At 67.7% G+C, this 57671-nt stretch carries 48 protein-coding genes, 1 pseudogene and 2 riboswitches (1 of these 51 running past the window's edge); of the genes and pseudogenes, 37 read left to right on the forward strand and 12 right to left on the reverse strand.

Translation table 11 applies throughout. The features are described 5' to 3' along the window. The first annotated feature begins 191 nt into the window (after positions 1 to 191). A complete protein-coding gene (locus AZH51_RS11860) occupies positions 192 to 2132 on the forward strand; it encodes an ATP-dependent DNA helicase (RefSeq protein ID WP_291524543.1) in 1941 nt (646 codons plus the stop codon). On the opposite strand, the gene AZH51_RS11865 is transcribed toward AZH51_RS11860, so the two are convergent. Then, positions 2123 to 2773, reverse strand: coding sequence for a dihydrofolate reductase family protein (locus tag AZH51_RS11865; protein ID WP_291524544.1), 651 nt, complete (start codon positions 2771 to 2773; stop codon positions 2123 to 2125). The genes AZH51_RS11860 and AZH51_RS11865 overlap by 10 nt on opposite strands. Before the next feature lie 52 nt (positions 2774 to 2825). Between AZH51_RS11865 and holA the strand changes: the two genes are divergently transcribed. From holA to AZH51_RS11910, 9 genes are all read left to right on the forward strand, one after another. After that, the gene (gene holA / locus AZH51_RS11870) at positions 2826 to 3779 is read left to right on the forward strand and encodes a DNA polymerase III subunit delta (protein ID WP_291524997.1); all 954 of its coding nucleotides are present in this window, start codon (positions 2826 to 2828) and stop codon (positions 3777 to 3779) included. A gap of 213 nt (positions 3780 to 3992) precedes the next feature. Further along, positions 3993 to 4253 (forward strand): 30S ribosomal protein S20, encoded by a 261-nt coding sequence (rpsT, locus tag AZH51_RS11875; protein WP_291524546.1) that lies wholly within the window; start codon positions 3993 to 3995, stop codon positions 4251 to 4253. Positions 4254 to 4455: 202 nt separating this feature from the next. Continuing rightward, the gene (gene leuS, locus AZH51_RS11880) at positions 4456 to 7350 is read left to right on the forward strand and encodes a leucine--tRNA ligase (RefSeq protein WP_291524548.1); all 2895 of its coding nucleotides are present in this window, start codon (positions 4456 to 4458) and stop codon (positions 7348 to 7350) included. Between the two features lie 10 nt (positions 7351 to 7360). After that, on the forward strand, positions 7361 to 8245 hold the full coding sequence (locus AZH51_RS11885; RefSeq protein WP_291524550.1) for a DegV family protein: 885 nt from the start codon (positions 7361 to 7363) through the stop codon (positions 8243 to 8245). A 114-nt stretch (positions 8246 to 8359) separates the two neighbouring features. Further along, entirely contained in the window at positions 8360 to 9358 is a 999-nt protein-coding gene (gene dhaK / locus AZH51_RS11890) for a dihydroxyacetone kinase subunit DhaK (protein ID WP_291524552.1), read from the forward strand. A 3-nt stretch (positions 9359 to 9361) separates the two neighbouring features. Beyond that, a complete protein-coding gene (dhaL, locus tag AZH51_RS11895) occupies positions 9362 to 9994 on the forward strand; it encodes a dihydroxyacetone kinase subunit DhaL (protein ID WP_291524554.1) in 633 nt (210 codons plus the stop codon). Beyond that, positions 9991 to 10695, forward strand: a complete 705-nt coding sequence (dhaM, locus tag AZH51_RS11900) for a dihydroxyacetone kinase phosphoryl donor subunit DhaM (RefSeq protein WP_291524556.1) — start codon at positions 9991 to 9993, stop codon at positions 10693 to 10695. The genes dhaL and dhaM overlap by 4 nt, the downstream gene beginning before the upstream one ends. A gap of 131 nt (positions 10696 to 10826) precedes the next feature. After that, the gene (locus AZH51_RS11905; protein WP_291524558.1) at positions 10827 to 11786 is read left to right on the forward strand and encodes a ComEA family DNA-binding protein; all 960 of its coding nucleotides are present in this window, start codon (positions 10827 to 10829) and stop codon (positions 11784 to 11786) included. Next, a complete protein-coding gene (locus AZH51_RS11910) occupies positions 11783 to 14197 on the forward strand; it encodes a ComEC/Rec2 family competence protein (RefSeq protein WP_291524559.1) in 2415 nt (804 codons plus the stop codon). The genes AZH51_RS11905 and AZH51_RS11910 overlap by 4 nt, the downstream gene beginning before the upstream one ends. Positions 14198 to 14199: 2 nt before the next feature. Here AZH51_RS11910 and AZH51_RS11915 read toward each other — a convergent pair whose 3' ends face one another. Next, a complete protein-coding gene (locus tag AZH51_RS11915) occupies positions 14200 to 15129 on the reverse strand; it encodes a LysR family transcriptional regulator (RefSeq protein ID WP_291524561.1) in 930 nt (309 codons plus the stop codon). Positions 15130 to 15251: 122 nt separating this feature from the next. Between AZH51_RS11915 and AZH51_RS11920 the strand changes: the two genes are divergently transcribed. Then, the gene (locus tag AZH51_RS11920; protein ID WP_291524563.1) at positions 15252 to 16100 is read left to right on the forward strand and encodes an NAD-dependent protein deacetylase; all 849 of its coding nucleotides are present in this window, start codon (positions 15252 to 15254) and stop codon (positions 16098 to 16100) included. Positions 16101 to 16106: 6 nt separating this feature from the next. Here the strand turns inward: AZH51_RS11920 and lexA are convergent, their stop codons facing one another. Next, positions 16107 to 16853, reverse strand: a complete 747-nt coding sequence (gene lexA, locus AZH51_RS11925) for a transcriptional repressor LexA (protein WP_291524565.1) — start codon at positions 16851 to 16853, stop codon at positions 16107 to 16109. Between the two features lie 344 nt (positions 16854 to 17197). Here lexA and AZH51_RS11930 point away from each other — a divergent pair, with 344 nt between their 5' ends. Continuing rightward, entirely contained in the window at positions 17198 to 17584 is a 387-nt protein-coding gene (locus AZH51_RS11930; protein WP_291524567.1) for a LysM peptidoglycan-binding domain-containing protein, read from the forward strand. Positions 17585 to 17616: 32 nt separating this feature from the next. Here AZH51_RS11930 and AZH51_RS11935 read toward each other — a convergent pair whose 3' ends face one another. Next, on the reverse strand, positions 17617 to 19779 hold the full coding sequence (locus AZH51_RS11935; RefSeq protein WP_291524569.1) for a malate synthase G: 2163 nt from the start codon (positions 19777 to 19779) through the stop codon (positions 17617 to 17619). A gap of 328 nt (positions 19780 to 20107) precedes the next feature. On the opposite strand from AZH51_RS11935, the gene nrdR reads away from it, so the two are divergent. Both nrdR and AZH51_RS11945 read left to right on the forward strand, forming a co-directional pair. Next, positions 20108 to 20632 carry a transcriptional regulator NrdR gene (gene nrdR / locus AZH51_RS11940; protein WP_291524571.1) on the forward strand — a complete coding sequence of 175 codons (525 nt, stop codon included), beginning with the start codon at positions 20108 to 20110 and terminating at the stop codon, positions 20630 to 20632. A 108-nt stretch (positions 20633 to 20740) separates the two neighbouring features. Beyond that, positions 20741 to 23659: a vitamin B12-dependent ribonucleotide reductase gene (locus AZH51_RS11945; protein WP_291524573.1), complete on the forward strand. Its 2919-nt coding sequence runs from the start codon at positions 20741 to 20743 to the stop codon at positions 23657 to 23659. Positions 23660 to 23756: 97 nt separating this feature from the next. Here the strand turns inward: AZH51_RS11945 and AZH51_RS11950 are convergent, their stop codons facing one another. Both AZH51_RS11950 and AZH51_RS11955 read right to left on the reverse strand, forming a co-directional pair. Further along, positions 23757 to 24746 carry an NAD(P)H-binding protein gene (locus AZH51_RS11950; protein WP_291524574.1) on the reverse strand — a complete coding sequence of 330 codons (990 nt, stop codon included), beginning with the start codon at positions 24744 to 24746 and terminating at the stop codon, positions 23757 to 23759. After that, positions 24743 to 25405: a CPBP family intramembrane glutamic endopeptidase gene (locus AZH51_RS11955; RefSeq protein ID WP_291524575.1), complete on the reverse strand. Its 663-nt coding sequence runs from the start codon at positions 25403 to 25405 to the stop codon at positions 24743 to 24745. The genes AZH51_RS11950 and AZH51_RS11955 overlap by 4 nt, the downstream gene beginning before the upstream one ends. Before the next feature lie 206 nt (positions 25406 to 25611). On the opposite strand from AZH51_RS11955, the gene AZH51_RS11960 reads away from it, so the two are divergent. The 3 genes from AZH51_RS11960 to AZH51_RS11970 are packed head-to-tail and all read left to right on the forward strand — an operon-like array spanning position 25612 to position 27496. Continuing rightward, positions 25612 to 26814 (forward strand): inorganic phosphate transporter, encoded by a 1203-nt coding sequence (locus AZH51_RS11960; RefSeq protein ID WP_291524576.1) that lies wholly within the window; start codon positions 25612 to 25614, stop codon positions 26812 to 26814. Between the two features lie 23 nt (positions 26815 to 26837). Then, the gene (locus tag AZH51_RS11965; protein ID WP_291524577.1) at positions 26838 to 27122 is read left to right on the forward strand and encodes a hypothetical protein; all 285 of its coding nucleotides are present in this window, start codon (positions 26838 to 26840) and stop codon (positions 27120 to 27122) included. Positions 27123 to 27172: 50 nt separating this feature from the next. Beyond that, positions 27173 to 27496, forward strand: coding sequence for a DUF3349 domain-containing protein (locus AZH51_RS11970; protein ID WP_291524578.1), 324 nt, complete (start codon positions 27173 to 27175; stop codon positions 27494 to 27496). A 21-nt stretch (positions 27497 to 27517) separates the two neighbouring features. Here the strand turns inward: AZH51_RS11970 and AZH51_RS11975 are convergent, their stop codons facing one another. Both AZH51_RS11975 and AZH51_RS11980 read right to left on the reverse strand, forming a co-directional pair. Next, a complete protein-coding gene (locus tag AZH51_RS11975; protein WP_291524581.1) occupies positions 27518 to 28489 on the reverse strand; it encodes an NADPH:quinone oxidoreductase family protein in 972 nt (323 codons plus the stop codon). Between the two features lie 12 nt (positions 28490 to 28501). After that, entirely contained in the window at positions 28502 to 29260 is a 759-nt protein-coding gene (locus AZH51_RS11980; protein ID WP_291524583.1) for an SDR family oxidoreductase, read from the reverse strand. A 68-nt stretch (positions 29261 to 29328) separates the two neighbouring features. Here AZH51_RS11980 and serA point away from each other — a divergent pair, with 68 nt between their 5' ends. Further along, positions 29329 to 30525 (forward strand): phosphoglycerate dehydrogenase, encoded by a 1197-nt coding sequence (gene serA, locus AZH51_RS11985; RefSeq protein WP_291524585.1) that lies wholly within the window; start codon positions 29329 to 29331, stop codon positions 30523 to 30525. Here the strand turns inward: serA and AZH51_RS11990 are convergent. Beyond that, positions 30429 to 31985, reverse strand: coding sequence for a cytochrome P450 (locus AZH51_RS11990; RefSeq protein ID WP_291524588.1), 1557 nt, complete (start codon positions 31983 to 31985; stop codon positions 30429 to 30431). The two genes, serA and AZH51_RS11990, sit on opposite strands and share 97 nt — an antisense overlap. A 101-nt stretch (positions 31986 to 32086) precedes the next feature. Here AZH51_RS11990 and AZH51_RS11995 point away from each other — a divergent pair, with 101 nt between their 5' ends. The 5 genes from AZH51_RS11995 (at position 32087) to AZH51_RS12015 (ending at position 37378) form a co-directional block, all read left to right on the forward strand. Beyond that, positions 32087 to 32611 carry a hypothetical protein gene (locus AZH51_RS11995; protein WP_291524590.1) on the forward strand — a complete coding sequence of 175 codons (525 nt, stop codon included), beginning with the start codon at positions 32087 to 32089 and terminating at the stop codon, positions 32609 to 32611. Positions 32612 to 32618: 7 nt separating this feature from the next. After that, on the forward strand, positions 32619 to 33905 hold the full coding sequence (locus AZH51_RS12000) for a DUF445 domain-containing protein (protein ID WP_291524592.1): 1287 nt from the start codon (positions 32619 to 32621) through the stop codon (positions 33903 to 33905). A 53-nt stretch (positions 33906 to 33958) separates the two neighbouring features. Continuing rightward, positions 33959 to 34080: riboswitch (SAM riboswitch) on the forward strand. A gap of 51 nt (positions 34081 to 34131) precedes the next feature. Further along, complete coding sequence (locus AZH51_RS12005; RefSeq protein WP_291524594.1) at positions 34132 to 35451, forward strand: bifunctional o-acetylhomoserine/o-acetylserine sulfhydrylase; 1320 nt, start codon at positions 34132 to 34134, stop codon at positions 35449 to 35451. 73 nt (positions 35452 to 35524) lie between these two features. After that, entirely contained in the window at positions 35525 to 36376 is an 852-nt protein-coding gene (locus AZH51_RS12010; protein ID WP_291524596.1) for an LLM class flavin-dependent oxidoreductase, read from the forward strand. A gap of 138 nt (positions 36377 to 36514) precedes the next feature. After that, positions 36515 to 37378 carry a serine protein kinase RIO gene (locus tag AZH51_RS12015; protein ID WP_291524598.1) on the forward strand — a complete coding sequence of 288 codons (864 nt, stop codon included), beginning with the start codon at positions 36515 to 36517 and terminating at the stop codon, positions 37376 to 37378. Positions 37379 to 37399: 21 nt separating this feature from the next. Here the strand turns inward: AZH51_RS12015 and AZH51_RS12020 are convergent, their stop codons facing one another. Next, positions 37400 to 39115 carry an HNH endonuclease signature motif containing protein gene (locus AZH51_RS12020; RefSeq protein ID WP_291524600.1) on the reverse strand — a complete coding sequence of 572 codons (1716 nt, stop codon included), beginning with the start codon at positions 39113 to 39115 and terminating at the stop codon, positions 37400 to 37402. A 254-nt stretch (positions 39116 to 39369) separates the two neighbouring features. Between AZH51_RS12020 and AZH51_RS12025 the strand changes: the two genes are divergently transcribed. From AZH51_RS12025 to AZH51_RS12055, 7 genes are all read left to right on the forward strand, one after another. Further along, positions 39370 to 39996: a TetR/AcrR family transcriptional regulator gene (locus AZH51_RS12025; protein ID WP_291524602.1), complete on the forward strand. Its 627-nt coding sequence runs from the start codon at positions 39370 to 39372 to the stop codon at positions 39994 to 39996. Continuing rightward, positions 39993 to 41267: an MFS transporter gene (locus AZH51_RS12030; protein WP_291524604.1), complete on the forward strand. Its 1275-nt coding sequence runs from the start codon at positions 39993 to 39995 to the stop codon at positions 41265 to 41267. The genes AZH51_RS12025 and AZH51_RS12030 overlap by 4 nt, the downstream gene beginning before the upstream one ends. Beyond that, positions 41264 to 42478 (forward strand): alanine racemase, encoded by a 1215-nt coding sequence (locus AZH51_RS12035; RefSeq protein ID WP_291524606.1) that lies wholly within the window; start codon positions 41264 to 41266, stop codon positions 42476 to 42478. Before AZH51_RS12030 ends, AZH51_RS12035 begins: the two co-directional genes overlap by 4 nt. After that, positions 42475 to 43794: a D-arabinono-1,4-lactone oxidase gene (locus AZH51_RS12040; RefSeq protein ID WP_291524608.1), complete on the forward strand. Its 1320-nt coding sequence runs from the start codon at positions 42475 to 42477 to the stop codon at positions 43792 to 43794. The genes AZH51_RS12035 and AZH51_RS12040 overlap by 4 nt, the downstream gene beginning before the upstream one ends. Before the next feature lie 40 nt (positions 43795 to 43834). Then, positions 43835 to 47659, forward strand: coding sequence for an ATP-dependent RNA helicase HrpA (hrpA, locus tag AZH51_RS12045; protein WP_291524610.1), 3825 nt, complete (start codon positions 43835 to 43837; stop codon positions 47657 to 47659). Positions 47660 to 47673: 14 nt separating this feature from the next. Continuing rightward, positions 47674 to 48108 carry an HIT family protein gene (locus tag AZH51_RS12050; RefSeq protein ID WP_291524612.1) on the forward strand — a complete coding sequence of 145 codons (435 nt, stop codon included), beginning with the start codon at positions 47674 to 47676 and terminating at the stop codon, positions 48106 to 48108. A 91-nt stretch (positions 48109 to 48199) separates the two neighbouring features. Next, positions 48200 to 49108: a PAC2 family protein gene (locus AZH51_RS12055; RefSeq protein WP_291524614.1), complete on the forward strand. Its 909-nt coding sequence runs from the start codon at positions 48200 to 48202 to the stop codon at positions 49106 to 49108. A 17-nt stretch (positions 49109 to 49125) separates the two neighbouring features. On the opposite strand, the gene AZH51_RS12060 is transcribed toward AZH51_RS12055, so the two are convergent. Beyond that, the gene (locus tag AZH51_RS12060) at positions 49126 to 49572 is read right to left on the reverse strand and encodes a SufE family protein (RefSeq protein WP_291524616.1); all 447 of its coding nucleotides are present in this window, start codon (positions 49570 to 49572) and stop codon (positions 49126 to 49128) included. Between the two features lie 43 nt (positions 49573 to 49615). Here AZH51_RS12060 and AZH51_RS12065 point away from each other — a divergent pair, with 43 nt between their 5' ends. The 7 genes and pseudogenes from AZH51_RS12065 to AZH51_RS12090 all read left to right on the forward strand — a co-directional run bounded on the left by AZH51_RS12065 (position 49616) and on the right by AZH51_RS12090 (position 56659). Then, the gene (locus tag AZH51_RS12065; RefSeq protein ID WP_291524618.1) at positions 49616 to 50329 is read left to right on the forward strand and encodes an EcsC family protein; all 714 of its coding nucleotides are present in this window, start codon (positions 49616 to 49618) and stop codon (positions 50327 to 50329) included. An 89-nt stretch (positions 50330 to 50418) separates the two neighbouring features. Next, positions 50419 to 50688: pseudogene (locus AZH51_RS18750) on the forward strand (DUF4192 family protein); the annotation flags it as partial. A 14-nt stretch (positions 50689 to 50702) separates the two neighbouring features. Next, positions 50703 to 51404, forward strand: coding sequence for a DUF4192 family protein (locus tag AZH51_RS12070; RefSeq protein ID WP_367188047.1), 702 nt, complete (start codon positions 50703 to 50705; stop codon positions 51402 to 51404). A 63-nt stretch (positions 51405 to 51467) separates the two neighbouring features. Then, positions 51468 to 53210 carry an NAD-binding protein gene (locus AZH51_RS12075; RefSeq protein WP_291524620.1) on the forward strand — a complete coding sequence of 581 codons (1743 nt, stop codon included), beginning with the start codon at positions 51468 to 51470 and terminating at the stop codon, positions 53208 to 53210. 26 nt (positions 53211 to 53236) lie between these two features. Then, positions 53237 to 53345, forward strand: a riboswitch (SAM riboswitch). Between the two features lie 31 nt (positions 53346 to 53376). Further along, entirely contained in the window at positions 53377 to 54555 is a 1179-nt protein-coding gene (locus AZH51_RS12080) for a homoserine O-acetyltransferase (protein WP_291524622.1), read from the forward strand. A gap of 49 nt (positions 54556 to 54604) precedes the next feature. Beyond that, positions 54605 to 55000 carry a universal stress protein gene (locus AZH51_RS12085; protein WP_291524624.1) on the forward strand — a complete coding sequence of 132 codons (396 nt, stop codon included), beginning with the start codon at positions 54605 to 54607 and terminating at the stop codon, positions 54998 to 55000. Positions 55001 to 55237: 237 nt separating this feature from the next. Further along, on the forward strand, positions 55238 to 56659 hold the full coding sequence (locus AZH51_RS12090; protein WP_291524626.1) for an RNA polymerase sigma factor: 1422 nt from the start codon (positions 55238 to 55240) through the stop codon (positions 56657 to 56659). Between the two features lie 12 nt (positions 56660 to 56671). On the opposite strand, the gene AZH51_RS12095 is transcribed toward AZH51_RS12090, so the two are convergent. Then, positions 56672 to 57671, reverse strand: the end of a protein-coding gene (locus AZH51_RS12095) for a DUF3488 and transglutaminase-like domain-containing protein (protein ID WP_291524628.1). 1304 nt of this gene lie beyond the right edge of the window; 1000 of the gene's 2304 nt are visible here — the last part of the coding sequence; its start codon lies beyond the right edge, outside the window; the stop codon is at positions 56672 to 56674.

A 57671-nucleotide genomic window follows, 5' to 3' on the forward strand; every position in this document is an offset into this window, starting at 1 on the left:
AGCGACGAGCAGATCGCCGAGATGCAACGGCTGCTGAACACCCGACCCCGCAAGACCCTGGCCTGGGCCAAACCAGCCAATAAGCTCAACGAGATACTCACCGTTGCACCCACCACTTGAATCTGCCGCCGTCCACAGGTGGGTCCCGATCCAAAAGTCGGAGCAGGTGGGGCGGCAACTAGGCTGGCTCGGTGCCCGGCGACCTCGATGACCTGCTCGATGCAGCGGTCGCAGGTGTCGGGGGCACGGACCGGCCCGGGCAGCGGCAGATGGCCCACGCGGTCGAGGCCGCGGTCGAGAACGACGAGCACCTGTTGGTGCAGGCCGGCACGGGCACGGGCAAGTCCCTGGCCTACCTGGTGCCCGCGATCCGGCACGCGCTCGCTGCCGGGAAGCCCGCGGTCGTCGCCACCGCCACCATCGCCTTGCAGCACCAGATCGTGCACCGGGACCTGCCGCGCCTGGCGACCGCGCTCAAGGCCGATCTGCCACGCGAGCCGACGTTCGAGTTGGTGAAGGGCCGACGTAACTACGTGTGCGTGCACAAACTCGAGGGCGGCTACCCCGACGACGACGAGAGTGCGCTGCTCGAGGTGGGCCAGGTCGATGCCAACGTCGGCCGGCTCGGAGCGGAGATCAAGCGGCTGCGCGAGTGGGCTGACGAGACCGAGACCGGCGACCGCGACGACCTGGTGCCCGGGGTGAGTGAGCGGGCCTGGCGGCAGGTGTCGGTGTCGGCTGATGAGTGTCTGGGCGGTAAGTGCCCGCAGTTCTCCGAGTGCTTCGTGGAGCGCTCCCGGGCGCGGGCACGCGATGTCGACGTGGTGGTCACCAACCACTCCTTCATGGCGATCGACGCGGCCGAGGGCCGGCAGATGCTGCCCGAGCACGACGTGCTGATCGTCGACGAGGGACACGAACTGGTCGACCGGGTGACCTCCGGCAACACCCGGGAGATCACCGGCTCGATGGTGATCGCTGCGGCGAAGCGATCGGCGAAACTAGCTGATACCGAAGCACTTTCGGATGCAGGAGATTATCTGACCCAGATTCTGGATGCGGCGCCCGCGGGCCGGTTGCGCGGCGTACCCGATCAGTTGGCGCTGGCCCTCGAACGGGTCCGGGACACCTCGCGCGCCGTCCTGACGGCGTTGCGCGGTGACGAACCGGACCCCTCGCGGCAGGTCGCCCGGGCGGCGGTCGAGGACGTCTTCGACACGTGCGCCCGGGTGCTGGAGGACCGGCCCGGCGACGTTCCGTGGATCGATCAGGACCAGCGGCGCGGGGGAGTGCTGCGGGTGGCACCGATGGACGTCGCGATAACACTGCGCGACACGGTCTTCAGTGATCGCACCGTCATCGTCACCTCCGCCACCCTCGAACTGGGCGGCGGCTTCGACCCCGTCGCCGGCCGGATGGGGCTGCTCGGCGACGGTGCACCGCGCTGGTCAGGTCTGGATGTCGGCTCCCCGTTCGACTACGGCAAACAGGGCATCGCGTACGTCGCGTCGCACCTACCGCCGCCCGGCCGGGACGGCCTTGCCCCGGCGACGCTCGATGAGATCGAGGCGCTCGTGACCGCTGCCGGCGGTCGCACGCTCGGTTTGTTCTCCTCGATGCGCGCCGCGAAACAGGCCGCCGAGGCAATGCGCGAGCGTCTCGACTACGACGTGCTGTGCCAGGGCGATGACCAGATCGGCACCCTGGTGCGACAGTTCGCGGCGTCGGCGGAGACCTGCCTCTTCGGCACCCTCACCCTGTGGCAGGGCGTCGACGTGCCCGGCCCGGCCTGTCAGTTGGTCATCATCGACCGGATCCCGTTCCCGCGACCGGACGACCCGTTGGCCTCGGCCCGCTCGGAAGACGTTGCGGCGCATGGCGGTAACGGCTTCATGGCGGTCTCCGCGACGCACGCCGCGCTACGGCTGGCCCAAGGTGCTGGCCGGTTGATCCGCCGATCCGACGACCGTGGCGTGGTCGCCTTCCTCGACTCGCGGATGATGACCGCGCGCTACGCCGGGTTCCTGCAGCGCTCGTTACCGCCGTTCTTCCCGACCACGGATACGGCGATGGTGCTGGCCGGGTTGAAGCGGCTGGACGCCCTCGCCGGGCCGGTGCTGCCTCACGACTGAGCGCGACGGTTCCACAGTTGGTGGGTCAACCCGGCCTCCGAGGTGACCGTCTCGATGTCGTAATCGTCCGAGATCCCCCCGCAGTCCTCGAACAGCCGCACACCGCGACCGAGCGTGATCGGCACGACCACCAGATGCAGGAAGTCGACCAGTCCGGCCTGCAGGAACTGCCGCACGCTGGAGGGTCCGCCACCGAGGCGCACGTCCAACCCACCGGCCGCCTCCGTCGCCTGCCGCAGCGCCTCCTGCGGCGTGGCGTCGATGAAGTGGAAGGTGGTGCCGTTGGCGAACTCCAGCGGCGGACGGGGGTAATGCGTCAGGACGAACACCGGTGTGCCGAAGGGCGGTTCGTCACCCCACCAGCCCTGCCACCCGTCGTCCGGCCACTCTCCGGTCTGCGGGCCGAACTTCTTGCGACCCATGATCTCGGCGCCGATGCCCTGCCCCCAGAGGGCGAACAGCGACCGGTCGAGCGTGATCGGCGCATCGACCCCGCCTATTCCGTGGATCACCCGACCGTCGAAGAAACCGAACAGCCGCTGCGCCTCACCGATGGGTTGCTCAAGGGTCACGAACTCACCGGCGGAGTAGCCGTCGAGGGACACGATCAGGTTGTGGACGCGGGCGCGGGATGTGGGCATGCAAGAACGCTAGCCCGCGGCACTGACACCGGTGTCGCACCGGCGTGGCAGGCTGAGCCGCGTGACGCCGTACGTTCTGATCAAAGGCCCCGAGCAGGTGCTGGCCGACCGCGCCCTGGCCGCCACCATCGAGGACGTACGCCGAGCCGACACCGAGGTCATCCGGCTCACCGCTGAGACCTATCAGCGGGGCGATCTGCAGATCCACGCCTCGCCGAGCCTGTTCGGCGGACACAAGGTCCTGGTCGTGCAGGACCTGGACGAAGGCGGGGACGACCTGATCGACGACCTGACCGCGCTGGTCAAGGAAGGCGTCGATGACCTCACGCTGGTCGTGCTGCACCGGAGCGGCAACCGCGGCAAGCGGGCACTGGATGCGTTGAAGGCGGCCAAGGCCCGGGTGATCGAGGCGCCGGAGATCAAAACCGACCGCGCCAAGTCCGACTTCGTGACCAACGAGTTCCGGGTGGCCGGCCGCAAGGCCACACCCGACGCGGTGCGGGCGCTGGTCGAAGCGGTCGGCAAGGACGTCCGCGAACTGGCGGCGGCCTGTCAGCAGCTCGTCGACGACACCAGCGGCCTGATCGATGCCGACGTCGTCGAGACCTATCACGGTGGCCGGGTGGAGGCCACGGGCTTCCGGGTCGCCGACGCCGCGATCGCCGGGGACGCCGGGGCCGCACTGACCCTGCTGCGCCACGCGGTCGCCGCCGGGGTCGACCCGGTGCCCATGGTCGCCGTACTCGCCAGTCAGTTGCGCCAGGTGGCGCGGGTGGCCACGGCAGGGGGCGGCAACTCCCAGGCGCTCGCCGGGAAGTTGGGCATGGCGCCGTGGCAGATCGATCGCGCGCGCAAGGCGGCCTCCGGCTGGGACGGCGTCCGGCTCGGTCGGGCCATCCAGGCGGTTGCCGCCGCGGATTTCGACGTCAAGGGCGGCGGCCGCGATCCGGTCTACGCGGTGGAGAAGGCGGTCCGGGTCATCGCGCAGGAGCGCAACGGCCGCTGATTTGGGCGCAATCCCGCGGCGCTGGTAACTTTGTCTCTTGCGTGCGCGCTCTGGTCGTGTGCGTTCGTCGTGAGAAATCACGTAGCAGTAAAACCGAGGCTCATTCGCCGGGTGTCCCCACGCCCCATCCGTGAGTTTCGGGTGTCGCCCTCAACGACAACCGCCAAGGCCCCTTCGGCCAAGGCACCAGACCGACAGACCAAGGAACACGTAGTGGCAAACATCAAGTCCCAGCTCAAGCGGATCAAGACCAACCAGGTCCGCACGGAGCGCAACAAGGCCTACAAGTCCGAGTTGCGCACCTGGATCCGCAAGACCCGTGAGGCCGTCGAGGCCGGCAACAAGGACGAGGCCCAGCAGGCGCTGGCGCTGGCGTCCAAGAAGCTGGACAAGGCCGTCTCCAAGGGCGTTATCCACAAGAACCAGGCCGCGAACAAGAAGTCCGCGCTGGCCAAGCAGGTCAACGCGCTCTGATCGCGCACGCACAAGCCGCCGCTCCCGTCCGGGACGGCGGCTTTTGCGTTGCGCACGTGCGATAACCTTGGGTCCTATGCAGCGCGTGCTCGGCCTTAGCGCGCCGCGGCGATCCGTCTGAGCAAGCAGATCCCGCGGCGAACCCCTCGATGCCCGAGGGGTTTTTTGATGCACCGGCACGGAACGATCGAGAGAGCAGCAGATGACTGAGGTAACCAACCGGGCGATCCCGGGTGAGACCGGCGACCAGCCCGCGCACCGTTACACCGCGGCCCTGGCCGGGCAGATCGAACGCACCTGGCAGGACTTCTGGGACGAGCGAGGTACCTTCGAGGCCCCCAATCCCAGTGGCCCGTGGGCCGATCCGGCCGCGGCCGGGGACCGGCCCAAGTTCATGCTCCAGGACATGTTCCCCTACCCCTCCGGTGCGGGTCTGCACGTCGGTCACCCGCTGGGTTTCATCGCTACCGACGTGTTTGCGCGCTACCAGCGCATGACCGGTCACAACGTGCTCTACATGATGGGTTTCGATGCGTTCGGTCTGCCCGCCGAGCAGTACGCCGTGCAGACCGGTCAGCACCCGCGCAAGACGACCGAGGACAACATCGTCACCTACAACCGGCAACTGCGACAGCTGGGTCTGTCGCATGACAAGCGCCGGGCGTTCGCGACGATCGACCCGGACTACTACCGCTGGACCCAGTGGATCTTCTTGCGCATCTACAACTCGTGGTACGACGAGCGGCTGGGTAAGGCGCGACCGATCGAGGACCTGGTGGCTGGCCTGGCCGACGGTTCCATCCCCACGCCCACCGGCGCGGCATGGGCGTCGTTGAGCGACGAGCAGCAGCGGGCCATCATCGATGACCGGCGCCTGGCCTACAAGTCCTCTTCGCCGGTGAACTGGGCGCCGGGGCTGGGCACCGTGGTCTCCAACGAGGAGGTCACCAACGAGGGGTTGACCGAGCGCGGCGACTTCCCGGTCTTCAAACGCAACCTGCCGCAATGGATGATGCGGATCACCGCCTACGCCGACCGGTTGATCGACGACCTGGACCATCTGGACTGGCCCGAACCGGTGAAAGCGATGCAGCGCAACTGGATCGGGCGATCCACCGGTGCCTCGATCCGGTTCCCGGTGACCGGGTCGGACACTCCCATCGAGGTCTTCACCACCCGTCCCGACACCATCTTTGGCGCGACCTTCATGGTGCTGGCGCCGGAGCATCCGTTGGTGGACGAGATCGTGCCCGACGTCTGGCCCGAGGGATCCCTGCCGGCGTGGTCGGGGCAGGCGGGCTCGCCCGCGGAGGCGGTCGCGGCGTACCGGCTGGCGGCTTCTCGCAAGTCAGACCTGGAACGGCAGATCGACGACAAGGCCAAGACCGGTGTCTTCACCGGTGCGTTCGCAACCAACCCCGTCTCGGGGGCCATGGTGCCGGTGTTCATCGCCGACTACGTCCTGATGGGCTACGGCACGGGCGCGATCATGGCAGTCCCCGCGCAGGACGCGCGCGACTGGGACTACGCGAAGGCCTATGACCTGCCGATCATCCGCACGGTGCAACCGGCCGACGGCCACCCCGATGACCAGGCGTTCACCGGCGAGGGTCCGGCGATCAACTCGGCCAATGAGCGGATCTCGTTGAACGGCATGGGAATTGCCGAGGCCAAGGCCGCGATCATCGAGCACCTGCAGGCCGAGGGGATCGGCGAGGGCACCGTCACCTACAAGCTGCGTGACTGGTTGTTCAGCCGCCAGCGCTACTGGGGTGAGCCGTTCCCGATCGTCTACGACGAGGACGGTGTCGCGCACGCCCTGCCGGAGTCGATGCTGCCGGTCGAGTTGCCGGAGGTCGCGGACTACTCGCCGAAGACGTACGACCCGCTGGACGCCGAGTCCGAGCCGGAGTCGCCGCTGTCCCGGGCGACCGACTGGGTCGAGGTCGAGTTGGACCTGGGCGATGGCGTCAAGAAGTACCGCCGGGAGACCAACACGATGCCCAACTGGGCCGGATCCTGTTGGTACGAGATCCGATACACCGACCCGGCGAACCACGAGCGGTTCGTCGACCGGGGGTGCGAGGAGTACTGGATGGGCCCGGGCCGGGGGACCGGTCTGGGCGTCGACGGTGACCCCGGTGGCGTGGATCTCTACGTCGGTGGTGTCGAGCACGCGGTGCTGCACCTGCTGTATTCGCGCTTCTGGCAGAAGGTCCTCTTCGATCTGGGCGAGGTCAGCGCCAGCGAGCCGTTCCGGCGGTTGATCAACCAGGGCTACATCCAGGCCTACACCTACCGTGACCACCGGGGACAACCCGTGCCCGCCGCCGAGGTGGTCGAGCACGGCGAAGGCGCCGACACGACGTACACCTGGAACGGTCAGCCGGTCACCCGCGAGTACGGGAAGATGGGCAAGTCGCTGAAGAACGTGGTCACGCCGGATGAGATGTGCGAGCAGTACGGCGCCGACACCTTCCGCGTCTATGAGATGTCGATGGGGCCGCTGGAGATGTCGCGGCCCTGGGAGACGCGGGCCGTCGTGGGTGCGCAGCGGTTCCTGCAGCGCCTGTGGCGCAACGCGATCGACGAGCAGACCGGGCAGGTGCGGGTAGTCGACCAGGCGCCGACCGCGGACGTCGAGCGGTTGCTGCACAAGACCATCGACGGAGTCCGCGCGGACTACGGCAACCTGCACTTCAACACGGCAGTCGCGAAGCTGATCGAGCTGAACAATGCTGTCACCAAACAGGATTCGCCGTCCCGAGAGGTCGTTGAGGCGTTGGTCCTGATGACTTCGCCGTTGGCGCCGCACATCGCCGAAGAGCTGTGGCAGCGTCTTGGCCATGGTGACTCGCTGGCGTTCGCCGCCTTCCCGCAGGCCGATCCGGCCCTGCTGGTCGAGGACACGGTGACCTGTGTCGTGCAGATCGCCGGGAAGGTCCGCGACCGGTTGGAGGTGCCGCCCGGCGTCTCGGACGCCGACCTGGAGACGTTGGCCCTGGCCAGCGAGAAGGTGCAGGCGGCGATCGACGGCAAGACGGTGCGCAAAGTGATCGTGCGCGCGCCGAAACTGGTCAACATCGTCGCGAACTGATCGCCCGGCCATGCGCGTAGCGGTCGTCACCGACACCACGGCGTACCTGCCGCCGGACCTGCAGTCCGCGCTGCGGATCTTCACCGTCCCGGTGCACGTCATCGTCGACGGAGTGTCCTACGACGAGGGCTCCGACTATGCGCCCGCCGATCTGACGGCGGACCTGCGGGCGGGCAAGCGCGTCACGACGTCGCGACCGTCACCGGGGGTCTTCCTGCAGGCGTACGAGCAGATCGCGCAGGAGGGCTTCGACCAGATCGTCTCGATCCATCTGTCGTCCGCGGTGTCGGCGACCGTGTCGTCGGCCGACATCGCGGCGCGGTCGGCGCCGATCCCGGTGCACACCGTGGACAGCGAGACCCTGGGGATGGGGATGGGGTACGCCGTGGCGTCGGCTGCCGAAGCCGCGCAGGCCGGCGAGTCCGTGGACGTGGTCACCAAGCTGGCTCTGGATCGGGCGAGGTCCTCCAGCACCCTCTTCTACGTCGATACGCTGGAGTATCTGCGGCGCGGCGGGCGGATCGGCCGGGCTTCGCAGTACTTCGGGTCCGCACTGGCTATCAAGCCGCTGTTGCAGTTGCGCGACGGCCAGGTTGAACCCCTGGCGCGGGTACGCACCTCCGCCAAGGCCATCGCACGGATGGAAGAGCTGACGCACCAGGCTATTTCGACGATGGACCAGGCGGCCGCCATCGACGTCGCCGTGATGCACCTGGCCGCGCAGGACAGGGCTGAGCAGTTGGCAGAGCGACTGGCGCAGAACGGCCCGTCCATCGCCCGGACCATCGTCGTCGAAGTCGGCGCAGTGGTCGGTGCACACGTCGGACCGGGCACCCTGGCCGTGGTCGCGTCGCCGCGGCCGGAGCATTACTCAGGAGTAGCGCAAAACGACTGAACTATCTTCTATCGGCCAGGTCGCTCGGCTAGATTCGAGGCCGAGGCCTGGTGGACCAAAGAGGATCCACACCACCTGATGAGTGGCGCTTGGCGGGCTGCGAAGGAGCCAGCTGTGAAGAAGATCATCAACGACCCGACCAACGTTGTGGCGGAAGCGCTGGAAGGTATCGCGCTGGCCCACCCGGAGCTGACGGTGGTCACCAATCCGGATCACATCCACCGTGCCGACGCCCCGGTGCAGGGCAAGGTCGCCCTGGTATCCGGCGGCGGGTCGGGTCACGAACCCCTGCACGGCGGATTCGTGGGATACGGAATGCTCGATGCGGCGGTCCCCGGTGCGGTGTTCACCTCCCCGACGCCCGACCCGATCGTCGATGCCACCAAGGCCGTCGACGGCGGCGCCGGAGTGCTCCACATCGTCAAGAACTACACCGGTGACATCCTCAACTTTGAGACCGCTGCGGATCTGGCTCTCACCGAGGGCATCGAGGTCCGTGCGGTGGTCACCAATGACGATGTGGCTGTGAAGGATTCGCTGTACACCGCGGGTCGCCGCGGTGTTGCAGGCACGGTCCTCGTCGAGAAGATCGCCGGCGCTTCCGCCCAACGCGGCGACGACCTGGCCACGGTCGCCGAGATCGCCGAGAAGGTCAACGCCCAGGTGCGGACCATGGGCATGGCGCTGACACCGTGCACCGTGCCGCACGCCGGCGAGCCGAGCTTTGAGTTGGCTGAGGACGAGTACGAGCTCGGCATCGGGATCCACGGTGAGCCGGGCCGGGAGAAGCGCTCCATGGAACCCGCGGATGCGATCGTCGACCGCATGATGACGGCGGTTGTCGAGGACCTGCCGTTCGAGTCCGGCGACAACGTGCTGTTGCTGGTCAACGGGATGGGTGGCACGCCACTGATCGAGTTGTACATCGCCTTCCGGCGCGCCCACGGGTTCCTGGCTGAGCGTGGCATCACCGTGACTCGTAGTCTGGTGGGTAACTACACGACCAGCCTTGAGATGGAGGGGTTCTCCGTGAGTGTGCTCCGATTGGATGACGACTTGACCCAGTTGTGGGACGCGCCCGTGCAGACGGCCGCGCTGCGCTGGGGGCGCTGAACCATGGCCCTGACCTCCCGCTGGGTGCGTGACTGGGTCGCCAAAAGCGCCCAGTACATCTCCGACAACCGCACCGAACTGATCCGGCTCGATCGTGAGATCGGTGACGGAGACCACGGCGAGAACATGGATCGTGGATTCAAGGCGGTGTCGGCCAAGGTGGCGGAGCTACCCGATGATGCGCCGCCGTCCGATGTGCTGAAAACCGTTGCGACGACGCTGATCTCCACGGTCGGCGGTGCTTCCGGACCGCTCTACGGCACGGCATTCCTCAAGGCCTCGCAGGCGGTCAAGGACCAGGCGGAGCTCGACAGCGCCGCGGTGGTGGATCTGTTGCGGGCGGCACGTGACGGCATCGTCTCGCGCGGTAAGGCGGAGGTCGGCGACAAGACGATGGTCGACGCCTGGAGCCCTGCCGTGCGGGCGGCCGAGGACGCGCTCGCGCAGGAGGCCACCGAACAGCAGGTGCTGGCCGCTGCGGCCAAGGCCGCGAAGGAGGGGTCGGAGAAGACCGACCCGTTGATCGCCCGCAAAGGCCGCGCGTCCTATCTCGGGGAACGAGCGATCGGACATCGTGACCCCGGGTCGGTTTCCTCAGCGCTGCTGCTCATGGCGGCCTCCGAGGTGTCTGCGTGACGGTCGGACTGGTTGTCGTTTCGCACAGCGCCAAGATCGCGGAGGGCGTCGTCGACCTGGCGGCCCAGATGGCGGCCGACGTGCACATCGTGGCCGCGGGAGGAACTGATGACGGCGGCATCGGCACCAGCTTCGAGAAGGTCCAGCAGGGTCTGTCAGACGCTGAGAGCGGGGACGGGGTGCTGGTCCTGTGTGACCTGGGCTCAGCGGTGATGACGGCCGAGACGGCGATCGAGTTCGTCGACGATCCCTCAGCGGCGGTGATCGCCGATGCGCCGCTGGTAGAGGGTGCTATCGCGGCGGCGGTGAGTGCCCAGGGCGGCGCCGACCTCGACGCCGTGCGCGCCGCTGCGGAGCAGGCAGCTGCGCCCCCGGCACCTCCGGCCGGTGCTGACCGGTCCACGGATGAGACTGCGTCGCCCGCGGATGAGGCTGGGTCGGCCGCGGAGGTGGCGCGAACGGTCACGGTGGTCAACGAGGTGGGTCTGCATGCACGGCCGGCAGCCCAGTTCGTGCAGACGGCGGGACAGTTCGACGCGGAGCTCACCGTCAACGGTGCTGACGCCAGCAGTCTGCTGTCGGTGATGAGCCTCGGTGCGCGCAAGGGAGCTGAGTTGCGGCTTGCTGGCACTGGCCCGCAGGCCCGACAAGGGGTTGATGCGCTCGCGGACCTGGTGGCGTCTGGGTTCGGCGAGGACTGAGTTCCCGGAGGTTGCTAGAGAGCACGCGTTCTCCACAGGGGCCACCGCTTTCGGAGCATCTCCCGGTGGTTGTCCACACCGGCGCAACTCGCGGCTGACCGGGGCGCGCACTCGACCGTAGCGTCCTGCGTATGGCTGCGCGCGACCCCGAACCTGACCGGCTGGCAGCCGCGCTGGCCGAGCTGGAGGCGGTACGACGAGTGCCGGGTTGGCTGCCGGAGCCTCCCGAACGGGAGCCGACGCGCCGGACGGGTCGGGGCACCCGCCGCCGGGGACCGCGCCCTGATCTGCCACCGCCGGACCAGTGGCGGTCCGCGACGGTGTCCAGCCAGGACCCTGAGCCGCTCAGCCGCGCCGAGCGCCGGTCGCAGTCGACGCCCGAGGATGCACCACTGATCCGGATGCCGGTCGCCTTCCGGAGCGCACGGGTCGCCCCCGGTCGGTGGGCAGTGCTGGGCGTTGTCGTGGTGGCACTGGTGGCGATGTCGTTGTTTGCCACGCGCGCGATATTGGCCAGAGCGGGCAGCCAGCCACGAACCTTCGGCGCGCATAGTGCCACGTCTGCGACCGCAACGCCATCAACTCCGGTTACTGGCGGTTCAAGTTCGCGCGCAACGCCATGGGGCGGTGGGGCGGCCACGACTGCTTCCGCCGGTCGGATCGAGGTGCATGTGCTCGGCCAGGTCTCGCGCCCGGGCGTCGTGACGGTGCCCTCGGATGCGCGCGTCCAGGACGTGGTGCGGGCGGCGGGCGGGCTCCTGGACAGCGCCGATCTGACCCGGGTGAACCTCGCCCGGCACGTGCAGGACGGTGAGCAGATCGTGGTTCCCAGACCGGGGCAAGTGGTGAGCACCGCGGCCGACCCGTCGGCAACGACCGGTGGGACAGCCGCAGCGAACAGTCCGGTGGATCTGAACGCGGCGGACGCGACCGCGCTCGACGCCCTGCCCGGAGTGGGTCCGGTGCTCGCGGCCCGGATCGTGCAGTACCGCGAAGCCAACGGCCCGTTTCGCAGTGTCGACCAACTGGACGAAGTCAGCGGGATCGGGGCCAAGTTGATGGAGCAGCTGCGGCCGCTGGTTCACGTGTGAGTCGGCTGACCGAGGCTGCTTCGCCGTCCCACGACCTGCGTCTGCTGCTTGCTGCGGCCATCGGCTGGGTCGCGGTGCTGGCTGCATTGCGGCTTCCCGCGGCCGGTGTCGTCGCCCTGGCCGGTGCAGGAGTCGCGGCCGCGGCGGCCGGCACGTGGCGCGCGATCGGCGGCGGGCACGAGGAGGTGATGACCCGAGAATCCCGCGCAGCGGTGCTGCGACGGTGGCAGACCGTCATGCTCATCGGATCCGTGGTGACCTGCCTGGTGGTGGTGACCGGTTGCCAGCGACTGACCCGGAGTGCAGGGCCGATTCCCGCTGCGGCACAAAGCCATCGGCTGGTTCAGGTCGACGCGGTGGTGCAGAGCGACCCGCGGCCGATCGCCGGGGCAGCTGGGCGCACATTGTTCCTGGTGCGGGTCGACTGCACCCGGGTGACCCTGGAGGGACAAACCAGCGCGGTCAGCTCGCCGGTTCTGGTCTTCGCCGACGGGGCATGGGCATCGATCAGCTGGCACGAGACCGTGCGGTTCCGGATGCGGCTGAAGCTGCCGGACAGCTCCGCCGATGATGTGGTTGCGTTGGGCTCGGCCACCGGTGCACCCCTTGTACTGGCCCGACCGGGACCCCTGACCCAGGCCATGGAACGTCTGCGGGCCGACCTGAGGCAGGTGACGGCGGGTCTGCCGGGGGATGCCGCCGGCTTGGTTCCCGCGATGGTCATCGGGGACACCAGCCGCATCAGTCCCGAGTTGTCCGCTGATATGCGAGCCACCGGGATGACCCATCTGAACGCCGTCTCCGGCTCGAACGTGGTGTTCGTGATGATGGCGATCGGCTGGATCGCGGGATGGCTGCGCGTTCGTGCCCGCTGGCGAGTGCCGTTCGTGCTGGTGGGCCTGGCGATGTTCGTCCTGTTGTGCCGCCCCGAGCCGAGCGTATTGCGGGCTGGTGTCATGGGGGCGATTGCCGGGCTCGCCATGACCTGGAGTGGACGACGCGCGGGTCCTGCCGCGCTGGGAGCAGCGGTCGTCGTACTCCTGGTGGTCGATCCCTGGTTGGCCGCGTCGTTCGGCTTCGCGCTGTCGGCCCTGGCCACCGCGGGGCTGATCTTTTTTGCCCGGCCGTGGGGTGCCGCCCTGGCGAGACGGCTGCCGGCCCGGATGGCTCTGGTCGCCGACGCTGTGGCGATTCCCATTGCGGCACAGGCGGTTTGCGGGCCGGTGATCGTTCTGCTGCAGTCTTCGGTGAGTGTCGTCGGTGTGCCAGCCAACCTCCTGGCCGCTCCGTTCGTGGCGCCTGCCACGCTGGCCGGTGTGGCCACGGTGTTGTCCGCGCCATTGGGGCAGGCGGCCGCCTGGCTGCCCGCGCACGCGGCCGCCCTCCCTGCCCTGGTGATCGCGTGGATAGCGCATTCCTTCGCCCGGGTGCCCGGAGCTTCGCTGCCCTGGCCGTCGGGCGTCCTGGGAGCGGCGCTCCTGGCGGTACTGACTCTGGTGGCGTTGCTCAGCGGTCCGTGGGTGATCGAGCGATGCCGTCGACACCCCGGTGCTCCTGCTGCGGCCGGGGTGATCGTCCTGGCGCTGATCGTGCCCGTTCCCGGTCTGAATCCCGTTCCACCGCAATGGGTTTATGTGGCATGCGACGTCGGTCAGGGGGATGGTGGGGTGATCAACCTCGGTGCGGGACGGGCCGTAGTGGTCGACACGGGGCCGGATCCCGACGCGATGGACGGCTGCCTGCAGCGCCTGGGAATCACTCGGATCGAAACCGTCGTGTTGACCCACTTCCACGCCGACCATGTGGACGGCCTGTCCGGGGCGCTGCGCGGACGGACGGTACGCGAGATTGTCACGACTCCCGTTGATGCCGCAGGCGGTTCGGGATCCGAAGAGGAACCCAGCCGCGAGCCGCAGGTCCGTGCCGTCGCGGCTGCGGCGGGGGTCCCCATCCGCACGGTGCGCACCGGCGATGCGCTGACCTGGGCGCCGGATGTGGTGGGGCGCGTGCTGTGGCCCGCGCGGACCATCGAGGCCGGGTCGGTGCAGAACAACGCGAGTGTGACATTGGATCTGCGCGCCCACGGGTTGCGCCTGCTGATGACTGGGGACCTCGAAAGAGAAGCAGACACAGCGGTTCTCGCGGAGTTGCGCGCGGAAGGTCAGCCGCAGTTCGACGTACTCAAAGTCGCCCACCACGGTTCCAAGAACCAGTTGCCGGCCCTGATCGACGCGGCGCGGCCAAGCGTGTCCGTCATCAGCGTGGGCGTCGACAATGACTACGGACACCCCGCGCCGGCGACGTTGGATCTGCTGCGATCGGTCGGGTCGGCGGTTTTCCGGACGGACCTGGGCGGCGACGTGATCGTTTCGGGTACGGCGGGTGCGGTCCAGGTGCGCACCAGCCGGTGAGCTCAGCTCGGCTGGGGGACCAGCGCGACGGACTGGGCCGCCTCGGTCAGGGCGTTCAGCGTGGCGGCGACGGCAGGGACGCGTTGCAGGTCAGGGGTGGTGACGGCGTACACCGCGCGCCGCGACGTCTGCGCGATCGGGACGGTGACGATCCCGGGGTTACTGATGGAGTGGGAGATCAGGTCCGGCATCAGTGCGACACCGAGGCCTTCGGCGATCAACCCGGACACGGCGACGTTGTCCTCGGTCTGGAAGGCCACGTTGGGGCTGAACCCCGCAGTGGCGGCCAGCGCCAGCAGGTGACCGCGACATCGCGGACAGCCGGCGATCCACGGCTCGTCGGCCAGATCGGCCAGGTTCACCTCGGTCGCGTCAGCGAACCGGTGGTTGCGGGGCAGGGCGAGCTTCACCTGCTCGTCGAGCAGTTTGATGACCTCGAACGGCTCCATGTCGTCCTCGCCGCGACCCAGGTCGGTGCCCTCATAGGCGAACGCCACTGCGACATCGCACTCACCGGCACGCAGCGCGGCGAGTGACTCCGGCGGCTCGGCCTCGGCGAAAGTGACCTGGACATCGGGGAAGCGCTCTTTCACCAGGGCCAGCGCGCGCGGCACCATCGTGGAGGATGCGGAGGGGAACGCCATCAGCCGTACCCGCCCGGCGCGCAGCCCGGCGATAGCGGCGACTTCGGACTCGGCGGCCTCCAGGGCGGCCAAGACGGGCCCGGCGTGCCGGGCCAGGACAGCACCGGCCTCGGTTAACCGGACGTTACGACCCAGCCGCTCCACCAACACGGTCCCGGTGCGCTCTTCAAGACGGCGCACCATCTGGGAGATGGCGGGCTGGGAGTAACCCAGGGAGGCAGCAGCTGCGGTGAAGCTACCCTCTTCGGAAATGGCGCGGATCACCCGCAGGCCGGCGGCGTCGATCATGCCTCCTATCATAACCCAGCTCATAAGTCCTCGTTATGCTCATCACGATCGTTCGCGATTTCGGTAATGAGCGCTGCTCGCGAGGACGGGTCATTGATCGCGGCAGGTGTGACACTGGAGTGGTGAGCGAGTCAGCGCCCGCCTGGGAGGCGATTGTCCGTACCGTCGCGGCTGGCGGCGTCACCGTGTTGTCGGGGGCCGGTCTGTCAACAGAGTCCGGGATCCCGGACTATCGGACCGCCGCCGGCGAACGCCGTATCCAACCGATGACCGCGGCCGAGTTGCTGGCAACTGAGCAGGCGCGGCAACGCTATTGGGCCCGCTCCTACGTAGGGTGGCCGCGCTTCGCCGCGGCCCGTCCGAATATCGGCCACGAAGCCGTGACCGCGTTGCAGCGTGCGGGTCTGGTCGACACGATCATCACCCAGAACGTCGACGGTTTGCACCAGCAGGCCGGTGCGCACGATGTCCTGGAGTTGCACGGCAACCTTGACCGGGTGGTGTGCATGGCCTGCGGTCAGCGCTTCCCGCGGGTCCTGATCGACGCCTGTTTCGAAGTGCTGAATCCGCACTTCGACCGGTCAGCCGACGCGGCCTTACGGCCCGACGGCGACGTAGCGCTGGATGATGACCAGGTGCGCACTTTCCGGGTTGCGCACTGCCCGGCATGTGGCTCGGACCTGCTCAAACCGGACGTGGTGATGTTCGGTGAGTCAGTCCCGCGTCCCCTGGTGCAGCAATGCTTCGACGCGGTCGAGAAGTCCCGATCGCTGCTGGTTCTCGGCTCATCGCTCGCAGTGATGTCCGGCTACCGCTTCGTCCGGCGGGCCGCTGCCCACCAGATCCCGGTACTGGCCATCACCCATGGGTGGACGCGCGGTGATGCCGAACTCACCGCCAAGCTCGACGCCCCGCTGGGATCCTCCCTGGCTGACCTGGTCAAGGTGGTCGCCGAGCCGATCAGCGCCTGACGCGGCTCAGATCCGGCGCAGGACCGCCGTCACCTTGCCCAGGATCGTCGCGTCCGTGCCGTCGATGGGGGAGTACTGCTCGTTGTGCGGTAGCAGCCAGACCTTGTCCGACGTACGTTTGAACGTTTTCACCGTGGCTTCGTTGTCCAGCATCGCCGCGACGATGTCGCCGTTGTCCGCCGTCTGCTGCTGACGCACCACCACCCAGTCGCCGTCGCAGATCGCCGCGTCGACCATGGAGTCGCCCACGACCTTCAACAGGAACAGATCACCCTCACCCACCAGTTGTTTCGGCAGCGGGAAGACGTCCTCGACGAGTTGCTCGGCCAGGATCGGGCCGCCCGCCGCGATCCGGCCGACCACCGGCACGTACGACGCGGCCGGACGTTCGTCGCCGACTCCCGTCTCGTCGTACCCGGCGTCGGCACCCTCGTCCACGGCCGCCGTACGCCGTCCGCCGGCACCTGCCGCGGAACTCTTGCGCCGCTTGCCCGGGGCGTCGTCGAGGGAGAGCACCTCGATGGCCCGCGGTAGGTTCGGGTCGCGCCGGATGTAGCCGAGGCGCTCGAGCATCGAGAGTTGATGAGCCACCGAGCTGGGGCTGGTCAGCCCGACGGCCTCGCCGATCTCACGCAGGCTAGGCGGGTAGCCGCGGCGCTGAACCGAACTACGGATCACTTCAAGCACCTTGCGCTGCCGCGGTGTCAGTCCGCGACCATCCGGCCGCTCCGGCATCTCGTGGATCTTGCCCATCAGGTCCGTCTCCCTATCTGCGAAACCCGCCGAATGGTGCGGCAGGCGATGTTGTCGGTGGTCGCTGGTGTGCTGTGTTCATGAAGACAGTCCACGAAGACCGGCAGTCATGGATTCAGGCTAGGGCGTTCGCACACGAGTTCCAAACAGGTGTACGACGCGTGTCGCGGGATTCTGCTGGTCAGTTGGTGGGCGAGCCCGCCGGCAAACCGACCGGAAAGCCTTGTCTGTCTTCGAACAAGCGTGCTATACATCGTATCGAAGTGAAGTCGAACGCCTGTTCGATTTCCACAGGTGTTGCGGGTTCACCGGATGGTCGAACCACACCGTGTCAGGAGGAAGCCATGAGTGCAGTCCCCGTTCTCGTCCCGGTCGATCGTCCGTCACGGCCCCAGCTGCGGCTGGTCCCGGACCTGCCGACCGCCCCGCCTGCGCCCCGGACAGTCCGGCCAGCCGCGCCACTGCGGTTGACCCGCCGGGGAATGGTGGCGATCGGCGCGATCGCGCTCACCGTGACCGTGTTGTGCGGCCTGCTCGTCGCGCACGCGGTGGCACCTGCGGCCTCCGGTCCGGACTCGGTGGTCGTGCAGTCCGGTCAGACGCTGTCCGAGGTCGCCCATCGAGCGTTGCCGCAGCTACCGGTCCGGGAAGCAGTGGTGCGGGTGCAGTTGGCCAATGATCTGAACTCGTTGCAGGTCAGCGCGGGTCAGACATTGCTGATCCCGCGCTGACCGGTGCGCCGAGTAGGTCAGGTGCGCGACGATCAGGCGTTGGCGGCCTTGAACTCGCGGCGCCGGGCGTGCAGCAACGGCTCGGTGTAACCCGAGGGCTGCTGGGCGCCGAGCAGGATCAGGTCGCGCGCGGCCTGCCAGGCGATGTTGGTCTCGAAGTCCGGAGCCATCGGCCGGTAGGCGGGGTCGGCTGCGTTCTGCTGGTCGACCACCACGGCCATCCGCTTCAGCGAATCGATGACCTGTTCCTGGCTGATCACGCCGTGCTGCAGCCAGTTCGCGAGCAACTGGCTGGAGATCCGCAGCGTGGCGCGGTCCTCCATGAGAGCCACGTCGTGGATGTCGGGCACTTTCGAGCAGCCGACGCCGCTATCAATCCACCGGACCACGTAGCCCAGGATGGACTGGCAGTTGTTGTCGACCTCCTCCTGGCGCTCCTGCTCGCTCCAGTTCGGGTCCTCGGCCAGCGGGATCGTGAGGATCTGCTCGACGCTCGCCCGGGTCTGACCGGCCAGTTCCTGCTGGACGGCGAAGACGTCGACCTGGTGGTAGTGCAGCGCGTGCAGGGTGGCGGCGGTCGGGGACGGCACCCACGCGGTGGTCGCACCGGCCCTGGGGTGGGCGATCTTCTGCTCGAGCATGTCGTGCATCAGGTCCGGCATGGCCCACATGCCCTTACCGATCTGCGCCTTGTGCGGCAGACCCGTCGCCAGGCCCGTGTCGACGTTGTAGTCCTCGTATGCCGTGATCCAGGTCTGGCTCTTCATCTCGCCCTTGCGCACCATGGGGCCGGCGAGCATCGAGGTGTGGATCTCATCGCCGGTGCGGTCCAGGAAGCCGGTGTTGATGAACACCACCCGATCGGCGGCGGCGTTGATGCAGGCCTTGAGGTTGACGGTGGTACGTCGCTCCTCATCCATGATGCCGACCTTGAGGGTGCGCGGCGGCAGGCCGAGCACCTGCTCGACCCGCTCGAACAGTTCGACCGCGAAGGCGACCTCGTCCGGGCCGTGCATCTTGGGCTTCACGATGTAGATCGACCCCGTGCGCGAGTTCTGAAGACCATCTGCCGACAGGCCGTGGATGCCGATCAGCGAGGTGAACAGCGCGTCCAGGATGCCTTCAGGCACCTCGTTGCCGTCCGCGTCCAGGATCGCGTCGTTGGTCATCAGGTGCCCGACGTTGCGCACGAACAACAGCGACCGGCCGTGCAACTCGAACTGGGTCCCGTCCGGCGCGGTGTACTCGCGGTTCGGGTTCAGCACGCGGGTGAAGGTCCTGCCGTTCTTCTCCATCCGCTCCGCCAGGTCACCCTTGTTCAGCCCCAGCCAGTTGCGGTAGCCCAGCACCTTGTCCTGCGCGTCGACCGCGGCCACGGAGTCCTCGAAGTCCATGATCGTCGTGATCGCGGACTCGACCGCCACGTCCTTGATCCCGGCGGGGTCGGTGGCGCCGATCGGGGAGTCCGGGTCGATCTCGATGTCCAGGTGAAGTCCGTTGTGCCGCAACAGGACCGAGGTGGGCGCGCTCGGCTCGCCGGCGTAGCCGACGAACTCCGAGGGGTCGGCCAGGCCGGTCGCGCCGGACCCTGTCGTGACCTGCAGGGCGCCGTCGACCACGGCGAACCCGGTGGCGTCGGTGTAGGACGCGTCCTTCAAGGGGACGGCGCGGTCCAGGAAGTCCTTGGCGAACGCGATCACCTTCGCGCCACGAACCGTGTTGTAGGAGGACCCCTTTTGCGCCCCGTCGGTCTCGGGGATGGCGTCGGTGCCGTAGAGGGCGTCGTACAGGGAGCCCCAGCGGGCGTTGGCGGCGTTGATCGCGAACCGGGCGTTGAGTACCGGCACCACCAACTGCGGTCCAGCGGTGTCAGCGATCTCCGAGTCCACACCGGCCGTGGTGACCTGGAAGTCGCCAGGTGCGGGGACCAGGTAGCCGATGCGGGTCAGGAAGTCCTGGTAGTCCGCCGCGTCCAGGTCAGGGTTCTGACGGTGGTACTCGTCGATCTGCTGCTGCAAGGTGTCGCGGATTGCGAGCAGTTCGCGGTTGCGGGGCGCCAGGTCGGTGATGACCTTCGCAGCACCGGACCAGAACGCGTCCGGCTCGATGCCGGTACCGGGCAGGGCCTCGTTGTTGATGAAGTCGTAGAGCACCGTCTCGATCTGCAGACCGTCGACGTTCACTCGTTCGGACATGGATTTCACCTCGTGTGGTGCGTTAGTGGCTGGCCCCGTGCTGCTCCTAGGTTACCGACTGGTTGACGGGCTCCCGACCCTGCGCCCGGGGCTCGGCCGCGCGGCAGTGTCCAGGGTCTTGCGTGGGCGGCCAGGGCGTCGTACGATCCCTACATCTAGTAGTTACACCGATGTTATTCATCCACATGTAGTCCACACCCCGTCGTACGTGGTCCACCGGTTACCCACCGTCGATCCACAGGGATATCCACAGCGGCGGGCATGCGCAGCCCTCGCCCGGTGTTGAACAACGTGTGAGCAAGCGCCGGGAAGGAGCCGCCGAACCACCATGTACTGCCCGTTCTGCCGGCACGACGATTCCCGGGTTGTGGACAGCCGGACCAGTGATGACGGCACCTCGATCCGGCGCCGTCGTCAGTGCCCGGACTGCGGTCGCCGGTTCAGCACTTTGGAGACCGCCAGCCTCACGGTGATCAAGCGCTCGGGCGCCAGTGAGCCGTTCAGCCGGGACAAGGTGACCTCAGGGGTCCGGAAGGCCTGCCAGGGCCGGCCGGTGACCGAGGACCAGTTGGCCCTGTTGGCCCAGCAGGTCGAGGAAGGTATCCGGTCCCGGGGGCTGGCCGAGATCGACGCACACGACGTCGGCCTGGAGATCCTGGCTCCGTTGCGCTCGTTGGACGAAGTCGCCTACCTGCGGTTCGCCTCCGTCTACCAGGGATTCGAGGACCTGCAGGACTTTGAGGACGCCATCGTCCTGCTGCGCGCCGAGCGCGAGCAGCACGAGAACACAGCCCCGATCGCCGGGACCGACGACGCTGTCGGTGCTCGGCGAGATGCTGCTAGTAGCCCCTAACCAGCAGGGCGGCAGCCACAGACATCAGCACCACCGAACACCACCCGCACCACCCTTTGCCCGCATCACCGTTTGCCCCAGTTCAGTCACCCCACGGAGGACAGGTCCATGTCACAGACCACCAACGCCCGCTCCGGCCAGCGCCGCAAGAACGCCGGCCTGACCATCGAGCGCATCTACACCACTGCCGGTGTGCACCCCTATGACGAGGTGACCTGGGAGCGGCGGGACGTCGTCCAGACCAACTGGAAGAGCGGCGAGACCATCTTCGAGCAGCGCGGGGTGGAGTTTCCCGACTTCTGGTCGGTCAACGCCTCGACCATCGTGACCACCAAGTACTTCCGTGGCGCCCTCGGAACGCCGGAGCGCGAGTCCAGCCTCAAGCAGTTGATCGACCGGGTCGTGCTGACCTACGCCAAGGCGGGCAAGGACAACGGCTACTTCGCGACCGATGAGGACGCGGAGATCTTCGAGCACGAACTGACCTGGACCCTGCTGCACCAGGTGTTCAGCTTCAACTCGCCGGTGTGGTTCAACGTGGGGACCAAGGCGCCGCAGCAGGTTTCGGCCTGCTTCATCCTGTCGGTCGACGACTCGATGGACTCGATCCTGAACTGGTACCGCGAGGAAGGTTTCATCTTCAAGGGCGGCTCGGGCGCCGGCCTGAACCTCTCCCGGATCCGCAGCTCCAAGGAGCTGCTGTCCAGTGGCGGTACGGCCAGTGGTCCGGTGTCGTTCATGCGCGGCGCCGACGCCTCCGCAGGCACGATCAAGTCCGGTGGCGCGACCCGTCGTGCGGCCAAGATGGTCGTCCTGGACGTGGACCACCCCGACATCGAGGAGTTCATCGAGACCAAGGCGCGCGAGGAGGACAAGATCCGCGCGTTGCGCGACGCCGGATTCGACATGGACCTCGGTGGCAAGGACATCACCTCCGTCCAGTACCAGAACGCCAACAACAGTGTCCGGGTCAGCGACGAGTTCATGCGGGCCGTGGAAGAGGGCAAGCCGTTCGGTCTGCGGGCCCGGGCCACCGGTGAGGTCATCGAGGAAGTCGACGCCCGCGAGCTATTCGACAAGATCAACAAGGCGGCGTGGGAGTGTGCCGACCCCGGTGTGCAGTACGACGACACCATCAACGCCTGGCACACCAACCCCGAAAGCGGCCGGATCACCGCCTCGAACCCGTGCTCGGAGTACATGTCCCTGGACAACTCCTCGTGCAACCTGGCGTCGCTGAACCTGCTGAAGTTCCTGCGCGATGACGAGACCTTCGATGTCGCCTCGTTCCAGAAGGTCGCCGAGCTGGTCATCACGGCGATGGACATCTCGATCTGCTTCGCCGACTTCCCGACCGAGGCCATCGGGCAGACCACGCGTGACTACCGCCAGTTGGGCATCGGCTACGCCAACCTGGGCGCGTTGCTGATGGCCACGGGCCACGGCTACGACTCCGACGGTGGCCGGGCGCTGGCCGCGGCGATCACCTCCCTGCTCACCGGTGCCGCCTACAAGCGCTCCGCGGAGCTGGCCGGCATCGTGGGCCCGTACAACGGCTACGCCCGCAACTCCGAGGCTCACCAGCGGGTCATGCGCAAGCACCAGGCCGCCAACGACGAGGTGCGCACCCTGGACTCGATGGACACCGAGATCCACCGCTACGCCACCAAGGCATGGAAGGACGTTGTCGAGGTCGGCGCCAAGAACGGCTACCGCAACGCGCAGGCGTCGGTGCTCGCGCCGACCGGGACCATCGGCTTCATGATGGACTGCGACACCACCGGTATCGAGCCGGACTTCTCCTTGGTGAAGTTCAAGAAGCTGGTCGGTGGCGGTTCGATGCAGATCGTCAACCAGACGATCCCGCGCGCACTGAAGAAGCTGGGCTACCAGGACGAGCAGATCGAAGCGATCGTCGCGCACATCGCCGAGAAGGGCCATGTCATCGACGCCCCCGGCCTGAAGCCGGAGCACTACGAGATCTTCGACACCGCGATGGGTGCCCGCTCGATCAGCCCGATGGGTCACGTGCGGATGATGGCGGCCTGCCAGCCGTTCCTGTCGGGTGCGATCTCCAAGACGGTGAACCTGCCCGAGACCGCCACGGTCGAGGACATCGCCGATGTGCACCTGCAGGGTTGGAAGCTGGGTCTGAAGGCGCTGGCTGTGTACCGCGACAACTGCAAGGTCGGCCAGCCGCTGTCCGACGCCAAGGCCAAGGAATCCGACACCACTGCCGAGAAGACCGAGCCGGAGAAGGTCGTGGAGAAGGTCATCGAGTACCGCCCGGTGCGTCGCCGCCTGCCCAAGCGTCGCCCCTCGCAGACCACCTCCTTCGCGGTGGGTGGCGCCGAGGGTTACCTGACCGCCAGCGCGTACGACGACGGCCAGCTCGGTGAGATCTTCCTGAAGTTCGGCAAGCAGGGCTCGACCCTCGCCGGTGTGATGGACGCCTTCTCGATCGCGGTGTCCATCGGTCTGCAGTACGGCGTGCCGCTGGAGACCTATGTGGAGAAGTTCACCAACCTGCGCTTCGAGCCGGCCGGGATGACCGATGACCCGGACGTGCGGATGGCGCAGTCGATCATGGACTACGTCTTCCGGCGCCTGGCGTTGGATCACCTCGACTTCGACACCCGCTCCTTCATGGGTATCCACACCGCGGCCGAGCGCGCCCGGCAGCTGGAGACCGGTTCGTACGCCGAGCAGGACGACGATGTCGCCGAGGAGTTGGAGTCCTACTCCCAGTCCCCGGCACAGGTCCCGGCCAAGGCAGAGGACAAGGCCGACGTGGAGGAGAAGGCACCCACCGGTGAAGCGGTGGATGCCACGGAGATCACCTCCGGCTCCGGCGCGGCGGATGCCCGGCCCGCGGACGTCGAGGTGCACTCCTCGGCCGAACTCATGGAGAAGTTCCAGGGCAAGGCGGCCGACGCACCCATCTGCCTGACCTGCGGGACCAAGATGCGCCCCGCCGGCTCGTGCTACGTGTGCGAAGGCTGCGGTAGCACCTCGGGCTGCAGCTGAGGCTGCACCCAACCCCGGACAAGGGCGGGCCTCGTGGCGACTCGATCGCTGCGGGGCCCGTTCTTCGTGTCCCGCAGGCGGCGCTCCGTGTGGTGGCTCAGCCGGCCCAGTCGGGGTCGCTGGGCCACAGGCTCGCAGCCGCCGGCGGCGACTGGTGCGGGTCAGCGGGAGCGATGGCGCGGCGTACGGCCTCGCGGTACGGCGTGGGGCCACCCGGCGGCGGACCGAGGCGGTCCAGCAGGTCGGTCTCCTGGCACACCACGTCGTGCACCAGGCTGCCGATCAGCGGTTTGGCGACGCCCGTCGGCACCGGTGTCACCACGCCGATCCAGTGGCTGGCCAGGCCAGGGGTCAGGAACGGCATGACGAAGATCAGCCGCTGGTGGTGGCCGGAAATCTTCGCGTACTGCTGCATCATCTGCAGATAGGTCAACACGTCCGGGCCACCGATGTCGAAGGTCCGGTTGACCTCCGGCGGCAGCGTCGCCGCGCCTACCAGGTAGTACAACGCATCGTCGATGCCGATCGGCTGGATCCGGCTGTTGACCCAGCGCGGCGTGACCATGGCCGGCAGCCGATCGGTCAGATGGCGCATCATCTCGAACGATGCCGACGCGGCACCGATCAAGATCGCCGCCTGGAGTACGGCCGCCGGCACGGGGGAGTCGAGGAACACCTCGCCGACGTCGACCCGTGAAGCCAGATGCTCGGACAACTCCTCGTCATCGGGGTGCAAGCCGCCGAGGTAGACGATCCGCCCTACCTTCGCGTCGGCGGCGGCGTCGGCGAAGGTCTGGGCCATCTCGTGGTCGCGCTGCGACAGATCACCGCCGCCGTCCATCGAGTGCAACAGGTAGTACGCGACGTCGATGTCGGCGAGCGCTGCGCGGCAGTCGTCCGCGTCGTTGGCGTCGCCCTCGGCCACCTCGACGTCGCCGGCCCAGGGCAGCCCCTCGAGTTTGCCGGCGTCGCGCGTCAGCACCCGGACCCGGTGCCCGGCTTCGAGCAGGGGCACGACCAACCGGGAACCCAGGTAGCCGGTCACTCCGGTCACCAGGATGTGCAGATCAGGATGGGACGTTGTCACGATGTCACCTCAAGGACGTGGGGCAGGATCAGGACCATTCCCAGCGACCACAGGCCGTGGGTGAGGATAGGGGCCAGCACCGAGCCGGTGACCTGGCGTTGCCGGGCGGTGAGGGCGCCGAGGAGGGCAGCCGCGAACACCAGCATCACGTTCCCGGTGGCGCAGGTGACCAGCGTGTAGATGGCTGTCGTCGCAACGACCGGGTGCCGGTCCTGCAGTAGCGAGAAGAGAGCGCCGCGGAAGAACAACTCCTCGCAGGCGCCGGTGCCGATGGCGATCAGCAGGACCGCCAGGAACGAACCTCGGGTGGAGTATTCCAGGACGTCGCGGATCGCGCCGTTGATCGCGGGTACGAGTCCGACGATGAGGCCGCCCAAGCTGAAGAGCGCCACCAGGCAGGCGCCCAGGGCGAGGCCGGGCAGCCAGGTCCGGCGATCGGCGTACGTCGATCGGTCCAGGGGCACTCCGCCGGCCAGGAACGCGCCGCCCGCCCAGGTGACGGCCAGCGCCACGGATGCTGGATAAAAGCCGCCGCGACCCGGCTCGCTGGTCAGCGATACGTGCAGCAGGACAGCGCCCACCACCAGCGTGACCACGCACACCGCAACGGCGCGAGGAGTCGCTGATAACGCGGCACGCGCCTTGGTGGGATGCGACAACGGGGAGAACCTCCTACCCGGAGACTAGGTGACCGGCGCGAGGCGGCTGGCTCGGACGGATGAGACCCAGGCCACGATGAGCCTGACCACATCCGGTGAACACTCGATGAACAATCCTTCGCGGCGGCATTTGCACTGGTCAGAGAGCTATCCGGAGTTGGGCCCGCGGTGGACGGGATAGCACACCTAGCCCCACACTTACTCGCGTGAGCGCAGAATTCTTCATTCTCCTGTTGGTCGTTGTCACGGCCCTGGCGTTCGACTTCACCAATGGGTTCCACGACACCGGCAACGCGATGGCAACGTCTATCGCGACCGGAGCGCTCAAACCCAAGGTGGCTGTCGGCATCTCGGCGGTGTTGAACCTCGTCGGTGCGTTTCTGTCGGTCGAAGTGGCGGCCACGATCACCAAGGACGTCCTGAAAATACAGACCAAGAGCGGGGCGCTCATCGAAGGGCTCAGCGCGGAAAAGGCGATGATCATCATCTTCGCCGGTCTGGTCGGCGGGATCCTGTGGAACCTGACGACCTGGCTGCTGGGTCTGCCCTCCAGTTCCTCGCACGCACTCTTCGGTGGCCTGATCGGTTCGGGGCTGGCCGCGATCGGCACCTCGGGAATCAACTGGAACGGTCTGGTGTCCAAGGTCATCATCCCGGCGTTCCTGTCGCCGTTCATCGCCGGATTGGTGGCCGCGATCGGCACCTGGATCATCTATCGGATCACGAACCCGGTCAGAACCGACCGCAAGGACAGGGGTTTCCGCTACGGGCAGATCGGCAGCGCCTCGTTGGTCTCGCTCGCGCACGGTACGGGAGACGCGCAGAAGACGATGGGTGTGATCGCGTTGGCGCTGATCGCCCACGGCAGCCTCACGACGCAGTCGATCGAGGACAACGGGCTGCCGGTGTGGATCATCTTCTCCTGCGGTCTGGCGATCGCGGTCGGCACTTACCTCGGTGGCTGGCGGATCATCCGCACCCTGGGCAAGGGTCTGGTCGAGATCGAATCCCCGCAGGGTATGGCCGCCGAAGCTTCCTCGGCCGCGATCATCCTGACCTCCAGCCACTTCGGGATGGCCCTGTCGACCACCCAGGTCGCGACCGGGTCCATCCTTGGTAGCGGCGTCGGTAAGCCCGGCGCGACGGTCCGCTGGGGCGTCGCCGGCCGCATGGTCGCGGCGTGGCTGACGACCATCCCCGCCGCCGCTGTGGTCGGTGCGGCCACCTACTTCATCGCCCACCTCATCGGCGGCGTGGCCGGTGCGATCACCGTGTTCGTGATCCTGGTGGCAGCGGCAGGCTTCCTCTACCGCCGCAGCCAGTTGCAGAAGGTGGACGCCTCCAACGTCAACGACAGCTGGGACGGCCTGCCCGAGGATGAAGCAGCCGAATCCCACGTCGCGGCCTGAGCCGGACCCGGAAAGGAACGGTCATGGACTTTGCAGAGATGGCGCAGTCAGCGCTCAAGGTGCTCCTCGCCGGCCTGGTTTTCGGGGCCGGTCTGCCGGCGATCTTCGCGGTCGGCATCCGGTTGCAGTCGGCCGGTGAAGGCGACATCGCGGCCGACGGAACCGTGATCCGCCCGAACCCGGTCGCCAGGGTCGGCGCATGGATTGCGTTCGGGATCGTCCTCGTGGCGGTCGTGATCGGCATCCTGTGGATCACCCAGAAGAGCCTGCACCACTACCTGGGTATCGACATCTTCGGTACCCACTGATCCGGTAGCACTGACGCCACACCACGACCTATCGAAGACGAGGACAGTACATGGAACGCCCCGCTCTCCTGGCCCGGATCCTGCATTGGCTACGCCAGGGGTACCCCGAAGGTGTCCCGCCCAAGGACTACTCACCGATCCTGGCGCTGCTGCGCAACGAATCGTTGACGGACGAAGAGATCGACCTGATCGTGTCCCGGTTGATCGAACAGAACGCGATGGCACACGCCGACGGGCCGATCAGCGTGGTGGACACCAAGGTGGCCATCACGCACTACACCGAGGAACTGCCCTCAGACGAGGACGTCAAGCGGGTACAGGCGCGCTTGCTGGAGCACGGCTGGCCGTTCGACGAGGCCAGCCACATCGCCTGACCGGTCGTCGCGGATCGGCCCTCAGCGGGTCGGATCGAGCAACAGTTTGCCGGTGACGGTGCGCGTGCCCAGGCGGCCGATCGCCGTACCCGCATCGGACAGCGGCAGCACCTGATCGATCGGGGGATCGATCGCGCCGGTCCCGGCCAGGGTCATCAGCTGGTCCCATTGGGCACGTACGACGTGCGGCCGGCTCGCCCAGTAGGCGCCCCACCCGACGCCCACCACTGAGACGTTGTTGAGCAGCAACCGGTTGACCTTCACCTGCGGGATCTCGCCATGGGTGAAGCCGATCACCAACAGGCGGCCCAGGGTGGCCAGCGAGCGCAGTGAGTCGGTGAAACGGTCGCCGCCCACCGGGTCGACGATGATGTCCACACCGCGACCACCGGTGAGGTCCTTCACGGCCGCCAGGAAACCGTCCGCTGCCACCACCTCGTCCGCGCCGGCCGCGCGTGCGACCTCACCCTTCTCCGGCGTCGAGGTCACCGCGATCACCGTCGCGCCGGACGCCTTCGCGACCTGGATCGCGGCGGTGCCGATACCACCGGCAGCCCCGTGCACGAGCACCGTCTCGCCTGCCTGCAGGCCGCCGCGCTGTAACAGACCGAACAAGCAGGTCAGGTAGTTCATGGGCAGTGCCGCAGCCACGTCGAACGACATGTCGTCCGGCAGCGGGAAGACGAAATCGGTTGACGCTGTAGCAAACTCGGCGAACCCGCCGAACCCCGGGAAGGCGGCCACGCGATCGCCGGCAGTGAATCCGGAGTCAGCAGGTGCTGAGACGACGGTCCCGCTGACCTCCGCGCCGGGCACGAACGGCAGATCGGGTCGGATCTGATATTCGCCGCGCGTCAGCAAAAGGTCCGGGAAGCTGACTCCGGCCCGCGCGACCTGAATCAGGAGCTGGCCGTCGGGCGCGGTGGGCTGCGGCAGGTCGACGATCTCGACCGCTTCCGGGCCGTCGAGACGAGTGACGTGTACAGCGCGCATGGATCAGGCTCCTCAGGTCAGGCGGCGCACCACGGACAGTGGCGCGTGTTTGATCACTTCACCGATCGGCACCCACGGCCACGGTGGCACCAGCGCCTTGGCCTTGCGCGCCTCGATCGCGGCAACCATGGCCCGCACACCGGTCTGCGTGTCGACCATCATCTTCTGCTCCTGCTCGACCTTCTCGTTCATCTCCGAGCGTATGTAACCCGGGTAGATGGTCGAGACGTCGATGGACAACTCGGGCCGGCCCATGACCTCCGAGCGGATGCCCTCGGCCAGTGCGGCAACGCCGGCCTTGGTGGCTGCGTAGGTCGTCATGGCGCGTCGCATGCCGCGCAGCGCCGAGACCGAGGAGATCACCACCAGGTGCCCGGTCTTCTGCTCCCGGAACACCTGCATCGCCGCCTCCATCTGGGCCAGTGCCGCAACGAAGTTGGTCATCGCGGTCTCGCGGTTGGCATCGAACCGGCCGGTGCCGATGGGCGCACCCTTGCCCAGGCCGGCGTTGACGATGAACCGGTCGAGGCCGCCGAGCCCGTCGGTGAGTTCGGTGGTGGCGGTGAAGACGTCGTCGTTGTCGGTCACATCCAGAGCCCGCACCAGGATCGTGCGGTCTGGATGCGCGGCCAGGATCTCCTCGCGCAGTTGCTCCAACCGGTCGGTGCGGCGGGCGGTCAGGCCCAGGTCGTGGCCCTTGGCCGCGAACTGACGGGCCATCTCGGCACCCAGCCCGGAACTGGCTCCGGTGATGATCGCGCGAGTCGGCATAGCTGCACCGTAGTCAGATAGCGGACCTGCGGACCGAAGCGGCCCGCCCATGCGGGACAATCGCCGATGTGAAAGCGCTGCTGTTGGAGAACGTTCACCCGCTGGCCGAGCACATCCTCAAGGAAGCCGGGTTCGAGGTCGAGACCCACGCCGGAGCCCTTGACGAGGACGAGTTGATCGAGGCGTTGCAGGGCGTCCAACTGCTGGGGATCCGGTCCAAGACCGAGGTCACCGAGCGGGTACTGGATAGCGCCCCGGACCTCTACGCGATCGGTGCCTTCTGCATCGGCACCACCCAGATCGCCAAGAAGCACGCCGCCGGCCGCGGGGTCGTCGTCTTCAACGCACCGTTCTCCAACACCCGCAGCGTCGTGGAGCTGGCGATCGCCGAGATTATCGTGATGGCCCGCCGCCTGACCGAGAAGGACAAGGCCCTGCACGAGGGGGTCTGGAACAAGGACGCCACGGGTGCGCACGAGATCCGGGGCCGGGCGCTGGGCATCGTCGGCTACGGCAACATCGGCAGCCAGTTGTCCGTGGTCGCCGAGATGCTGGGTCTGAAGGTCTACTTCTACGACAGTGACGACAAGCTCGCGCTGGGCAACGCCACCCGGTGCGGCAGCCTGGATGAGTTGTTGGAGGTCGCCGAGGTCGTAACTCTGCACGTCGATGACCGCAAGGGCAACGCCGGTTTCTTCGGGGCTGAGCAGTTCGCCAAGATGCGTCCGCGCTCGCTCTTCCTGAACCTGTCGCGCGGTTTCGTCGTCGACTACGACGCGCTGCGGGAAGCGTTGCTGTCCGGGCACATCGCCGGTGCGGCGGTCGACGTCTTTCCCAAGGAGCCCAAGAAGCGCGGCGATGCCTTCACCTCACCGTTGCAGGGCATCCCCAACGTCGTGCTCACCCCTCACGTGGGCGGCTCGACCGAGGAGGCGCAGGAGGACATTGGCCGGTTCGTCGCGGGCAAGTTGCGTGACTACATCCAGCGCGGCACCACCACCCTGAACGTCAACCTGCCCGGTCTGTCGCTGCCGCCGCGCTTCGGTGGCAAGCGGATCCTGCACCTGCACCTGAACGTTCCCGGCGTGCTGGGCAAGGTCAACAGCCTGCTGGCCAAGCACGAGGTCAACATCGAGGGCCAGGCCCTGAACACCGCCGGTGAGATCGGCTACGGCGTGACCGACGTGGCTGAGCTGCCGCGGGCGGCCGTGGCGGAGTTGCTGGCGATGCCCGAAACCATCCGCTTGGCCATCATCGACGGCTGATCAGCCTGGTCCGGTTCCCCGTCCGCGTCCGGCTGGGAGCCGCCACTCGGCGTACGCCGGGTGAGGGCCAACCGGAAGTCCTCCGGCATCAGGGTGAGCCGCTCCGAGACCTTCAACCGGTACTGCGGATCGGCACTGAACTCGTAGCGGTGCAGCAGGCGGGCGAGCACGAGCACGGCTTCGTGCAACGCGAACTGCCTTCCGATGCAGGCACGCTCGCCGGTGCCAAAGGGGAAGTAGGTGTGCGCCGGCCGCGACCTGACCTGCTCCGGCGTGAAGCGGTCGGGGTCGAACCGCGACGGCTGCGGCCAGATATCGGGGTCCCGATGGATCGCGGCGGCCAACACCATGCACTGGTCCTGGGTCGTCATCGGCCACTGCCCGGCCAGCATCGTGTCCTCGCGGGCACCGCGCACGAAACCGGGTGCCGTCGGCCACAACCGCAGTGACTCGTCCAGGACGCGGCGGATGTAGCGGAACTTGGCGATCTGTTCGAAGGTCGGCTCCGCGTCGGGGTCCGCCCCGAGGATCTGGTCGGTCTCGGCCTGTGCCCAGGCCCGCACGTCGGGGTTGGTCGCCAGGTAGTAGAGCGTGAATGACAAGGCGCCAGAGGTGGTTTCGTGACCTGCGATCAGGAAGGTCAGGATCTGGTGACGCACGTTGCGTAGGTCGAGTTTCTCCCCGCTGGCCTCGTGCTCCGCGTTCAGCATCAGTCCGAGGAGGTCCTTCTCCGAGCGGTCCCCGGAGGCGACGCGGGCGGCGATGATCTCATCGAGCACGGTGTCCAGATACTCCCGGTTGCGGTCGAGCGTCTCCTGGTTGCGGCGTAGGAGGAATTTCGCCAGGGGAGCGCTGGTCAGGAATCCGCGGCGCTGGGCCGCGGCCAGCGCGTCCACCATGGAGGTCACGAACGGGTGCACCTGCTCACTGGTGAACGACCCGAAGTCGGTGCTGAACGACGTACGACCGATTGTCTCCAGCGTCATCTTGGTCAGCCACGGCGAGACATCGACCGGGCCATCGATGGTGTCCCAGGTGTCGGTGAGTTCACGGCAGACCTCCAACATCGTGCCGTGGTAGGTCTGCATGGCCGGCCGGGTGAACGCCGGGCGCAGGAGGTCATGGGCCAGTTGCCAGTTGGGTTCGTCATTGAAGGCGGTGAACAAGCCGTCACCGGCCAACTGCCGCAACGTGATCAGACCGGGGGCGAGCCGTTTCTCGAAGCGGGACTCATCGCACAGTTCCGCACCGACCAGACCGCTGCGGACCAGCACCAGTTTGGTGTTGAAGAGCTTGATCTCGACGATCGGATCGGTGAAGTCGGCGAGAACCTCGACCGCCCGTTGCACCGGGCGGCCGCGGTGTCGGCGGATCATCGTGCCGAAGTCGCCGATCACCGGCCGACGGTGCGGCGGATGCGGAAAGTCGACCCGCTCGAAGTTCATCGGTCGTGTGCTCACGTCCTGGCTCCCGGAAGTCTGGTTTACGACAGGTGTAGTGGAGTGTAACCCCAGTCACATCGCCTGCGGCTGGGGTGCCGACGGTGCCGCATACTGAGCGCGTGAAGGTGTTCTTCTTCCTGGCCCTCGTGCTCATCGTCGGTTTCGGCTGGTATTTCGTCAAAGGCAAGGTCACGCGCACCCATGAGCAGGTGCGCGACCGGGCGCTGGAGGGCGGTTTCGGCCGGGCGATGACCGCCGGGCCGGCGACCAAGCACCTGGACATGATGGGCCGCACCCTGACGTTGGCAGCCGAGCCGGAGCGCACCGGCAACCTGATCGCGAGTACGGCGATGGCGGACGCCCGCGTGACCGACGTACGTCCAGCGGACAAGGCTCTGGTCATTGAGATCGACGGGTCCTATCCGGTGGTGCGGGCGCACCTGCTGCCCGATCGCACGGTGGTGGGCGTGGAGTCGTTCAACTGGGAGATGGGCTTTCCGCAAGGCGGGCAGGTCTGGGACCGGCTCGCCACAGCGATCACCAATACCGCTGCGCATCAAGGCATTACGGTGGCCGAAGGGGCCAGGGAGTTTGTCAAGGACGATGCCGTACTGGACCGCGAGGTCTGGGCGGTCAAGAGCTGAGGAAGCAATGAGCACGACTGACACGGCACCACCTCGCAGCGCACCGTCCGGCCCGATGCTGGACTCGGCGGGGGACGCGCGACGGCGTGCGGGGCTGCGCCGGATGCGCCTGGTGGCGACGGGTCTGCTGGTTCTTGCCGCCATCATCTTCGTAGCGACCCACGGGCACGGCGGCGTCTGGGGTTACGTCAACGCCGCCTCCGAAGCGGCGATGGTCGGTGCCGTGGCCGACTGGTTCGCCGTCACCGCACTCTTCCGCCATCCGCTCGGACTACCCATCCCGCACACCGCGATCATCCCCGAGCGCAAGGACTCCATCGGGGAGAACCTCGAGGAGTTCGTGACCGAGAACTTCCTGACCGCCGACAACGTGCAAGAGCGTCTGGCCGGGGCGCAGGTGGCCCGCCGGATCGGGGAGTGGCTCGCCGACCCGGCCAACGCCCGGCGGGTAGTCGACCAGTCCGCGCCGGCGCTCGCCCGTGCGGTGGGCGACATCAAGGATGAGGACGTCAAGGGTCTGCTCGATCGGGTGCTGTTGCCCCGGATCGCCCGCGAGCCGGTCTCCGAACTGCTGGGCACGCTGCTGGAGGGCATCGTCGACGACGGATCGCACCATGGTCTGGTCGATCTGACCGCGCGGGAACTGCACGCCTGGGTCCGCGACAACCGCAACAGCGTGACCTCGATCATCTCCGAGCGGGCTCCGTCGTGGACACCGCGGTGGCTGGACGACACGGTCTCCACGCGGTTGCACACCGAGATCGTGAAGTGGCTGGAGGACATCCGCGACAACCCGAATCATCCGGTCCGCGGCGCCCTGGACAACGTGCTGCGGCAACTGGCCGACCAGTTGCAGCATGACCCGGACACCATGCAGCAGACCGAGGCCCTCAAGGTCCGACTGCTGTCGCACCCGAACGTCTCCACGTCGCTGCTGTCGTTGTGGAAATCGGGCCAGAGTGTTCTCGTGGAGGCGCTCAACGACCCCGACGGCGACCTGCGCGCCCGGTTGGCGCGGTTGATCAGTGACACCGGCCAGCGGCTGGTGACCGATCCGGAGCTGCAGGCCACGGTGGACCGCCGCATCAGTGAGGTGGCCGGTCACCTGGTCTCGACGTACGGGCGCGAGTTGTCCAGTGTCATCTCCCAGACGATCGAGCGCTGGGACGGCAAGGAGGCCTCCGACCGGATCGAGTTGCACGTCGGACGCGACCTGCAGTTCATCCGGATCAACGGCACCGTGGTGGGTGGCCTGGTGGGCCTGCTGATCTACACGGTGTCGCAGTTCCTCTAACCGTTATAAGAGACGGTTATACATTTCCAAGGGTTGGGTGTAGTTTCGCCGCAGGTCATGAGCGCCAGCGACAAGCCCCGGCTTGCTGGCCGGCAACCCTCCTCCGCGGTGGGGTGCCCCGGGTGAGGACCTGGCCTGATCGCCCGTACGTCGGGTGACCAGGCAAGCGCGGACGACCCGTGAGCGTCCGCACCAGTCAGATATCGGACACCCGGAAAGGTTCGTCATGAGCGACACCCCCAACTGGTCCTTCGAGACCCGCCAGATCCACGCCGGTCAGAGCGTCGAGCCGACGACGCAGTCGCGTGCGTTGCCGATCTACCAGACCACTTCCTACGTCTTCAACGACACGACCCAGGCGGCGAACCTGTTCGGCCTGAGCGAGTTCGGCAACATCTACACCCGGTTGATGAACCCGACCAACGACGTCGTCGAGCAGCGGATCGCCAGCCTGGAGGGCGGCGTCGGCGCTTTGCTGACCGCCTCCGGACAGGCCGCCGAGACCCTGGCCATCCTGAACATCGCCGAGGCCGGTGACCACATCGTCTCCAGCCCGGCGCTGTATGGCGGCACGTTCAACCTGCTCAAGTACACGCTGAAGAAGCTGGGCATCGAGACGACCTTCGTGGAGGACGCCAGCGACATCGAGCAGTGGCGCGCGGCGATCCGTCCGAACACCAAGCTGTTCTACGGGGAGACCATCGCCAACCCCAAGCAGGAGATCCTCGACATCGAGGCAATCGCCGCGGTGGCGCACGAAGCCGGGATCCCGCTGGTCGTCGACAACACGGTCGCCACGCCGTACGTGCTGCGCCCGATCGAGTACGGCGCCGACATCGTCGTGCACTCGGCCACCAAATACCTTGGCGGACATGGCACGTCGATCGCCGGCGTGATCGTGGACAGCGGCAACTTCGACTTCGGCAAGGACCCGGAGAAGTTCCCGAACTACAACACGCCCGAGGAGAGCTACCACGGTCTGGTCTACGCCCGTGACCTCGGCGTCGGCAGCCCGCTGGGCGCCAACCTGGCCTTCATCCTCAAGGCGCGCGTGCAGTTGCAGCGTGACATCGGTGCCCCGCTGGCGCCGTTCAACGCATTCCTGATCGCCCAGGGCATCGAGACTCTCAGCCTGCGGGTCGAGCGGCATCTTGAGAACGCGCGCAAGGTCGCCGAGTGGCTGCAGACCCAGGAGCAGGTCAAGGAGGTCCTGTGGGCCTCGCTGCCGGGCAGCCCGTACCACGACCTGGCGCAGAAATACACGCCGCTGGGCTCGGGTGCGGTGCTGTCCTTCGAGATCGAGGGCGGGGTCGACGCTGGCAAGAAGTTCGTGGACTCCCTCGAACTGTTCTCGCTGGTCGCCAACATCGGCGACGTGCGGTCGCTGGCCATCCACCCGGCGTCCACGACGCACAGCCAGGGCAGCGACGAGGACCGTCTCGCCGCGGGTGTGACGCCGGGTCTGGTGCGACTGGCGGTCGGCCTGGAGCACATCGACGACATCATCGCCGACCTGGACCAGGGCTTCCGGGCCGCGAAGGTCTGAACGAGTCGACGACGCGGCACCCCGGCTCCCGGCCGGGTGCCGCGTTGTCGTACCCGTGCGGTAGGACGGACCCATGAAGTACGGCGTGGTGGTGCCTTACGCGACCGAGCTCGAGTTCGTCGACGCGGCGGTGCTGGCCGAGCAGCACGGCTGGGACGCGGTCTTCGGCTGGGAGGCCGTCTACGGGATCGATCCGTGGGTGCAATTCGCCGCGGCGGCGATGGTCACCACACGGATCAGGTTCGGCACGCTGCTGACGCCCGCGTCGCGGCACCGGCCGTGGGATCTGGCGTCCAAGGTCGGATCGGTCGATCGCATCTCGGGCGGGCGGACGACGCTTGCGGTGGGTCTGGGTGCACTGCACGACGGCTGGTTGGCGTACGAGGAGGACGAGGGTCGGTCGGCCAGGGCCCGGAAGCTCGATGAAGTTCTCGCCGTCTATGCCGGACTCCTTACGGACGCAGCAGCTTTCAGCTTTTCGGGCGAGTACCTCCAGGCCCGGCCGAACTCGTTCAATCTGCCGCCAGCGACTCCCCAGCGGCCGCACCCTCCGGTGTGGGTGGTCGCGGCGCCGACCCCGGGCGGCGGACGGCAGCGATCGTTGGAACGCGCTGCTCGCTGGCAGGGGGCGATACCGGCGATCCCGCACGCCGAGGGCGAACCGAAGCGGGTCACGGCCTTCGCCGACGTGGTGAGCGATCTGCGTGCGTTGCGGCTGGACGCCGGGCTGCCGTGGGAGGGCTACGACGTTGTCCTCGAAGCCGATTCATGGGGCTCGTTCACGGCGTTGGAGCCGGCTGATCAGCAGGCGTGGGCCGATGCGGGCGCGACCTGGTGGATCGAGAGCTGGTGGGACCTGCCGGAAGGGCCGGACGGTTTGCAGGAGGTCCGGCGCCGGATCGCCTGCGGTCCACCGCCTGCCTGACCCGGCGTTAAATCAGTGGCAACCCCCGCCGTGACTCTGGCACGGTGGGTTTTGTCGTATCCGGTCGCAGATGAGGAGGTCCAGCCATGGCTGTCCGTCGGCTTGCCCGCCACCCCTTCTTCTGTGATCGGAATACCCTTGAATCGCAACGAATCCCAGCCCGCCGCTGAGGCGAGCGTCCTTCACTTCCCGCAACACCTCGACGTACCCGACCTCGAACCCGGCCAGCGCTGGTCGACCTGGCGGCAGATTCCTGCCCTGTCCCGCGGTCCGGCGCCGTGGCCGGACTGGCTGGTCACCGACGATGAGTCCATCGACACCGAACTGGGCATCCTCAAGACCGGCAAGGAAGCTGACGTCTTCCTGGTCGAACGCTCGAATGTGACTGGGCCGCCTAAGAATTGCCGCCTGGCCGCGAAGCGGTACCGCGACCAGCAGCACACCTCGTTCAACCGCACGACCGACTACACCGAGGGTCGGGGGATCGCTCGCAAGGGTCACCGGGAGCGTCGCGCGCTGGCCAAGAAGACGTCCTTCGGCAAGCAGCTGGCCGCGGGCCGGTGGGCGCTGGCCGAGTGGGAGTCGCTGGTGCGGCTTTTCGAGGCCGGGCTGCCCGTGCCGTATCCGGTGCAGATCGACGGCACCGAGATCCTGATGGAGCTGATCACGCATCCGGACGGTTCGCCGGCGCCGCGGCTGGCCGCGCTGCGCGTGGCCTCTCGGACGCAACTGGCGGACCTGTTCGATCAAGCGCGTAGGGCGCTGATCACGTTGGCGGGTATGGGCGTTGCGCACGGCGACCTCTCGGCGTACAACCTGCTGGTTGCGGGGGAGCGGTTGGTGATCATCGACGTCCCGCAGACCGTCGACGTGATCGGTAATCCGCACGGGATGGACTTCCTGCACCGGGACTGCCGCAACGTGGCGACCTGGTTCGCCGGCAAGGGGCTCGCGGTCGACGGCGATGAGTTGTTCGGTGAGGTCGCGGCCCACGCGTGGTGACGGTGTCGGGCGTCGGTTCGCTCAGTCTCCGGGACTCGTGATGTAGGTGCGGCCGGTGGGGCTGGTCCAGGTGCACACGCCGGTGGGGGACATGACCACTTTCCAGCCGCCTTCGTGTTTGGCGCGGTGGTGGTGGCGGCACAGGCATTGCAGGTTGCTGGCGGTGGTGTCTCCGTCGGGGTAGCGGATGACGTGGTCGATGTCGGACAGTTTCGCGGGTCGGGTGCAGCCGGGGAAGCGGCAGTGTTGGTCGCGGGCTTGGACGAACCGGGCCAACCTCGCACCGGGCCGGTAGGACCGGTCACCGGTTTCCACCACGACACCTGTTGCAGCGTCGGTGAGGGCGCGGGACAGTTTCACGCCGAGTAGGTGGGTCATCTCCACGATGCTGTCGGCGGGGATCACCCCGACCCGCGGTAACAGCAGGTCACTGATCGCACGGGATTCGGCGGGGACGGTGTCGGTGAGGGTGGGTGTGGTGCGGTACCTCGTGAGGTGACCGCAGCTGGTGTTGTCCGGGTCGGGCACGTGATCACACCCTGGTGGACTAGCGCTTGGTGCATCCGGTGGACCGGTTCGTGCCTGCAGTTCCGTGGATCCACTGGCGATGGCGTTGAGTTCGGCGAGTTCGGCATCGAATAACGCTCGTAGTTCTTCATCCATCAGGTCGCGGCCGTTGAACGGGACCAGCCCTTCGGCGCGCAGGTCCTGCTCGATCAACGCTTCATGGGCCAACAGGGATGCCTCGATGAAATCCAGGCCATCGAACAGGTCCTCGCCGAGGTCACCCGCGAACGGGTCCGCCCAGTCCTGGACAGCCGGAACCGCTGGTTCTGGGGTGTCGATCGGGATCAGGAACGTCAGCTGCGTGTCGACACCGACCCCGGCCAGCGTCAGATCCGTGAAGGCGTCGACCCGGCACTCCGCCAACGTCTTGTCCGTCGTGGTCACCGAATGCAAGTCGCGGGCCAACTGGTCGATCGCGGCCATCAGTTTCGCCGCCTCCAACGTCGGTAACACCGCGGTCAGTTCCGACAGGCCCGGTTCGTGATGCTCCCGCACGAACACCCCCACCGCCGAACGACGCCGTGCTTGGGCTGCCGCATCTGCTCCGATCGGGTCCAGGCGCACCCGTAACCGGCGCGCCTTCGCCCGCAGTTTCGCTGCGGTGGTGGCCTCGGGGTCACCGGCCAGGACACGATCTTCCACCGCGGCGGTGACGTGCTCGGGGGCGCCATTGGTCACGTCGGCGACGACGGTGGCTTTGAACGGGTCCAACCCGCCGGCACCGACCCGGTCCAACAACCGAGGACAGCGATCGAGGGTGTCGATGGCGGCGCTGATCCGGTTGCCGGCTTGCCGGTCCGACCACCCCAACCGGGTGGATAGTTCCAGGGGGATCCATTCATCGACGTACGACCCCGGCTCATGCCGCACCTCCCGCGAGATCAGTCGGGGCAGAGCGTCTTCGACCGGGTTGGGGTCCTCGCGGTGCTCGATCGCCGCCGCCTGCGCGATCCGATGCGTTTGCACACCCCACGCGCAGTTCTGCACCCGCTGCGCGAGCTGGACGTCGGCCAGCAACGCATCCTCAGACAGGTCCGAAACGTCTTTATCGACGCGGTGATACGCGACCCGCAACAACTGCTCCGCAGCCGCTAACAACTGCGACATAGAGGCGTCCAGAACCGCTGATTCACGGAGCATTGATGAGCTCTCAGCGGGGGTCGCGGACATACCCCCAGTGTACTGGTGTTCGACACCTGTATCCAGGTTATGCACAGCTAACATTCAGAAATCTCGCCCGGGCTAGATCGGCACAGGCAGCTACGCAGACGCGCGACTTATCGACAGATGCGCGGGTTACAACCCGCGCAACTGTCGACAACCCGCGCGGATGCGAACGCCAGATGCGACGAGGTCTTGGCAAGAGTGCTGCGGATCACCTAATCTCCGTGAAGTTGGTCAAGTGACCAAGACAAGGGGTGAACGTGACCAGATACACCGTGGCCGAGCGCCGCGAACTGCTCATCCAGGCGACGCTGCGGATCATCGCCGCCGACGGCGTACAGTCCGCCACGACCCGGGCGATCTGCCGTGAGGCGGGGATGGCGCAGGCCAGCTTCCACTACGCCTTCCGCAGCCGGGACGCGTTGTTGGCTGCCGCCGTGCAGTACGCCCTCGACGATGACGTCGAACGCACCGCGGACGCACTCATCGGCGTACTGCCGGAGGAGACCGACCTGCCCACTCTGGTGCACAACTGCCTCGCCGCCTACGTCGAGTCGGTAATTGCCGATCCGAACCGGGAGCAGGCCGTCCTCTCACTGATGGGATACGCGCGCAGCGTGCCCGACCTGCAGCCGATTGCCGAGCAGACCTACCGCAAGTACTACGAACTGGCCGCCAACGCACTGCAAGCAGCGGCAGATCTCACCGGTGTTCCGTGGCGCACCGACGTCACCGACCTCGCTCCGATCGTGATCGCGGCCACCGACGGTATAACGCTGGCCTACCTGAGCACCCGCGACCGGGAGGTCGCCGAGCTCATCGCCCGGTCCGCCGCACAGACGCTGATGATGCACGCGGCCGTTCCGGCCGATGAGGTGCTGGGTTGAGCACGACCGAAGAGCAACCGCAGGTCGTGACCGGAAAGGTCAGCAACCGGTGGATCAGCCTCTTCGCGATCTCGTGGCTGGGTATCTGGCTGGCCCAACTCACCCCGTTCCAGCTGACCCTGCCCGAACAGGTCAACGACCTGCTCGGGCTGGATGGCAACAACCTGGCGGAGAGCCAGTGGCACCGCAGCGTGATCGGGTTCGGGATCGTGTCCGGCATCTCGGCGATCTTTGCGCTCATCGCCTTCCCGGTCGCCGGGTCGCTGTCGGACCGCACCACGGGCCGCCTCGGCCGCCGACGTCCGTGGATCTTCAGCGGTGTCGCGCTTTTCGCAATCGCCCTGGTACTCATGGGTTTCCAGCACACCTGGGTGGGCCTGGCCATCTGTTGGTCACTGGTCATCACCGGGTTCAGCGTTGCGTCGTCCGCGCTCACCGCCCTGATCAGTGACCAGGTGCCCGTCTACCAACGCGGTGTGGTGTCCAGCTGGGTATCCGCGCCGCAGGCGCTCGGTGTCGTCATCGGCGTCGCGCTGGTCTCGCTGCTCGGCCTGTCGCCGATACCCGCCTACCTGCTGGTCGCCGTACTCCTGATCGCCTGCACGCTGCCCTTCGCGCTCTACCTGGACGATCCGCCCGTCGGTGACCACGGATTGCCGTCCTTCAACCTGCGCTCCGTGTGGGACGAACTCTGGATCTCCCCGCTGCGTGAACGTGACTTCGGCTGGACCCTGCTCGGCCGGATCCTGGTCAACATCGGCAACGCGCTCGGGACCTCACTGCTGTTCTTCCTGCTGCAGTTCGGGCTGCACGTCGCCGACCCGGCCGACAAGGTGCTCACGCTGACCCTCGTCTACACCGTGTGCGTCGTCATCGCCGCTCTGGTCAGCGGCCGGCTCAGTGACCGGCTGCGAGTCCGTAAGCCGTTCGTGCTGGGCGCCGGTGTGCTGCAAGGGTTTGCGGCGATCGTGATCGCGATCCAACCCACCCTGACGAGTACGGCGATCGCTGCCGGCCTGCTTGGTGCCGGCTTCGGCTGCTTCCTGGGTGTCGACCAGGCATTGGCGACGCAGGTGCTGCCTGACGCCGCCACCACGGGCAAGGACCTCGGGATCATGAACATCGCGATGGCTGTGCCACAGGCCCTCGGGCCGCTGATCGGCGCCTTCGTCGTGGCCTGGTTCGGCGGGTTCACCGCGCTCTACATCGCCTCCGCCGTCTTCGGGATCCTCGGGGGATTAAGCGTCCTGCGCGTGCGAGGTGTGCGATGAGCCGGCCGGCGGGGGACTGGGCGCGCATCGACGCGGCGGTGCGGGCGCACGGCGATGGCGGTGCCGTGGTTGCGCTCGACCGTGCAGCCTTCCTGACCAACGCCGCCGATCTCGTACGCCGAGCGGCCGGCACCCCGATCCGGGTCGCCTCCAAGTCGTTGCGGGTGAGGTCCTGCCTCGAAGAGGTCCTCGCTATGGACGGCATCGCTGGCGTCCTTGCGTACGACCTCGCCGAAGCCCACTGGCTCGCAACGGAATCCGGGGTCGAGGATGTCCTGATGGGTTACCCCACGGCGGACGTTCCAGCCATCCAGGCCCTCGCCACCGACGAGGTCGCGAGGGACCGGGTCACGCTACTGGTCGACTCGGCGGCACAACTCGATCTGCTCACCGAGGTCATCCCGCACGGTGTCGCGGTGCGCGTCGCGATCGACCTGGACGCCTCCTTCGACGTGCCGGTGTTGGGCCGTCTGGGTGTGCTGCGATCACCTGTCCACACGGCTGACGCCGCAGCGACACTGGCCCGGGAGATCGCGACACGGCCCGGGCTGCGACTGGTCGGCGCGATGTCCTACGAGGCACAGGTTGCCGGGGTCGGGAACGAACTGCCCGACGGCGGTGTGACCGCACGGCTGAAGAACGCCGCGATCGCCGCCATGCAGCAACGCTCGATGGCCGAGTTGATCCCACGACGGTCCGCCGCGATCGCCGCGATCCGTGAAGTCGCTGATCTGGAGTTCGTCAACGGTGGCGGAACCGGTTCCATCGAGGTGACCGCCGCCGACCCATCGATCACCGACATCGCTGCTGGCAGTGGGTTTTTCGGCGGTCATCTCTTCGACGGATACGCGCACTTCCAACCGCGAGCGGCGATCGGGTTCGGTCTGCAGGTCGTCCGTCGCCCGGGCCCGGGCGTCGTCACCTGTCACGGCGGTGGCTGGATCGCGTCCGGTCCGCCAGCGGCCGACCGATTGCCGCTGCCGGTGTGGCCGGCCGGCCTTCAGTATGCGCCGAGAGAAGCAGCTGGTGAGGTTCAGACCCCGCTGCTCGGTGCCGCCGCCGACACGCTGGAGATCGGTGACCGGGTGTGGTTCCGCCACACCAAGTCCGGTGAGATCGCCGAGCACGCGAACGAGGTCCTGGTCGTGGAGGGCGACGAAGTCGCTGAAGTCGTTCCGACCTACCGAGGTGAGGGGAAGTGTTTCCTATGAGTTCGAAAACGGTTGAGCGACAGACGGTCTGGCGCAACTGGGGCCGAACCGAGCAGGCCCGGCCGAACGAGGTCGTCTCCCCTCAGAGCGTCGACGAACTCGCGCAGCTCGTGACGCGCGCACAAGCGGACGGGCGTCGCGTCAAGCCGGTCGGCGCTGGCCACAGCTTCACCGGGATCGCCGTCGCACCTGACATCCAGATCAGCATGGAGCGGATGCGGGGGCTGGTGTCGGCCGACGAATCGACCGGTGAGGTGACGCTGCGAGCGGGCACCCACCTGTTCGAGATCCCCGGTTTGCTGGCACCGTACGGACTGGCCATGACCAACCTTGGCGACGTCGACCGCCAGACTATCTCCGGCGCGACCTCCACCGGAACCCACGGCACCGGAGGCCAATTCGGTGGTATCGCAACGCAGATCACCGGGGTCCGCTTGATCGACGGGCACGGCCGCGACGTACACGTCGCCGCTGGCGATTCCCGGCTGGCCGGCGCCGCGCTCGGTCTGGGCGCCCTCGGCGTGCTCACCGAGATCACGCTGCGTTGTGTCCCCGCCTTCAAGATGCGGGCGGTGGAGGAGCCAGGCACCTTCGAGAACTCCGTGTCCGGTTTCGCCGACAACGTCGGCAGTACCGATCACCACGAGTTCTACTGGTTCCCGCACACCGACGTCACGTTGACCAAGTTCAACACCCGGCTCGGCCTTGATGAGCCGGACACCGGACCGTCCGCCGTACGCCGATGGGTCGACGACGAGTTGCTGGCCAACAAGTTCTTCGGTGCCCTGTGCTCGTTCGAATCCCGGGTGCCCTCGGTGACCCCGGCCCTGAACCAGGTGTCGGCCCGGGTGCTGTCGGCGCGGCAGTACGTCGCACCCGCCCACGAGGTGCTGATCTCCGCGCGCAACGTGCGGTTCCGGGAGATGGAATACGCGATCCCGATCGAGGCCGTGCCCGATGCCTTGCGGGAGGTCCGCGCGATGATCGACCGCCGCGGTTACCGGGTCAGCTTCCCGGTCGAGGTGCGGGCGGCCGCGGCCGATGACCTGATGATCTCGACTGCGTCCGGTCGGGCCAGCGGATACATCGCCGTGCACCGGTACGTCGGCGACCGACCGGACAGCTACTTCGACGACGTCGAGGCGATCATGGTGGCCCACGAGGGCCGACCGCACTGGGGCAAGATGCACACCCGGGACGCCGCCTACTTCGCCGGTGTCTACCCGCGTTTCGGTGAATTCCTCGCGCTGCGTGACCAGTTCGACCCCGACCGGGTGTTCGCCAACGACTACCTGACGCGGGTGCTCGGCGAATAAGAATGGGGGAGTAGCGCCCACTGTTTGGCAGGATAGGCGGGTGGCGAACGCAGGTGACCGGGCCGCCGCCCGTCAGGCAGTGGTCCTGCCCCCGCTGCGCTACCCGCCGGACCTACCCGTCTCGGCCGCGCGGCCGGAGTTGCTGGCGGCCATCCGCGACCACCAGGTGGTGGTCATCGCCGGTGAGACCGGGTCGGGCAAGACCACCCAGATCCCGAAGATGTGTCTGGAACTGGGGCGCGGCCGCGTGGGCATGATCGGCCACACCCAGCCCCGCCGGATCGCCGCTCGCTCCGTCGCTGCCCGGCTCGCCGAGGAACTCGGGGTGGAACTGGGCCGGGAAGTCGGTTGGCAGGTGCGCTTCACTGACCACACCAGCCCGCAGACCCTGGTCAAGGTGATGACCGACGGCATCCTGCTCGCCGCGCTGCAGGGGGACCGGGATCTGCGCGCCTACGACACGATCATCATCGACGAGGCCCACGAACGCTCGCTGACGATCGACTTCCTGCTCGGCTACCTCAAGCAGTTGTTGCCGCGCCGCCCCGATCTGAAGGTGATCATCACCTCAGCCACCATCGATCCGCAGCGGTTCGCCGAGCACTTCGCGGCCCCCGGTCGTCCGGTGCCGATCATCGAGGTGTCCGGCCGCACCTACCCGGTGGAAGTGCGATATCGCCCCCTGGTGCGCGAGGTCCCCGGGCGCGGCGCGGATGCCGCTCCCGTGCTGGTGGGCGTCGACCAGATCACCGGGATCGTGGACGCCGTGGAGGAGTTGTGGACCGAGTCAGCCGGGGACGGCGGCCCGCAGGACATCCTGGTCTTCTGCTCTGGCGAGCGTGAGATCCGCGATGCCCGTGAGGCTTTGGAGGGTCTGGGACTCCCTGGTACGACGGTGCTGCCGCTCTTCGGGCGGCTGGCCGTGGCCGAGCAGCAACGGATCTTCGCGCGCAGTGACCAGCGTCGGATCGTGGTGGCCACCAACGTCGCCGAGACCTCGCTGACCGTCCCCGGCATCCGATACGTCGTGGACACCGGCACCGCGCGTATCTCCCGTTACAGCCAGCGGACCAAGGTGCAACGGTTGCCGATCGAGCCCATCTCCCAGGCCTCCGCCGGTCAACGGGCCGGCCGCTGTGGACGATTGGCGGATGGCATCTGTATCCGGCTCTACAGCGAAGAGGACTTCCTGGCCCGGCCGGAGTTCACCGAACCGGAGATCCTGCGGACCAACCTCGCGTCGGTCATCCTTCAGATGGCAGCCCTACGGCTGGGCGATATCGAACGTTTCCCGTTCGTGCAGGCACCGGACTCCCGGCAGATCGCCGACGGCCGCCGCCTCCTGCAGGAGTTGCAAGCGATCTCCGCCGACGGCCGGCTGACCAGGATCGGCCGGGTCATCGCGCGGCTGCCCGTGGACCCCCGATTGGCCCGGATGCTCATCGCGGCCGACCAGGAAGGCGCCCTGCGCGAAGCCCTCATCATCGTGTCGGCTCTGTCGATCCAGGACCCCCGCGAACGGCCGCAGGAAGCCCAGGCGCAGGCCGACCAGTCGCACGCCCGGTTCAAGGACGACCAATCCGACTTCATCGGCTACCTGAACCTGTGGAACTACCTCAAGGATCAGCAGAAAGCTCTGTCGCACAGTGCCTTTCGCCGGATGTGCGGCCGGGAGTTCCTGCACTACCTGCGGATCCGCGAGTGGCAGGATCTGCATACCCAGGTGCGGGACGCCTGTAAGCAGCAGGGCCTGCGCGCGCACCGCGGTCACGCGGCCAGCCCACTGCAGATCCACCAGTCGCTGCTGCCCGGCCTGCTGTCGCACGTCGGTCTTCGCGAACGCACCACAGGCGACTACCTGGGCGCGCGCGGAGCACACTTCTCGATCCAGCCCGGGTCAACGCTGTACCGCAAGCAACCCGACTGGGTGATGTCCGCCGAACTGGTCGAGACCACCCGGCTGTGGGCCCGGGTGAATGCCCCCACCGACCCCGCCTGGGTGGAAGCCGCCGCCCAGCACCTGGTCAAGCGCAGCTACTCCGATCCGCGCTGGGACCGTAAACGAGGCAGTGCGGTGGCCGACGAGCGGGTCACGCTCTACGGCATCCCGTTGGTGGCCAGCCGTCGGGTGGGCTACGGCGCCATTGATCCCGAGATCTCGCGCGAACTGTTCCTGCGGCACGGACTGGTCGAGGGCGACTGGGACAGCCCGCACCGGTTCCTGCGGGACAACCACCGGTTGGTGGAGCAGGTCGCCGCGTTGGAGGACCGGACCCGGCGCCGCGACCTGCTGGTCGGCGAGGACGAACTGTTCGCGTTCTACGACCTGCGCGTGCCCGAAACCGTCGTGTCGGGAACCGATTTCGACCAATGGTGGAAGTTCGAGAGACAACGCAATCCGGACTTGCTGACCTTCACCGAGGACTTCCTGCTGCGCGACGAAGCCGGCCCGGTGGACATCACCGACTACCCGACCACCTGGCGCCAGGGCGAGTTGGAGTTGCCGCTGACCTATCAGTTCTCACCCGGCTCGGACGCGGACGGTGTCACGGCGCACATCCGGCTGGAGCAGTTGAACCAGGTGCAACCCGACGGCTTCGACTGGCTGGTCCCCGGTTTACGTGAAGACCTGGCGGTGGCGCTGCTGCGGTCCCTGCCAAAGTCGTTGCGCCGCAACTTCGTTCCCGCCCCGGATTTCGCGCGCCGTGCCCTTGCCCGGGTCGAGCCCGGACCAGAACCCTTCGCCGAAGCGCTGGCCGACGCGTTGCACGCTCTGACCGGTGTCGACGTGCGCGCCGCCGACTTCGACCTCGGCGCCGTTCCGCCGCACCTGCGGATGACCTTCCGGGTCGAGCGGTCGGTGCCCCGACGACGTGGCCGCCCGCGCACCGAGAAGGTCGCCGAGGGCAACGACCTGGAAGCGTTGAAAGCCTCACTGGCCGGCTCGGTGCGCGACGTCGTCGCACAGGCCGGAGCGTCTATCGAGCAGACCGATCTGACCGGCTGGACCTTTGGTGAGTTGCCCGCCGAGTTCGAGCACACCGTGAACGGCCTTGCGGTGCAGGGGTTTCCGGCGCTCATCGACGACGGCTCCAGCGTTTCGCTGCGGGTCCTGCCCAGTGCGGCCGGGCGGGATCAGGCGACGGCGCTGGGTCTGCGACGGTTGCTGTTGCTGAACACCACCCTGCCGTGGAAGCAGATCCTGGGCGCGTTGAGCAACACCCAGCGGCTGACGCTGGCGACCGGACCGTACGCCGACCTCGACGCCCTGCTCACCGACGTGGTGGCCGCGGCGATCGACAACATCGTTGCGACGCGGATGCCGGATGGGCGGGTGCGCGATCAGGCGCAGTTCGAACAGGCGCTGCTGCTCGTGCGCCAGCACATCGTGCCGACCGTGCTGGAGATCGTGGCGCTGCTGGTGCCGATCCTGCAGGCTGCGCAAGAGGTCACGCTCGCGCTGGATCGGATGACCGGAGCGGCCGTGCAGGACCTGGTCGCCGATGTCCGTAGTGAACATGCCGCTCTCATCGCCCCGGGTTTCGTCAGCCGCATCGGGCTGCCGGATCTGGCGCAAGTGCGTCGGTACCTTCTCGCTATGAAGGAGCGACTGGACAAAGCACCGGGCGATCTGCGGCGGGATGCAGAGCGTGCCGCCACGATCGCGCAGGTCCTGGCAGAGCGGGACCTGATGGTCTCCCGGTTGCCGGCCGATCGGCGTACGGGAGCAGACGTCCGGGCGATCGACGCGATGATCCGGGAGTTGCGGGTCAGTCTCTTCGCCAACCGGTTGGGCACGGCCTACCCCGTCTCGCCACAGCGGATCTACAAGGCGATGGACAAGGTGGAGGACGCCGCGCGCTGACTACGCTTGCGGTCATGACCACGTTGTTCACGCGCATCATCGACGGTGAGATTCCCGCCCACTTCGTCTGGCAGGACGACACGTGCGTGGCGTTCCTGGTGATCGACCCGATGACCGACGGGCACACCATCGTCGTACCCCGTCAGGAAGTGGACAGCTGGCTGGAGGCCGACCAGGACCTGATCACCCACCTGACGCTGGTCGCCCAGCAAATCGGTAAGGCGCAGCAGGCAGCCTGGTCCAGCGCGCGCGTAGGGCTGCTGGTCGAGGGCTTCCTGGTGCCGCACCTGCATCTGCACGTGTGGCCGGCCAATTCCGTCGACGATTTCGATCCGCACGACGTTACCCACGGGCAGGACCAGCAGATCCTCGCCGCGAACGCGGCGCGCCTGCGGGCGGCCCTGCGCGACCAGGGTGCCGGCGACGTCGTGCCGCCCGAACCGAACTGAGCCAGGCAACGGGAATCGGTGGGCCGCCCCGGGCGTTGAACACGTCAAGACCGTCCACTGACCCGGGGAGCCCGGGTGAGGAGTGAGAAGCATGCAAGACCCACGCGAGTTGTACGACGTCCACGTCGACCTGCCCGCTGACGCCATCGGGGCCGACGTGCTCGTCCTGGCGTTGGGCAACCTGATCGACGCCGGCAACGTGCAGAACCTGTTGACCCAGCACCTGCTCGGCGAGTTCGAGCACAGCGTCATCGCCTCGTTCGACCTCGACCAGCTCTATGACTACCGCGGCCGTCGCCCGGTGATGACGTTCGATCGCGACCACTACCAGAGCTACCAGGCTCCGCGGCTGGTGCTCTACCGCCTGGTCGACGCGACCGGCACCCCGTTCCTGTTGCTGGCCGGCCCGGAGCCGGACTACCAGTGGGAGCGGTTCACCTCGGCGGTCGAGACCCTGGTCGACCGGTTCGGGGTCCGGCTGGTCGTCGGCGCGCACGGCGTGCCGATGGGAGTCCCGCACACCCGCCCCGTCGGGATCACCCGGTACGCCTCGGACGGCCGGTTGCTCGGGGAGAACAACCCGTTGTTCGGCCTGATCCAGCTGCCGGGCAGCGTGGAAGGTCTGCTGCATCTGCGGCTGGCCGAAAAGGGCCACGACACCATGGGCTTCGCGTTGCACGTGCCGCACTACCTGGTGCAGACCGACTTCGCCGACGCTGCGGTGGCCGCGTTGGAAGCGATCTCCTCCAGCACGGGCCTGGTCCTGCCGGACGCCGCTCTGCGAGCGACCGCCGGCCTGAACCGCGCAGAGATCGAGCGCCAGGTCCGCGACAACGACGAGGTCGTCGAGTTGGTGTCCGGTCTGGAGCAGCAGTACGACGCGTTCACCGAGGGCGTGCAGCGACAGAACCTGCTGGCGACCCAGTTGGAGGATCTGCCCAGCGCCGAGGAGATCGGCGCCGAGCTCGAGCAGTTCCTGCGCGAGGAGACCGGCGACTGACCGCTGGTCCCTGACGGCTAGTCCGCAAGGGCCGCTGCGGCCCGGGTCACCCGGGCCAGCAGACCACTCATGGCGCGCAATCGCAGCGGCGAGATCGCGCCGTCCAGGCCCAGGTAGTCGGGCAGGTCCAGGGGGAGCGCCGCGACCTGCGTCGCGTCCAGTTGTTCGGTCAGTTCTCTCAGCAGGCCGGCGAACCCACGGGTGACCGGCGCCTGCGGGGGAGCGCTGACGAACAGGTCGACCCCACCGGGCCGTTCGCGTGACGGGGTGACTGCGAGATAGACCGGTGATTGGCACTCGGTGACGCGTTCCATGCTCGCCGGCGGATCGGCGTACCGCGCGGGCAGGGCGGGCAGGTCATCGCCGTACTCGATCAACATCGTCACCCGGTCGGCTGGCGGCAGAGCATCGAATTCGGCCAGTACGGCGCGCACCGGCCCGGGCGCGTCCGGGGGCATTGGCATTGGCCCACCTTAGGTGGGCTGCGAGCACTGGCAGGATGAGGTTATGGCCAAGAAGTCCGCGAACAACCGCTCGATCGACGACGGCGTCGGCGGTCGGCAGGCAGTTGCCGCCGCGAACAAACTGCTGCACCTGGGCGTCGCCGGGGTCGGTCCGTTGCCGTCCGCGCAGGAGACGGCGGCCCGTGCGCTGGAGAAGGCGGGCGGCGACAAGGACGCAGCAACCAAGGCCATCATTGCCACGCACCGCAAGCTCGCAGCCGCCGAAGGTTTCGCGACGGGCGTCGGTGGGTTCTTCACCCTCGCGGCGGCTGTCCCGGCCAATATCGCCGGCTTCTATCTGGTTGCGGCGCACATGAGCGCATCGATCGCGGCGCTGAACGGGTACGACAACCAGCGCGAAGAGGTGCAGACGGCGGTCCTGCTGACCCTCGTCGGCGTCGACGCCGACGATGTCCTGGCCAAGGCCGGAGTCCGGCGTACGCCGCTGAGCAGCGTGGCGACCGAACGGCTGCCCGGCCCGGCGGTCATGGTGATCAACAAGGCTATCGGCTTCCGGTTGCTGGGTCGGCTCGGCGGGCAGGCGTTCAGCATGCTGGGCCGGGCCGTGCCGTTGGCCGGAGGCGCCTTCGGTGGTGCGATGGACGTCTACCTGCTGAACCAGATCGCCAAGAACGCGACCTCGGGGTTCCCCTCCCAGGACCGGGCCGCGCTCGAAGCTGCGCCCAAGCGCAAACTGTTGGGCTGGCGGCGTTCCTGACCTGTGGATAGCGGCTGACCCGGCGGGGTTGTCCACACCGGGCGCCGTTGTCATTTCGCTGGCGGTCGCCGGCCAGCACAGTTGCCGTCATGCGACGACGACTACGCGGGATCCATCAGTTCCTGGCCTACGTGCCCTACCACCTCGGATTCCACCCGCAGGACGCGGTGGTGCTGGCGGCATGGCGCGACGGTGCCATCGTCTTCCAGGCGCACATCGATGGTGCCGACGACGATCAACTGCGAGCATCCATGCCGGCCCTCGAACGAGGCCTGCGCAGTGTCGGAGCGGACTCGGTGCTGCTGGCCATCCATGGACCGTTGCCGCAGCCGCCTGTGCTGGACCCCGTGCTGCAGGTGATCGCCGGTGCGGTGTGCCCATCTCGCACCAGACCATCACCGACAGCGGGCAGTGGCGGGCGGTCAAGTGCTCCTGCGGCGGCTGTCCGCGCGACTGGACGCCGTTGCCGCGCCCGGAGGAGGTGCCGGCCATCACCGAGGAGATCCTCGAGGGTGCTGTCCCGTTGTCCGGGCGCAACGCGCTGCGAGAGTTGCTGCAACGCAGCGGCCCGCAGACGGCGGACTGGGAGCAACAGATCCCGCGGGCGTTGGGGACGGTTGCTGCGTCGGTGCTGGCCTGGTTGCGCGGTGGCTGCGACGACGCCCAGTTGATTATCGCGGTGCGGGCGATGCGCGACAAGGCATGGCGCGATGTCGTGATGAGTCTGCTTGCGCCAGAGGCGTTCCCGAGACACGAGGCATCCAACGAGCACTTCGACTGCCGGCCGCATTTTGCCAGGATCGACGCCCAACTGCACCACGGTCCGCCGCTGCCGGGGTACCGGCAGATGCAGTGGTCGATGATCGACACGTTGCCGGCCATCCCGCGCCACCATCAGGCACCGGTGCTGACGCTGATCGCCGCCAACTCCTGGGGCCACGGCGGTGGCGCCGATGCCACGTTGGCCTGTGAGCAGGCGCTGCTGCGGGAGCCGGACTACACGATGGCGCGGTTGATCACCGCGGCCGTGACCAACGCGGTCCCCGCGCGACCGCCGGAGTGGCTGTCCGCGTGAACCCGCGTGTAACCATCGGGTTAAGTCCCCCCGGCTCGGGGCGCCGCTGGCTACGGTCAACCCATGCCTGGGCACGTCGTGGTCTGCGGCTTCTCCGGATTCGCCCTGCGCCTGGTCGAGCAGTTGCTGGACTCGGGGGAGCAGGTGGTGCTGATGGTCCCTGCGGTCGAGTCCGCCGTGTCCGCGGCACAGGGCCGGTGGGGCGTGCGGGTCGTCGCCGCCCAGTTCGGAGTGACCAATGCTCTGACCGAGTGCGAGGCGAGCCGGGCGCAGGCCGTGGTGTGTGTCTCCGACGACGAACGCTGGAACCTCGAGATCGCGCTGCTGGCCGAACAACTGGCGCCGACTGCACGCATCGTCACCCAGTTGTCCAATGCCACCGTCGGCACCGCGATGGCGGACGGTTCGCAGCGACACGTGGTCCTTGATGTCGCGGCGTTGGCCACCCCGTCGGTGGTGGAAGCCTGCCTGGGGCAGACGGTGCACGACATCGACGTCGCGGGTACGACCTTCGTCGTCGCGACGTTCCCGGTCCTTGAGGACGCCAGCCTGCGCGCCCGATTCGGCGATCTCGCGCCCGTGGCGGTCATCGGTGTCGACGGTGAGGTGTCCGCCTGCCCCGGTCGCGACCGGATCGTCCGCGCGGGCGAGCGGGCCGTATTGCTCGGTACCGCAGCGGATTTCGCGCAGCAACACCTGCCGCTGCCGGCGCCGGCCCGAGCCGCCCCTGAGGGCGAGCGGCGTCCGCTGGTGCACCGGTTGCTGCACTCTGCCGAGACGTTCGCCCGGGACGCCAACCCGAACCTGTTCCGGATGGCGGCGGTGCTCGCCGCCTTGTTGTGCATCTCGACGATCGTGCTGTGGCGCGGCTACCGCAAACCGGGGATGAGCGCCCTGGACGCCCTGTACTTCAGCAGCGAGACGATCGCGACCGTGGGATACGGCGACTTCAACTTCGCCACGCAGCCGCCGTGGCTGCGGCTGTGGTCGATCCTGCTGATGTTCGCCGGCGTGACCACCACTGCCATCGTGATGGCGTTCCTGGCCGACGTGCTCATCTCGCGCCGACTGTCGCACGGCGCTGCCCGCACCCGGGCCCGCCGGATGAGCGGGCACACGGTGGTCGTCGGCCTGGGTGCTTTCGGAATGTCGGTGGCGCGGGCCCTTCGTGATCGTGGCGAGCCGGTGGTCGTCGTCGAGCGGGCCGAGCACACCCGGTTCAGCGAGACGGCCGCCGGTCTCGATATACCGGTCATCTACGGCGACGCTGCGCTGCCCGAAACCATGGCTTCCGCCGGTCTTGGTCGTGCCCGGGCGGTCGCCGTGGTCACCAGCAGCGACCTGACGAATATCGAGGTGGCCATCGCGGTGCGCACCCTGCTCGGGCCACGCTGGGGGACCGCCACCGGTGACGGTGTCCCGGTGGTACTGCGGATCTTCGACCGGGACCTGGCCGGCGCCGTGGTCCACCGGTTCGGCTTCCAGAACGTGCGGCCGACGGTCGACCTTGCCGTGCCCTGGTTCGTCGGCGCCGCCCTCGGCCTGCACGTCCTGGGTACCTTCTCGGTGCGCGGGGAGTCCTTCATGGTGGGCCGGTTCGAAGTGGGTAGCGGACTGGACTCCGTCACGATGGATGAACTGTCCGCGCTTACCCGCGTCATCGCCATCCGCCGGGCGGATGGCTCGCTGGAGCACCCACCGCGCAGAGGGACCAGTTTCGCGGTAGGCGACCTGGCCTACCTGATCGGCCCGTACGCCGAGTTGCTGGCGCTCCTGCAGCGTGGCCGGACCGGTGGGGCCGCCTGAAGTGCGTTCGTGCGTTATCTTGGGCGGGTCAAGAGTTCCAGCGACAAGCCCCGGCTAGCTGGACGGCAACCCTCCTCGCGGTGGGGTGCCCCGGGTGAGGACAAGGCCGGATCAGGTGTCCGGCAACCGCGGGGCCGACCGGCCCCTCCCGTCCGGAGAGGCCAGGATGACTATCGTCGAATCCCGTATCACCCCGTCACAGCGCGCGCGGTCGCAGGCGCGGGAGTTGCCCACCCCCGAAGGCGCCAATCCCACGGCGCACGCGATCGGCGTACCTGCGTTCGTCACCGAGACCGGTGAGCACATCCCCGATCTGGTGATCACCTACCAGACCTGGGGCACGCTGTCGGCCGCGGCGGACAACGCGATCCTGATCGAGCATGCCCTGACCGGCGACGCGCACGTCGTCGGGCCGACCGGCCCCGGTCAACCCACTCCCGGTTGGTGGCCCGGCATCATCGGCCCGGGTGCGCCGCTGGACACGGACACCAGCTTCGTCGTCGCGGTCAACGCGGTCGGCGGGTGCCGGGGCACCACCGGTCCCCACACCCTCGCGCCGGACGGCCGGGCCTGGGGTTCGCGCTTCCCGCGCACCACCATCCGCGACCAGGTCGATGCCGAAGCGATCGTCGCCGATTATCTGGGCATCGACCGGTGGCAACTGGTCCTTGGCGGTTCGATGGGCGGGATGCGGGCGATCGAGTGGGTCGGCAGTTACCCCGAGCGCACGGGAGCAGCGCTGGTCATCGCCAGCACACCGTGGGCCACCGCCGATCAGATCGCTTGGGGACACACCCAACTGGTCGCTATCGAGAATGATCCGGCCTGGTGCGGCGGCGACTACTACGACAGCGGCGACACTCCTGTTGCCGGGCTGGGCCTGGCGCGTCGGATCGCGCACAACACCTATCGTTCGGCCGCCGAACTCGACGACCGGTTCGGCCTGTCTCCGCAGACCACCCACCGACCGGTCGATGGTGGCCAGTTCGCCGTGCAGAGCTATCTGGACCACCAGGGCGCCAAACTGGTCCGTCGCTTCGACGCGGGGTCCTACGTGAACCTCACCCGGGCGATGGCCACGCACGATGTGACCCGCGACCGGGGAGACCTGGCCGATGTGCTCGGCAGGTACGACGGGTTGTTGCGTGTCGTGGCCGTCGACAGTGACCGGTTGTTCCCGCCGGCGCTGTCCGAGACCATGGTCGCGGCGTACGGCCGGGAGCCGTTATTGAGTATCCACTCAGACCACGGACACGACGGGTTCCTGATCGAGCACGACCAGATCGCGGCGATCACCGCCGACGTGATGGCCGACACTCGTCCGTTGGGTAGCCCGGTCAGGTAACGTCTGGGCAGCCGGTCCCGGGGTGCCTTCCGGGGGAAGGAAGGTCGGGATGTCGGTCGTCGTCACCTACGCAGACTCACCGGAAAGTACGGCGGCTCTCTACGCTGCGGCCGACGAATGCGAGCGGCGGCGTCTGCCGCTCGTCGTCGTGGATCTCGGGGGTGCGTCCGAACCGGTCACCGATGTCACGACCCGCCTTGCGCCGCAGGGCTATTCAGTCGACGTCGTACGTCCGGAGGGCACGGGCGACACGGTCGAGGAGGTTTTGCAGGTTGTCGCCCGTCGGAACGCCGCCTTGTTGGTCATCGGACTGCGGCACCGCACGCCCGTGGGCAAGTTGATCCTGGGGTCGGCAGCCCAGCGGTTGCTGCTGGACGCTGCCTGCCCGGTCCTGGCCGTCCGGCCCGGGTTGCGGCCCGAGGAGAACCGGCGAACGTCCGTCTGACCAGGGGTTATGCCTACCCCGGAGGCAATTGACGGCAGCCTGCGGAATGAACTGGTGCCGGAAGCGTTTTATAATGGTGACCAGCGCATTCCGCAAGGGGGACTTCCCCGCCCGGAGATGCTCCCCAACACTGACCCGGAAGTCGTCGCGATCACTGTGAACGACCTCGTTCGTCGTGCCGCGGACCCCCGCTGCGGTATGGGCGCAACGGCTTCTGCATGTCCTGGAAGGTAGCGAGTGACCTCAGTGTCGAAGACCCAGACAGCGCCTGCTGACGCGGCCGAGAACACCAGCAAGGTTGACGGGAAGGCTCCCGCGAAGGCGACTGCCCGGAAGACGACCGCCAAGAAGGCGCCGGCCAAGCGCGCCGCGGCCAAGACCACCGCGAAGGTCGCCGGTGCCGCAGCAGCGCCCGCGAAGAAGGCCGCCGCCAAGAAGGCCACGACCGCCAAGACCGCGGCGAAGAAGACCGCGGACAAGGCTGAAGTCGCCGGGGATGGTGAAGACGCACCCGACGACATCGAGCCGGACGAAGAGATCGAACTGACCGAAGAGGTCATCGTCGAAGAGACCGCTGACGGCGAAACGCCGGAGGCTACCGCCGAAGCCACGGACGCTGCCGGCGCGGACGCCGAAGGCGACGACGAGGCCAAGCCGACTGCGGCCGGTGAGGAGAGTGAGTCGGCAGCATTCGTTATCCGCCAGGACGATGAGGACGACGCACCTGCGCAGCAGGTCGTCACCGCCGGTGCCACTGCCGACCCGGTGAAGGACTACCTGAAGCAGATCGGCAAGGTCGCCCTGCTGAACGCCGAGCAGGAGGTCGAACTCGCCAAGCGCATCGAGGCGGGTCTGTTCGCCGAGGAGAAGCTGAACTCCGGCGACAAGATCGAGATGAAGCTCAAGCGCGAGCTGTGGTGGATCGCCCAGGACGGCAAGAAGGCCAAGAACCACCTGCTGGAGGCCAACCTGCGACTGGTCGTCTCCCTGGCCAAGCGCTACACCGGTCGCGGGATGCTCTTCCTTGACCTGATCCAGGAGGGCAACCTGGGTCTGATCCGTGCGGTGGAGAAGTTCGACTACACCAAGGGTTACAAGTTCTCGACCTACGCCACCTGGTGGATCCGGCAGGCGATCACCCGGGCCATGGCCGACCAGGCGCGCACCATCCGTATCCCGGTGCACATGGTCGAGGTCATCAACAAGCTCGCCCGCGTGCAGCGGCAGATGCTCCAGGACCTGGGTCGCGAGCCCACGCCGGAGGAGTTGGCCAAGGAACTGGACATGACCCCCGAGAAGGTCGTCGAGGTCCAGAAGTACGGCCGCGAGCCGATCTCCTTGCACACCCCGCTCGGTGAGGACGGCGACAGCGAGTTCGGTGACCTGATCGAGGACTCCGAGGCAGTCGTGCCCGCTGACGCCGTTAGCTTCACCCTGCTGCAGGAGCAGTTGCACTCGGTGCTGGACACGTTGTCCGAGCGCGAAGCCGGTGTGGTCTCCATGCGGTTCGGCCTGACCGACGGACAGCCCAAGACGCTGGACGAGATCGGCAAGGTCTACGGCGTCACCCGTGAGCGGATCCGCCAGATCGAGTCCAAGACGATGAGCAAGTTGCGTCACCCGTCGCGCTCGCAGGTGCTGCGGGACTATCTCGACTAGTACAACCCTGGCTCAGCGACGCTGGTCCGCCCACCAGCGGGCCGGCGTTCGTGCGATCCGGGCGGCCCCGTCACGTACCGCGAAGAACGCACTGCGCGGCCACAGGGCGGCTCGGATGCGCATCGTTGCCGATGCCGATCGGCGTACGTCATGCACGATCTCCTGGGCGTCATGACGCAGATCCAGGGCGCCGTCGGCAGCGCCGGCGTACCGCGCCTGCTCCAACGTCTGCACGGCCTGTCGCAGGGCGCGCTGACCGTCCCCGCTGAGCTGCAACTCGTTGCGGTAGTGCCGTTCCAGCGCCCTGGGTGATCCGGGGGGCGGCGCACTCGCACCCAGATCGGATAGATCCCACACCAGTTGCTGCCACTGGGCTTCCACGCGCTGCGGGGTGGGACGGTCGGCGGCCGCACTCTCGCGCCGACGGCGGGCCAGGATCGGCAGCACCACCGCACCGGCCGCGCCGATCACGACGACGGCCACCAACCACCCGGCCCACCGCAGCCACGCCGGGACGGTGCTGCCGGTGGCGGACCCGGATCCGGTCACCGGAGCCGCGGACGAGGAGGTGGCGCCGCTGGATGCGGCCGCGGACGACGTGTCACTGTCGTTCTCGCTCGGCTGGGCGTTGCGGCTGACGCCGCCGGTCTGGTCCGCGGTGTACGCCGGTGCGTTGGCTGCCCGGATACCGGGCGTTGGTTCGAAGCGCGTCCAGCCGATACCGCTGAACCACAGCTCCGGCCACGCGTGGGCATCGGACTGGGCCACGGAGTACTGGTTGGCGGTGCCCGTGGGGTCACCGGGTAGGAACCCGACCGCCAACCGCGCCGGTATTCCGTCGGCGCGCGCCATCATCACCATGGCGCTGGCGAACTGGGTGCAATAGCCCTGCTTGGTCGCCAGGAAGTTGCTCAGGGGGTCCAGCGGCTGCCCGTCGCTGTCGCGCCGGGTGGCGGCCAGTTGCAGTGAGTAGGTGAAGCCGCCGGTGTTGCGCAGGTAGTTCTGGATGTTC

Origin of the sequence: Branchiibius sp. NY16-3462-2 (genome assembly GCF_001594145.1) — a bacterium.
GTDB lineage: Bacteria > Actinomycetota > Actinomycetes > Actinomycetales > Dermatophilaceae > Branchiibius.

Excerpts from the sequence above, each read along its gene's own strand:
- AZH51_RS11865 (WP_291524544.1), bottom strand. The coding sequence starts at position 2,773 with ATGCCCACATCCCGCGCCCGCGTCCACAACCTGATCGTGTCCCTCGAC.
- leuS (WP_291524548.1), top strand. The coding sequence starts at position 4,456 with ATGACTGAGGTAACCAACCGGGCGATCCCGGGTGAGACCGGCGACCAG.
- AZH51_RS11885 (WP_291524550.1), top strand. The coding sequence starts at position 7,361 with ATGCGCGTAGCGGTCGTCACCGACACCACGGCGTACCTGCCGCCGGAC.
- dhaL (WP_291524554.1), top strand. The coding sequence starts at position 9,362 with ATGGCCCTGACCTCCCGCTGGGTGCGTGACTGGGTCGCCAAAAGCGCC.
- AZH51_RS11905 (WP_291524558.1), top strand. The coding sequence starts at position 10,827 with ATGGCTGCGCGCGACCCCGAACCTGACCGGCTGGCAGCCGCGCTGGCC.
- AZH51_RS11915 (WP_291524561.1), bottom strand. The coding sequence starts at position 15,129 with ATGATCGACGCCGCCGGCCTGCGGGTGATCCGCGCCATTTCCGAAGAG.
- lexA (WP_291524565.1), bottom strand. The coding sequence starts at position 16,853 with ATGGGCAAGATCCACGAGATGCCGGAGCGGCCGGATGGTCGCGGACTG.
- AZH51_RS11930 (WP_291524567.1), top strand. The coding sequence starts at position 17,198 with ATGAGTGCAGTCCCCGTTCTCGTCCCGGTCGATCGTCCGTCACGGCCC.
- AZH51_RS11935 (WP_291524569.1), bottom strand. The coding sequence starts at position 19,779 with ATGTCCGAACGAGTGAACGTCGACGGTCTGCAGATCGAGACGGTGCTC.
- nrdR (WP_291524571.1), top strand. The coding sequence starts at position 20,108 with ATGTACTGCCCGTTCTGCCGGCACGACGATTCCCGGGTTGTGGACAGC.
- AZH51_RS11945 (WP_291524573.1), top strand. The coding sequence starts at position 20,741 with ATGTCACAGACCACCAACGCCCGCTCCGGCCAGCGCCGCAAGAACGCC.
- AZH51_RS11965 (WP_291524577.1), top strand. The coding sequence starts at position 26,838 with ATGGACTTTGCAGAGATGGCGCAGTCAGCGCTCAAGGTGCTCCTCGCC.
- AZH51_RS11970 (WP_291524578.1), top strand. The coding sequence starts at position 27,173 with ATGGAACGCCCCGCTCTCCTGGCCCGGATCCTGCATTGGCTACGCCAG.
- AZH51_RS11975 (WP_291524581.1), bottom strand. The coding sequence starts at position 28,489 with ATGCGCGCTGTACACGTCACTCGTCTCGACGGCCCGGAAGCGGTCGAG.
- AZH51_RS11980 (WP_291524583.1), bottom strand. The coding sequence starts at position 29,260 with ATGCCGACTCGCGCGATCATCACCGGAGCCAGTTCCGGGCTGGGTGCC.
- AZH51_RS12000 (WP_291524592.1), top strand. The coding sequence starts at position 32,619 with ATGAGCACGACTGACACGGCACCACCTCGCAGCGCACCGTCCGGCCCG.
- AZH51_RS12005 (WP_291524594.1), top strand. The coding sequence starts at position 34,132 with ATGAGCGACACCCCCAACTGGTCCTTCGAGACCCGCCAGATCCACGCC.
- AZH51_RS12010 (WP_291524596.1), top strand. The coding sequence starts at position 35,525 with ATGAAGTACGGCGTGGTGGTGCCTTACGCGACCGAGCTCGAGTTCGTC.
- AZH51_RS12020 (WP_291524600.1), bottom strand. The coding sequence starts at position 39,115 with ATGTCCGCGACCCCCGCTGAGAGCTCATCAATGCTCCGTGAATCAGCG.
- AZH51_RS12035 (WP_291524606.1), top strand. The coding sequence starts at position 41,264 with ATGAGCCGGCCGGCGGGGGACTGGGCGCGCATCGACGCGGCGGTGCGG.
- AZH51_RS12040 (WP_291524608.1), top strand. The coding sequence starts at position 42,475 with ATGAGTTCGAAAACGGTTGAGCGACAGACGGTCTGGCGCAACTGGGGC.
- AZH51_RS12050 (WP_291524612.1), top strand. The coding sequence starts at position 47,674 with ATGACCACGTTGTTCACGCGCATCATCGACGGTGAGATTCCCGCCCAC.
- AZH51_RS12055 (WP_291524614.1), top strand. The coding sequence starts at position 48,200 with ATGCAAGACCCACGCGAGTTGTACGACGTCCACGTCGACCTGCCCGCT.
- AZH51_RS12060 (WP_291524616.1), bottom strand. The coding sequence starts at position 49,572 with ATGCCAATGCCCCCGGACGCGCCCGGGCCGGTGCGCGCCGTACTGGCC.
- AZH51_RS12065 (WP_291524618.1), top strand. The coding sequence starts at position 49,616 with ATGGCCAAGAAGTCCGCGAACAACCGCTCGATCGACGACGGCGTCGGC.
- AZH51_RS12075 (WP_291524620.1), top strand. The coding sequence starts at position 51,468 with ATGCCTGGGCACGTCGTGGTCTGCGGCTTCTCCGGATTCGCCCTGCGC.
- AZH51_RS12080 (WP_291524622.1), top strand. The coding sequence starts at position 53,377 with ATGACTATCGTCGAATCCCGTATCACCCCGTCACAGCGCGCGCGGTCG.
- AZH51_RS12085 (WP_291524624.1), top strand. The coding sequence starts at position 54,605 with ATGTCGGTCGTCGTCACCTACGCAGACTCACCGGAAAGTACGGCGGCT.